Source organism: Dokdonia sp. 4H-3-7-5 (assembly GCF_000212355.1).
Classification (GTDB): domain Bacteria; phylum Bacteroidota; class Bacteroidia; order Flavobacteriales; family Flavobacteriaceae; genus Dokdonia.
On record NC_015496.1, the window covers coordinates 2,390,001 to 2,445,000 of the forward strand.

General features: G+C 37.2%; 47 protein-coding genes, 4 tRNA genes and 2 rRNA genes (1 of these 53 running past the window's edge). 24 read left to right on the forward strand and 29 right to left on the reverse strand.

Translation table 11 applies throughout. The annotated features are described in order from the left end of the window. Positions 1-120: 120 nt before the first annotated feature. Positions 121-549 (reverse strand): DUF4268 domain-containing protein, encoded by a 429-nt coding sequence (locus tag KRODI_RS10605; RefSeq protein ID WP_013751604.1) that lies wholly within the window; start codon positions 547-549, stop codon positions 121-123. Further along, positions 549-1,217, reverse strand: coding sequence for a ZIP family metal transporter (locus KRODI_RS10610; protein ID WP_013751605.1), 669 nt, complete (start codon positions 1,215-1,217; stop codon positions 549-551). The genes KRODI_RS10605 and KRODI_RS10610 overlap by 1 nt, the downstream gene beginning before the upstream one ends. Positions 1,218-1,299: 82 nt before the next feature. Between KRODI_RS10610 and KRODI_RS10615 the strand changes: the two genes are divergently transcribed. Further along, on the forward strand, positions 1,300-2,451 hold the full coding sequence (locus tag KRODI_RS10615; protein WP_013751606.1) for a class I SAM-dependent RNA methyltransferase: 1,152 nt from the start codon (positions 1,300-1,302) through the stop codon (positions 2,449-2,451). Between the two features lie 25 nt (positions 2,452-2,476). Here the strand turns inward: KRODI_RS10615 and KRODI_RS10620 are convergent, their stop codons facing one another. From KRODI_RS10620 to rlmD, 3 genes are read right to left on the reverse strand one after another with little or no spacing between them, the layout of a single operon-like run. Continuing rightward, the gene (locus tag KRODI_RS10620) at positions 2,477-3,190 is read right to left on the reverse strand and encodes a DUF6048 family protein (RefSeq protein ID WP_237699365.1); all 714 of its coding nucleotides are present in this window, start codon (positions 3,188-3,190) and stop codon (positions 2,477-2,479) included. Next, positions 3,162-3,665, reverse strand: a complete 504-nt coding sequence (locus KRODI_RS10625) for a DUF6452 family protein (RefSeq protein WP_013751608.1) — start codon at positions 3,663-3,665, stop codon at positions 3,162-3,164. The genes KRODI_RS10620 and KRODI_RS10625 overlap by 29 nt, the downstream gene beginning before the upstream one ends. Position 3,666: 1 nt before the next feature. Next, on the reverse strand, positions 3,667-5,079 hold the full coding sequence (rlmD, locus tag KRODI_RS10630; RefSeq protein WP_013751609.1) for a 23S rRNA (uracil(1939)-C(5))-methyltransferase RlmD: 1,413 nt from the start codon (positions 5,077-5,079) through the stop codon (positions 3,667-3,669). A 155-nt stretch (positions 5,080-5,234) separates the two neighbouring features. On the opposite strand from rlmD, the gene rocD reads away from it, so the two are divergent. Next, positions 5,235-6,518, forward strand: coding sequence for an ornithine--oxo-acid transaminase (gene rocD / locus KRODI_RS10635; protein WP_013751610.1), 1,284 nt, complete (start codon positions 5,235-5,237; stop codon positions 6,516-6,518). 120 nt (positions 6,519-6,638) lie between these two features. Here the strand turns inward: rocD and KRODI_RS10640 are convergent, their stop codons facing one another. From KRODI_RS10640 to KRODI_RS10650, 3 genes are read right to left on the reverse strand one after another with little or no spacing between them, the layout of a single operon-like run. Next, on the reverse strand, positions 6,639-6,974 hold the full coding sequence (locus KRODI_RS10640; protein WP_013751611.1) for a CCC motif membrane protein: 336 nt from the start codon (positions 6,972-6,974) through the stop codon (positions 6,639-6,641). A 27-nt stretch (positions 6,975-7,001) separates the two neighbouring features. Continuing rightward, positions 7,002-7,277 (reverse strand): DUF2752 domain-containing protein, encoded by a 276-nt coding sequence (locus KRODI_RS10645; RefSeq protein WP_013751612.1) that lies wholly within the window; start codon positions 7,275-7,277, stop codon positions 7,002-7,004. Positions 7,278-7,285: 8 nt separating this feature from the next. Further along, positions 7,286-9,409 (reverse strand): T9SS type A sorting domain-containing protein, encoded by a 2,124-nt coding sequence (locus tag KRODI_RS10650; RefSeq protein WP_013751613.1) that lies wholly within the window; start codon positions 9,407-9,409, stop codon positions 7,286-7,288. A 142-nt stretch (positions 9,410-9,551) separates the two neighbouring features. On the opposite strand from KRODI_RS10650, the gene KRODI_RS10655 reads away from it, so the two are divergent. Next, on the forward strand, positions 9,552-10,100 hold the full coding sequence (locus KRODI_RS10655; protein ID WP_013751614.1) for a Smr/MutS family protein: 549 nt from the start codon (positions 9,552-9,554) through the stop codon (positions 10,098-10,100). Here KRODI_RS10655 and KRODI_RS15125 read toward each other — a convergent pair. After that, complete coding sequence (locus KRODI_RS15125) at positions 10,093-11,013, reverse strand: hypothetical protein (RefSeq protein ID WP_013751615.1); 921 nt, start codon at positions 11,011-11,013, stop codon at positions 10,093-10,095. The two genes, KRODI_RS10655 and KRODI_RS15125, sit on opposite strands and share 8 nt — an antisense overlap. Before the next feature lie 206 nt (positions 11,014-11,219). On the opposite strand from KRODI_RS15125, the gene KRODI_RS10665 reads away from it, so the two are divergent. Continuing rightward, positions 11,220-12,377 (forward strand): cysteine desulfurase family protein, encoded by a 1,158-nt coding sequence (locus tag KRODI_RS10665; protein WP_013751616.1) that lies wholly within the window; start codon positions 11,220-11,222, stop codon positions 12,375-12,377. Between the two features lies 1 nt (position 12,378). On the opposite strand, the gene KRODI_RS10670 is transcribed toward KRODI_RS10665, so the two are convergent. From KRODI_RS10670 to proS, 10 genes are all read right to left on the reverse strand, one after another. Then, complete coding sequence (locus tag KRODI_RS10670; RefSeq protein WP_013751617.1) at positions 12,379-14,850, reverse strand: carboxypeptidase-like regulatory domain-containing protein; 2,472 nt, start codon at positions 14,848-14,850, stop codon at positions 12,379-12,381. Continuing rightward, positions 14,847-16,547 (reverse strand): M23 family metallopeptidase, encoded by a 1,701-nt coding sequence (locus tag KRODI_RS10675; RefSeq protein ID WP_013751618.1) that lies wholly within the window; start codon positions 16,545-16,547, stop codon positions 14,847-14,849. Before KRODI_RS10675 ends, KRODI_RS10670 begins: the two co-directional genes overlap by 4 nt. Positions 16,548-16,631: 84 nt before the next feature. After that, positions 16,632-17,525, reverse strand: coding sequence for a DUF4249 family protein (locus KRODI_RS10680; protein ID WP_013751619.1), 894 nt, complete (start codon positions 17,523-17,525; stop codon positions 16,632-16,634). Between the two features lie 4 nt (positions 17,526-17,529). Beyond that, the gene (locus tag KRODI_RS10685) at positions 17,530-19,908 is read right to left on the reverse strand and encodes a TonB-dependent receptor (protein WP_013751620.1); all 2,379 of its coding nucleotides are present in this window, start codon (positions 19,906-19,908) and stop codon (positions 17,530-17,532) included. Positions 19,909-20,031: 123 nt separating this feature from the next. Beyond that, a complete protein-coding gene (locus tag KRODI_RS10690; protein WP_013751621.1) occupies positions 20,032-22,254 on the reverse strand; it encodes an NADP-dependent isocitrate dehydrogenase in 2,223 nt (740 codons plus the stop codon). Between the two features lie 524 nt (positions 22,255-22,778). Continuing rightward, a complete protein-coding gene (rplS, locus tag KRODI_RS10695; RefSeq protein ID WP_013751622.1) occupies positions 22,779-23,132 on the reverse strand; it encodes a 50S ribosomal protein L19 in 354 nt (117 codons plus the stop codon). A gap of 226 nt (positions 23,133-23,358) precedes the next feature. Next, entirely contained in the window at positions 23,359-23,610 is a 252-nt protein-coding gene (gene rpsT / locus KRODI_RS10700; RefSeq protein ID WP_013751623.1) for a 30S ribosomal protein S20, read from the reverse strand. Between the two features lie 30 nt (positions 23,611-23,640). Continuing rightward, positions 23,641-23,712 (reverse strand) — tRNA-Glu (locus tag KRODI_RS10705). Between the two features lie 48 nt (positions 23,713-23,760). Then, positions 23,761-23,832 (reverse strand) — tRNA-Glu (locus KRODI_RS10710). 84 nt (positions 23,833-23,916) lie between these two features. After that, on the reverse strand, positions 23,917-25,395 hold the full coding sequence (gene proS / locus KRODI_RS10715) for a proline--tRNA ligase (protein ID WP_013751624.1): 1,479 nt from the start codon (positions 25,393-25,395) through the stop codon (positions 23,917-23,919). A 99-nt stretch (positions 25,396-25,494) separates the two neighbouring features. Between proS and KRODI_RS15620 the strand changes: the two genes are divergently transcribed. Genes KRODI_RS15620 through KRODI_RS10730 form a run of 3 tightly spaced genes read left to right on the forward strand, consistent with a single transcriptional unit; the run spans position 25,495 to position 28,808 of the window. Then, the gene (locus KRODI_RS15620; protein ID WP_013751625.1) at positions 25,495-26,652 is read left to right on the forward strand and encodes a hypothetical protein; all 1,158 of its coding nucleotides are present in this window, start codon (positions 25,495-25,497) and stop codon (positions 26,650-26,652) included. A 31-nt stretch (positions 26,653-26,683) separates the two neighbouring features. Further along, entirely contained in the window at positions 26,684-28,207 is a 1,524-nt protein-coding gene (locus KRODI_RS10725) for an outer membrane protein transport protein (RefSeq protein ID WP_013751626.1), read from the forward strand. Positions 28,208-28,265: 58 nt separating this feature from the next. After that, positions 28,266-28,808 (forward strand): NADPH-dependent FMN reductase, encoded by a 543-nt coding sequence (locus KRODI_RS10730; RefSeq protein ID WP_013751627.1) that lies wholly within the window; start codon positions 28,266-28,268, stop codon positions 28,806-28,808. Here the strand turns inward: KRODI_RS10730 and KRODI_RS10735 are convergent. Further along, positions 28,805-30,475, reverse strand: coding sequence for an alpha-amylase family glycosyl hydrolase (locus KRODI_RS10735; RefSeq protein WP_013751628.1), 1,671 nt, complete (start codon positions 30,473-30,475; stop codon positions 28,805-28,807). The two genes, KRODI_RS10730 and KRODI_RS10735, sit on opposite strands and share 4 nt — an antisense overlap. Positions 30,476-30,578: 103 nt before the next feature. Here KRODI_RS10735 and menA point away from each other — a divergent pair, with 103 nt between their 5' ends. After that, a complete protein-coding gene (gene menA, locus KRODI_RS10740; protein WP_013751629.1) occupies positions 30,579-31,481 on the forward strand; it encodes a 1,4-dihydroxy-2-naphthoate octaprenyltransferase in 903 nt (300 codons plus the stop codon). Positions 31,482-31,666: 185 nt separating this feature from the next. Here the strand turns inward: menA and KRODI_RS10745 are convergent, their stop codons facing one another. From KRODI_RS10745 to KRODI_RS10760, 4 genes are all read right to left on the reverse strand, one after another. Next, positions 31,667-31,939, reverse strand: coding sequence for an HU family DNA-binding protein (locus tag KRODI_RS10745; RefSeq protein ID WP_013751630.1), 273 nt, complete (start codon positions 31,937-31,939; stop codon positions 31,667-31,669). 188 nt (positions 31,940-32,127) lie between these two features. Beyond that, positions 32,128-33,078: a methionyl-tRNA formyltransferase gene (gene fmt, locus KRODI_RS10750; protein WP_013751631.1), complete on the reverse strand. Its 951-nt coding sequence runs from the start codon at positions 33,076-33,078 to the stop codon at positions 32,128-32,130. Next, positions 33,075-34,964 carry an ATP-dependent DNA helicase RecQ gene (locus KRODI_RS10755; RefSeq protein ID WP_013751632.1) on the reverse strand — a complete coding sequence of 630 codons (1,890 nt, stop codon included), beginning with the start codon at positions 34,962-34,964 and terminating at the stop codon, positions 33,075-33,077. The genes fmt and KRODI_RS10755 overlap by 4 nt, the downstream gene beginning before the upstream one ends. Then, positions 34,957-35,496, reverse strand: a complete 540-nt coding sequence (locus tag KRODI_RS10760) for an AAA family ATPase (protein ID WP_013751633.1) — start codon at positions 35,494-35,496, stop codon at positions 34,957-34,959. The genes KRODI_RS10755 and KRODI_RS10760 overlap by 8 nt, the downstream gene beginning before the upstream one ends. A gap of 80 nt (positions 35,497-35,576) precedes the next feature. Between KRODI_RS10760 and KRODI_RS10765 the strand changes: the two genes are divergently transcribed. From KRODI_RS10765 to mtaB, 5 genes are all read left to right on the forward strand, one after another. Beyond that, on the forward strand, positions 35,577-35,867 hold the full coding sequence (locus KRODI_RS10765) for a DUF493 family protein (protein WP_013751634.1): 291 nt from the start codon (positions 35,577-35,579) through the stop codon (positions 35,865-35,867). A 298-nt stretch (positions 35,868-36,165) separates the two neighbouring features. Beyond that, complete coding sequence (locus KRODI_RS10770; RefSeq protein WP_013751635.1) at positions 36,166-36,828, forward strand: DUF4290 domain-containing protein; 663 nt, start codon at positions 36,166-36,168, stop codon at positions 36,826-36,828. Positions 36,829-36,846: 18 nt separating this feature from the next. Next, a complete protein-coding gene (gene murA / locus KRODI_RS10775) occupies positions 36,847-38,160 on the forward strand; it encodes a UDP-N-acetylglucosamine 1-carboxyvinyltransferase (RefSeq protein ID WP_013751636.1) in 1,314 nt (437 codons plus the stop codon). 143 nt (positions 38,161-38,303) lie between these two features. Then, positions 38,304-39,368 carry a glycerophosphodiester phosphodiesterase gene (locus KRODI_RS10780; protein ID WP_148235997.1) on the forward strand — a complete coding sequence of 355 codons (1,065 nt, stop codon included), beginning with the start codon at positions 38,304-38,306 and terminating at the stop codon, positions 39,366-39,368. A gap of 86 nt (positions 39,369-39,454) precedes the next feature. Continuing rightward, positions 39,455-40,798 carry a tRNA (N(6)-L-threonylcarbamoyladenosine(37)-C(2))-methylthiotransferase MtaB gene (mtaB, locus tag KRODI_RS10785; protein WP_013751638.1) on the forward strand — a complete coding sequence of 448 codons (1,344 nt, stop codon included), beginning with the start codon at positions 39,455-39,457 and terminating at the stop codon, positions 40,796-40,798. 35 nt (positions 40,799-40,833) lie between these two features. Here the strand turns inward: mtaB and KRODI_RS10790 are convergent, their stop codons facing one another. Both KRODI_RS10790 and KRODI_RS10795 read right to left on the reverse strand, forming a co-directional pair. Beyond that, positions 40,834-41,424 (reverse strand): GNAT family N-acetyltransferase, encoded by a 591-nt coding sequence (locus KRODI_RS10790; protein ID WP_013751639.1) that lies wholly within the window; start codon positions 41,422-41,424, stop codon positions 40,834-40,836. A 66-nt stretch (positions 41,425-41,490) separates the two neighbouring features. Continuing rightward, positions 41,491-42,024, reverse strand: coding sequence for a hypothetical protein (locus KRODI_RS10795; protein ID WP_013751640.1), 534 nt, complete (start codon positions 42,022-42,024; stop codon positions 41,491-41,493). Positions 42,025-42,102: 78 nt separating this feature from the next. On the opposite strand from KRODI_RS10795, the gene KRODI_RS10800 reads away from it, so the two are divergent. The 5 genes from KRODI_RS10800 (at position 42,103) to KRODI_RS10820 (ending at position 46,922) form a co-directional block, all read left to right on the forward strand. Further along, on the forward strand, positions 42,103-42,522 hold the full coding sequence (locus KRODI_RS10800; protein ID WP_013751641.1) for a PaaI family thioesterase: 420 nt from the start codon (positions 42,103-42,105) through the stop codon (positions 42,520-42,522). Then, the gene (locus tag KRODI_RS10805) at positions 42,522-43,655 is read left to right on the forward strand and encodes a chorismate-binding protein (RefSeq protein WP_013751642.1); all 1,134 of its coding nucleotides are present in this window, start codon (positions 42,522-42,524) and stop codon (positions 43,653-43,655) included. Before KRODI_RS10800 ends, KRODI_RS10805 begins: the two co-directional genes overlap by 1 nt. Positions 43,656-43,756: 101 nt before the next feature. Further along, positions 43,757-45,475, forward strand: coding sequence for a 2-succinyl-5-enolpyruvyl-6-hydroxy-3-cyclohexene-1-carboxylic-acid synthase (menD, locus tag KRODI_RS10810; RefSeq protein ID WP_041295685.1), 1,719 nt, complete (start codon positions 43,757-43,759; stop codon positions 45,473-45,475). A 79-nt stretch (positions 45,476-45,554) separates the two neighbouring features. Further along, positions 45,555-45,896 carry a DUF2853 family protein gene (locus KRODI_RS10815; protein WP_013751644.1) on the forward strand — a complete coding sequence of 114 codons (342 nt, stop codon included), beginning with the start codon at positions 45,555-45,557 and terminating at the stop codon, positions 45,894-45,896. Positions 45,897-46,088: 192 nt separating this feature from the next. Then, a complete protein-coding gene (locus KRODI_RS10820; RefSeq protein WP_013751645.1) occupies positions 46,089-46,922 on the forward strand; it encodes a S1 RNA-binding domain-containing protein in 834 nt (277 codons plus the stop codon). A gap of 86 nt (positions 46,923-47,008) precedes the next feature. On the opposite strand, the gene KRODI_RS15135 is transcribed toward KRODI_RS10820, so the two are convergent. Next, complete coding sequence (locus tag KRODI_RS15135; protein WP_013751646.1) at positions 47,009-47,425, reverse strand: hypothetical protein; 417 nt, start codon at positions 47,423-47,425, stop codon at positions 47,009-47,011. A 131-nt stretch (positions 47,426-47,556) separates the two neighbouring features. Next, positions 47,557-48,693 carry a C1 family peptidase gene (locus tag KRODI_RS10830; protein WP_013751647.1) on the reverse strand — a complete coding sequence of 379 codons (1,137 nt, stop codon included), beginning with the start codon at positions 48,691-48,693 and terminating at the stop codon, positions 47,557-47,559. Between the two features lie 44 nt (positions 48,694-48,737). Here KRODI_RS10830 and KRODI_RS10835 point away from each other — a divergent pair, with 44 nt between their 5' ends. Next, positions 48,738-49,577, forward strand: coding sequence for a 1,4-dihydroxy-2-naphthoyl-CoA synthase (locus KRODI_RS10835; RefSeq protein ID WP_013751648.1), 840 nt, complete (start codon positions 48,738-48,740; stop codon positions 49,575-49,577). Positions 49,578-49,660: 83 nt separating this feature from the next. Here KRODI_RS10835 and KRODI_RS10840 read toward each other — a convergent pair whose 3' ends face one another. After that, entirely contained in the window at positions 49,661-50,749 is a 1,089-nt protein-coding gene (locus KRODI_RS10840) for a M42 family metallopeptidase (RefSeq protein ID WP_013751649.1), read from the reverse strand. Between the two features lie 107 nt (positions 50,750-50,856). Here KRODI_RS10840 and KRODI_RS10845 point away from each other — a divergent pair, with 107 nt between their 5' ends. The 5 genes from KRODI_RS10845 to KRODI_RS10865 all read left to right on the forward strand — a co-directional run. Beyond that, positions 50,857-51,537, forward strand: coding sequence for a DUF4294 domain-containing protein (locus KRODI_RS10845; RefSeq protein ID WP_013751650.1), 681 nt, complete (start codon positions 50,857-50,859; stop codon positions 51,535-51,537). A gap of 783 nt (positions 51,538-52,320) precedes the next feature. Then, a 16S ribosomal RNA gene (locus KRODI_RS10850) occupies positions 52,321-53,844 on the forward strand. Between the two features lie 212 nt (positions 53,845-54,056). After that, positions 54,057-54,130 (forward strand) — tRNA-Ile (locus KRODI_RS10855). Positions 54,131-54,304: 174 nt separating this feature from the next. Next, positions 54,305-54,381 (forward strand) — tRNA-Ala (locus tag KRODI_RS10860). A gap of 279 nt (positions 54,382-54,660) precedes the next feature. Then, positions 54,661-55,000 (forward strand): 23S ribosomal RNA (locus tag KRODI_RS10865); it runs 2,487 nt beyond the window's last position. Together the 16S and 23S rRNA genes with 2 tRNA genes alongside form the textbook arrangement of a ribosomal RNA operon.

Sequence of the window (55,000 nt, forward strand, 5' to 3'; positions counted from 1 at the left end):
TAAGGAAGTCTATATGGGTTGCTAACAATGGTTGTTCTGTCTAATAGGAGTGATAAGAAGTAGAACACCTATTTTAAACTTTGTGTAGCTTGATGGTACTAATTTTAAAAGAACTTTATATTAAGATTTTATAAAATCCTGATATTCTAAGTAGAAGAGTTCTAGTTTGGACATGTTTTCAAACATAAAGTCAAAAACCTTTGGCCAGTGATTCTTATTATGAATGTTAACCCCCTCTAATTTAATATATGCCCTTGAGATGAGTTTTCCACTTTCTAGAATATATTCAGAATCAAAAATTATATTCTGTGACAATTCATCCAAAAGTAGGTTTTTAAGACTCAATATTTTATCGAAGTAATAAATTCTGTCTATTTCATCACGAGATTCTGAATCTATAGATACTATAGCTTTGTTATTATCAAAATCAAATTTGAGGTTTAAATCTTTGACTCCAGTATTATACAACATCCACTTCCTAGGATATCTTTTCCCGAAAAAAATCCAAAATTGTTTTCGTATTTCTTTAGACTCTTCTCTTGTGAACATTATAAAAAGTATGCTATTATTATACCTAGTAATATAACGGTAAATTTAGAGGCATTAAATTGATGATCTTTTGAAGATTCAAATAGAATAGTAGTAGATACGTGCAATAGTACGCCTACTACAAACGCATTTACATAGGTGCTATATTCTTGTAGAAATATCAATTGAGACTTCAAAAACGCTCCTATGGGTGTCATTAATCCAAAAAGAACTAGAAATATACCTGATTTTATATTACTCATTTTAGAGTTAAATAAAAAAGCCGATATAATGATGGCAATTGGAATCTTGTGGATGATTACTCCATAAAGTAAATCCTGATTATCTGCTATGGGAAAACCTTCAATTATAGAATGTAAACACAAACTTACGAATAGTAAGAAGGGGAAGCTCCCTTGATCCTGATGATGCATGTGGCCATGTTCAGCTCCTTTAGAACCAAATTCTAACAGTATTTGAACAAGTAATCCAGCCATAATATAAATACCTATATTAGTTGTGTTTTCATTATAAACTTCAGGTAGAAATTCAAATATGATAACCGATAATAGAAAAGCGCCGCTAAATGAAAGCAAAAGCTTGATGCTATTATTTACTACAGGCTTAAAAATAAGCGCAATAGTGAATCCAATAATAACTGCGATAATGGGTAAGATAATTGCTAACAAATGGTTAGGTATTTTGCGGTGTTAAGGCGATAAAATTAACGTATTTTTGCGGTATATGAGCGAGACAAGTCAAAACTTTAAGATGGTAGCCAAAACGTTTTTTGGCTTTGAAAATATATTAGCAGAAGAACTACGTATTTTAGGTGCTGGTAACGTGCAAATAGGCGTACGTAATGTTTCTTTTGAAGGTGATAAAGGCTTTATGTATAAAGCAAATCTTTGCTGTCGTACGGCTATCAAGATTTTAAAACCTATTGCTGAATTTAGGGTGATGAATGAAGACGACTTGTATCGTCGCATGCAGCGAATTAATTGGCGTAAATATATGGATGTGAATACTACGTTTGCAATAAATGCAACCGTAAGCGGCCCTACATTTACCCATTCTCAGTATATCTCATTTAAGACCAAGGATGCTATTGTAGATAAATTCCGTCGTGAAGAGAATGTAAGGCCTAATGTGGATACAAAGCATCCAGACCTTCGTCTCAATGTGCATATACAAGATAATTGGTGTACGCTATCTTTAGATAGTAGTGGAGCTTCTCTTCACCATAGAGGTTATCGTACTGCTACAAATATTGCTCCTATTAATGAGGCACTTGCTGCTGGGCTAATAATGATGAGCGGATGGTACGGACAGTCAGATTTTCTTGATCCTATGTGTGGTTCTGGTACCATGTGTATAGAGGCTGCAATGATAGCTTGTAATGTTCCTGCAAATCTTAATAGAAAAGAATTTGCTTTCGAAAAGTGGGGAGACTGGGATGTTGATCTCTTTGAGCTCATTGAAGCCTCTGCTTTAAAAAGAGTTAAAGATTTTAGGTACACCATCACTGGATATGATAAAGCTCCATCTGCTGTAGAGAAAGCAAGAGAGAATGTTAAGAATGCTCAGCTATCTGATTTCGTTACTATAAGAGAAGAGAATTTTTTTAATACAGAAAAGGAAGGGAATGACTTCTTACAGATGGTATTTAACCCACCATATGGGGAACGTTTACCTATTGAGATGGAAGAATTTTATAAAGAAATAGGAGACACTCTTAAATCTGGATATCCTGGATCTCACGCTTGGATGATTACATCAAATATGGAATCATTAAAACATGTAGGACTTAGACCGAGTAGAAAAATTAAATGTTTCAACGGTAGTTTAGAGAGCAGACTTGTCAAATATGAAATGTACGAGGGAAGTAAAAAAGCTAAATACCTAGATAGGGAAGAGGAGTAGTCCGTTTTCGCGAAAGCGTAAATAATTACTTTTTGAAAATAGGGATTAGATATGATAGTGTATATCCATAACCTACGCCTATAGGAGTGCCTTCTGTGAGTTCTCCGAACCCTGGTATATATAAGTTAGAGTAGCCGTCTGGATCTGTAGTTGTAACAGTTCTTTTTAATTGTATGTTGACCCCTAGGTAAATGTTGCTAAATAATTCTACCTCTAAGCCAATTTTGAGTTCGAGCCAAGTTGCATTGAGACCTTTGAATTCTTGACTTATTGACCTAGTATCATCACCAAATACTGGATTTGTGGTATAAATTGTATAGCTTTCTAGATCTTGACTAAAACTTGAAAAACCAGCTCTAACCCCTGCGTAAATGAGATTGTTCATCCCAAACCAGTTTTCATAGGTATTGTAATTGAAACCTGCTTTAATGTAGCTTCCGCTAGTGGTATTCTCAAGATTAGGGAGGTCAGAGTTCCAGGTTTCGTTACCTATTTCTGCAGCAACATAATAATTCTTCTTAAGTCTAAAGTCTGCAACGAGTTCTAGTCCTTTGTAATTATCGTCTAGAAAGGACCTAATAGGTTTAGAAATATCCACACCAAGGCGCAAACCATAGTAGTCTGCAGGAGCAGTAATAGAATCACTAGCAGTATTTTCTATAGAGGTTTTTTGAGCTCTTACAGAGCTGGTGAAAACGGTGAAAATTATACTAGTGAAAAATAGAAATATGTGCCTCATTTTGATCATTAACCGTTGGGTTTTCAATATCTATATTTTGTATCCATGCTCCATCTTGTTGAGGATCATTTGTATTTTGTAAATCGTCATAAACCACTCTAAAGCCACATGCTTTATTTACAAACTCATCTGTAACGGTATAAGTGAAAGTTAAAACATCCGTATTGGCTTCTTCCTCATCATCTTCGGCAGTATTGATAGTAAATGAGTACGTTGTGAGTTCGTTATTTGTACGTAAAGGAATTTCTATACTTTCTAGGTTTACGAGCGCTAATACTTCATTTACCTCTTCGTTAACAATTGTTGAAATAGTTAGATTATTAGGAGCTTTTAATAATGTCGGATTATTTACATCATAAAATTCAATAATAAGTAATGGAGTAGTGGGAGTAGTCTCTGCGCAGATATCATCTCGTTCGCAAGAAATCTGTCCAAAACTAGCACCTATTATTAATATTAAAAGTAGCTTTCTCATATTATCTCTTTTCAAGCAATACTACATTCTCAACATGATGAGTTTGAGGAAACATATCTACAGGTTGAACCTTAGTTACTTTGTAGGTGTCATCTAATAACGCAAGATCACGTGCTTGTGTTGCACTATTACAACTCACATACACCACTTTTTCTGGTGATATGTTTATAATTTGCTGTACAACGTCTGCGTGCATTCCATCTCTAGGCGGGTCTGTGATGATAATATCTGGAACGCCATGGGTATTTATAAAGTCTGTATTGAATACCTTCTTCATGTCACCCACAAAAAACTCTGTATTTTCAATGCCATTAAGCTTTGCATTTTCCTTAGCTGCTTCAATTGCATCTGGTACAGCTTCTACACCAATCACTTTTCTAGCTTTCTTTGCTACAAACTGAGCAATAGTACCAGTTCCAGTATATAAATCATACACTAGTTCATTACCACTAAGTCCAGCAAAGTCTCGTGTGATTTTGTACAACTCGTAAGCTTGTTTTGAATTCGTTTGGTAGAATGATTTGGCATTAATTTTAAACTTAAGACCTTCCATTTCTTCAAAAATATGATCTCTTCCAGAGAAGCATATAACCTCTTGGTCATAAATGGTATCGTTCCCTTTACTATTTATCACATATAATAGCGAAGTTATTTCTGGCCAAGTGTCTTTTATATAGTTGAGGAGTAATTCTCTATTCTCAGTTTCTTCCTTAAAGAACTGAACTAAAACCATTAACTCACCATTAGATGATGTGCGTATCATTAATGTGCGAAGGAGTCCATCTTGATTACGGGCATTATAAAATGCCATATTATTTGCAGTTGCAAATTCTTTTATACCATTACGTATGGCATTACTAGGATCACGTTGTAAATGACATTTATCAATATCAAGTATTTTATCCCACATCCCAGCGATATGGAAGCCTAGCGCGTTTCTATCTTCAATGACTTCATCACTTTTTATTTGTTCAAGTGTAAGCCATTTTGAGTCAGAAAAGCCAAACTCCATTTTATTGCGATAAAAGTATTGCTCTGAGCTCCCAGCGATAGGTGTAAGCTCGGGAAGTTCTATTTTACCCAAGCGTTTCAGGTTATTTTCTACTTCTTGCTGTTTGTATTCTAGTTGGAATTTATAATCCATGTGTTGCCACTTGCAACCACCACATGCATCAAAATGCTCGCATTGAGGTTGAGTACGCTTTCGCGAAAGCGTTAAAACTTCAGTTGCCGTTCCCTCATAATAAGCTTTACGCTTCTTTGTAGTCTGTACGTTTACAACATCACCAGGTACTGCGTTATTGATGAAAATTACTTTTCCATCTGGCGCGTGACCGATAGCTTTACCTTTTGCACCTGCATCTGTTACACTAATATTTTCAAAAACCTGTCTGTTTTGTTTACGTCTTCCCATAGGCGCAAAAATAGAACAATTCTGAATTGTTCAGAAGGTTTTGCACGTCCTTTATAATTTGTAATTTAGAGGTCTTATATGGGATGATTTCTCTCCCCATTTCCATCTCTGGAAAAGCAGGAATCGCAGATTACTATCTTTAAAATATTATTATTATGGCCACTGTTGATCAACTTTCTTCACAAGAGGCAATTGCACTAGAAGACAAGCATGGAGCCCACAATTATCACCCACTTCCTGTGGTTTTAAGTAAGGGAGAAGGCGTTTATGTGTGGGACGTAGAAGGAAAAAAATACTACGACTTTCTATCTGCTTATTCTGCTGTAAACCAGGGACACTGTCACCCGCGCATTGTAAATGCAATGACAGAACAAGCAAAAACACTTACGCTTACTTCGCGTGCGTTTTACAACGATACCTTAGGACCGTACGAAAAATACGCTACAGAGTATTTTGACTTTGATAAGCTATTACCTATGAATACAGGAGCAGAAGCTGTAGAGACAGCTATAAAGCTTGCGCGAAAATGGGCTTACGAGAAAAAAGGTGTAGAAGAGCATGAAGCTCAGATTATTGTATGTGAAAATAACTTTCACGGAAGAACAACGACAATAATTTCATTTTCTAATGATGAAGGCGCTCGTAAAAACTTCGGACCATATACCCCAGGATTTATTAAAATAGCATATGATGACGTGGATGCGCTAGAAAATGCGCTTAAATCACATAAAAATATAGCAGGTTTTCTGGTAGAACCTATCCAAGGTGAAGCGGGAGTTTATACTCCTGCAGATGATTATATGCGTAAGGCGCAAGCTTTGTGTAATAAGCATGAGGTACTTTTTATAGCAGACGAAATTCAAACAGGAATTGCAAGAACTGGTGGTTTACTGGCAGTTTGTGGTAATTGCTCTTGTGAGTCTCATTGTGAAAAGCAAAAAGACACGTACGCACAACCTGACATTTTAATCTTAGGTAAAGCACTATCTGGTGGTGCTTATCCTGTATCTGCCGTGCTAGCAAATGATCACATTATGGAGGTGATAAAGCCAGGACAGCATGGATCTACCTTTGGTGGAAATCCAATAGCTGGAGCAGTAGCCACAGCAGCATTAGAGGTTGTAAGGGATGAACATCTTATACAGAACGCTCGTAAACTAGGAACAATTTTCCGTGAGAAGATGCAAGCTTTTGTAGATACTAGTAATATTGCAACACTAGTACGTGGTCGAGGTCTACTGAATGCTGTAGTAATTAATGATACAGAAGATAGCTCAACAGCTTGGGATATATGTATTGCGCTACGTGATAATGGACTTCTTGCAAAACCAACGCATGGTAACATTATTCGTTTTGCACCGCCGCTAGTAATGACAGAAGAACAATTATTAGATTGTACTGATATAATAATCAAGACGCTTAAGCAGTTTGAAAAGTAAAAAGCTACATTGCTTTAACGTAAAAAGCCGTTAAGATTATTAATCTTAACGGCTTTTTTGATTTAGCATAAAAAAAACACGTCGTGAGACGCGTTTAATGTTTATTCAAGAATAATAAAACTATTGTCCCATTCCAGCTTGTTCCATTTGTTGTTGTTGCCATTCTTGTAAACCTTCCATTCCTCCGAACATAACGAGCATTACAACTATCATTAATAGTGTCAGCACACCTAAAACTAAACCAATAATAGCGATAATTCTTGCAGTTTTAAGCTGTCCATAATTATCATAGCTATCAGGTGATAGTAAGTATGTTTTCTTGTCTTTGTTTGCTAAAAATAAGCCTATTCCAGAGAGTAGAACTCCTCCTATTCCCCAAGAGAAGCAGCAAGCTATGAATGATACAATCCCTAATACTAGAGATATGGTTACATTAGGCAGTTTACGATTTTCCATTTTAATGTTTGATGTTTAGTTAATTGATTAGTTAGTCATTTTTATTGTGTAGCTAATAATGATAGTAGCGACCGTCAATATAGCTAAAAATATTACACCTTTATTTGCAAATTTTAAATTTGTAAACTGGTTGAGCATTAAAAAACCCAGCAATGCTATCAAAGGATAGATTGCTGGGTACATGTAAAATGCTTCTATAAATTCTCCTTTGAAAAGGAGAGAAATGGATCTTTGAATACCGCAGCCCATGCATTCAAAACCTAAATATTTCTTGTTCAGGCAGGGCAACATGTATTCATCCATATAATATTTTAATTTACGATGCTAATTTTACGTCCTTTTGTAAGTCCGTCGCGAGTTGTAAATTTAACTACATATATTCCTGTTGCCAAGTTTCTTGTAGTAAAAGTATATTCACTCTGGCCACCTAAGTTTATCTCATTAAAAATCTTTTTTCCAGATAGATCAAATAACGTTACATCCTCAACAACAATGTTATTTGGGTTATAAATTTCAAGTTGGTTGTTAATGTTGTTCTGTATAATAGTAAAAGATTCAAGAACGCTCTCTTCAATAAATGGATCTTGTTCGTTTACCGCTATGTCAACAGTTTGATCTGCTACATCAGTATTATCTGTGGTTTCCTCTTCAGTTGTTTCTTCTTCCTCTTCCTGCGCCTCTGATGTTGTAAAACGAATAAAGAAGCGATCATCATAAATGCCATCCTCAAGCATCATAAGAACCTCTTCACCAAGTATAGAATGATATGCTTCTGTTTCCATATCAACTAAGAAAACATCGTTATACTCAAAGGCTTCTGTGTAGTGCACTGCAAACTTAAACTCTGTAGGTCCAGAAGCCTTTATAGATAAAGGAATCCATTGATATTCATCTTTTGGTACAGCATTGATTACGTAGTTGCTCTTTCCATCAATTTTGAACCCTACATCTGACGCAATTTCACTAATAGTTTGCGCATCCATCGCGGTGTCATAACCATCAGTTGCTTCATCTAGAAATGCAATACTCATTTCTCTTGAATACGTGTCATTAATTCCTGCATAAAATTTAATATGTGAAGGTTTTCTTAGGTCGCCAATGTTTTCATAATAATTGGCAACACCATGTGCTGATATAATATCATTATTTGAACTTTGAGCAGATCTAAAATCTGAGTTATCTCCTTCACGTACAAAGATCCTTTGCTCATTGCTAAAGGTGATGTCTTCAGGCACTGTGCCATTCATATCTTGATTAGTTGCTCCAGTTACCATGAAACCTTGTCCCACAGGAGAAAATCTTCTATCATAAGATAATGATGTTCCATCTGTATCTGCCGGACCAGTTGATTCACCAGTAATATCATAAGTTAGAAACGTCGCATTCACATAGATGCCATCTCCATCTATTACTCCCATTGGAGAATAGGTTCCATAACCTCCTTTATAGTCTACTAGGTAGTGAGAACCAACTAGTGGATCACTATCCCAAAAATAAGCAACACCAGTAGTTACTCTTTTTCTATCTATAGTCTTATTGATTACTTCTCCAGAATATGGTGATGTATATGAGTATGCATATGAATTTGGTTCACTTTCACCTCTTGAGTTTTTAATTAAAAAATGGTTTAAATCTAAAGCAGATGGATAAGGATTTCCTACTTGCGTCTGCTTATCGGGACCAACAGCAATTTGAATATCCCCACTATTAGGACGTCCCCTAAAATCATATCTTTGTGAGCTACCTGGATTATTCTCTGGTTGACCCACTTCAGTTGATATCGTTGTATTGTCAGTATCGGCAATGCCTTTCATAGTAAAACCGTATCCTGGCTCTAATATTTGAGTATTAGAAATATGTATCCAATCTCCGTAGTTTTCTCCAGATTTATATGCCCAGATCCAATAACTAGCAATATTTAAAGATCCCGAATTCTGATTACCGTCGTAACCTCCTATTGCAAATGCAGGGTTACTTAGTGTAACGCTTGTAGGTTTGAATAGAACTTGCGCAGCTGTGTTTGTGCTTTTAAATGCAAAAGGACCATTACCTTCGCCTCTTGCAGGTTCTGCAAAGCCTCCGCCACCTTCAACTCTTGATAAGCCCACGGGTGAACCCCATACATTGTAATCAAAGTTGTTTACAGTTCCTTCTTGATATATAGATATCTCTCCCGTTCCTTTGTTATTCTTGCTTATGGTTCCTTCTCCTTGTAAAATTTGAGCATTGTTTCTTAAAACAATATTAGGTATTCCGTTATCTGTTGTAGCTGTTAGACTTCTATTAGATTCTAATTCAACATCATTTTCAACATAAATGAAAGTATCATTTACAAATACGTAGGAAGCAGTGTTTGCATCTGTGGGCTTCACAAAAAGTTGTGCATGAGCAGAGAATCCTAGGCTAAGTGCTGCTACAAGAAGTAGATTTTTCATAATTTAAACTTTACACTGAGTTATAACTTGGGGTCAAACTTAATCAATTGTAAATAGGGTATAGCAAGTAGTAGATTTTTCTGCTCACTTTTCGATACATTGTATATTTTTACTGACTAATAACCTAAATTATTACAAATCTATGAAATTAGGAGATCAAGTACAAGCGTTAGATGATGATTTTGAGGGTGTTGTAGTGCTTATAGAAAATGGTGAGGTTTCTGTAGAAGATGTAGATGGATTCATATCCTATTTTCGCGAAAGCGAACTAATTCCCGCTGTTTCCAAGAGTATGAGAGCGGCACTTTCTGTAGTGCCAGATGCCGTAATTTCAGAAAAAGAAGAGGCAAAAAGAAAGAAAGTAATAAAGGTAAACCCTAAGGAACGTAATGCTCCTATGTTTGAGGTGGACTTGCATATCCATAAGTTAGTAGATAGACAGCGTGGGATGAGTAATTATGAGATTCTCACTATTCAACTCGACACCGCTTCTAGACAACTAGAATTTGCTATTAAAAAGCGCATTTCTAAAATGGTTTTTATACATGGGGTAGGCGAAGGAGTACTTCGTGAAGAGCTATATACGCTACTCCGTAGGTATGATAATCTAAGGTTTTATGATGCAGATTTTCAGAAGTATGGTGCAGGAGCAACCGAAGTTTATATATACCAAAATGTAGCGACTAATTAAACTCTGGTGTAACAGTTACAGATACATCACTTGAAGAATAAGTGCCTAGCAGTTGTAGTGTCTGATCTCTCAATTCCTCCTGATTAACTGGATTTACGAGTACCGTATTAGTAATCGTGATGTCAAGTGTCAAATCTGTTATAAAGTATTCGTGTTCTCTGTAAACATTTACAATAGTTTCTACGGCAACTTCTGGATTTAAATAATCTGGTACTGTAGGAAAATCAAGGTCAGATTTATCGTTATTAGGATTTAAGTCTCTGTCCAGATCTTCATTCCTTGTAAGAATCCCATCGCCATCATCATCGTCATCAAGATAATCAGGTATCATATCTCCATCTGTATCTCGAGATAATTCAAGATCTATTGCTGTTTCATCCTCGTTAAGGACTACACCTTCTAGTCTTGTAGGTACATTATCTCCATCATCGTCAAAGTCTAAATAATCAAGTATACCGTCAAGATCTGTGTCTAGTAAAAGTGTAGGATCTTCTATTTCTGTAGGAATAAAATCTGCATCACTTTCTGTACCTCTAGTAAAAATCTCTACAAGTCCGTCTGTACTAATAAATTCTTCTTGAACCACAGGGCTCGTAGGAGGTATCGCATTGCAGAAATAGTTGCTGGGATCACCATTAAAGACACGATATGAGTATTGGTCTGTGCCAGAAAGTAAAACAGAATAAGAAGTGTTTACTTCGGTAAATATAGGTTCATCTGTCTCAAATTGTAAAGCAAGTGCTTCATTAGTACTAGACTTTGTTTTGTAAAATACATAATTAGAAACATTACCAACATTCTCACATAATTGTAACTCAACATCGTCAAAATCTAATTGGGTAACAATAACATCGCCATCGTCACATGATACGATAAAAAAAATAAGAGCAAGTAAAAGCGTGAGCTTCTTCATAGTTATAATGTTTAGTGCAAAAATAGGGCAAAGTGATTGAAATACGCTTTCGCGAAAATGTTATTTACTAGAGAACAAGTCAACTATAATAACTATTTTTTTGCTGTAAAAGTTCTGTAGTTACATACAACCAAAAAATACGCACTTGGACTCGTCTCGAGTTATTTTGATTATTTTTGTACGCAAATCCCTAATGAATAACGCTTATGTCTAAGGTTTATTTTGATAACGCAGCAACCACGCAAATTAGAGAAGAAGTACTTGACCGCATTATGCAAGTAATGCGTGATGTATTTGGAAATCCATCCTCTACACATGCTGTAGGTCGCAGTGCTAAAAGTATTGTAGAAAATGCGCGTAAGACAGTGGCCAAAATTTTAAATGTATCTGCCGGAGAAATATTTTTCACTTCTGGGGGTACAGAGGCAGATAACCTAGTAATCAATAGCGCAGCCCGTGATTTAGGCGTACAGCGCATAATCACTTCACGCATAGAGCACCATGCAGTCCTACATGCAGCCGAAGAGGCAGCACGTACTAACAATATCAAATTAGAATACGTAAACCTCAAGAACTGCGGGACACCAGATGAGAAGCATCTAGAAGAAATGCTAAGGTCGAGTGATGAGAAAACGCTTGTGAGCTTAATGCATGTTAATAATGAAGTAGGTAATATGATTGACATAGAAGCTATTGCGACTATGTGTAAGTCATATGGAGCATTAGTTCATAGTGACATGGTACAAAGTATAGGTCATTACAATATAGACCTACAAAAGATTCCAGTTGATTACATTGCTGCAGCTGCTCATAAATTCCACGGCCCTAAAGGGGTTGGTTTTGCTTTTGTGAGAAAAAATAGCGGGTTAAGACCTTTAATTTATGGAGGTTCTCAAGAAAGAGGATTAAGAGCGGGAACAGAAGGAGTTCATAACATTGCAGGATTAGAAACGGCAATGGAGTATGCTTACAAAAATCTTGAAGAAGAAAGCGCTTATGTGAAGGGCATAAAAGACTATTTCGCCGAAAGGCTACAAGAAGAAATTCCTGAAGCTAAGCTTAACGGTAATTGTTCTAACTCAGAAAAAAGTACGTACACCTTACTTAATGTTTGTTTACCTATAGCCTCAGAAAAGGCACTTTTACTATTATTTCAACTAGATATGAAAGGTATTTCTTGTTCAAAAGGAAGTGCTTGTCAAAGTGGTAGCGATAAGGGCTCGCATGTATTACAAGAAATTTTATCAGGAGAAGATTTAGGAAAGCCTAGTGTGCGTTTTTCATTCTCAAAATATAACACCAGAGAAGAGGTTGATTATGTAATAGAAATCTTAAAAGAATTTCTAGAAGGCGTTCCTGCTTAGTTTAGAACTTTGCAGACATTCTTACATTAAATACTCTAGGTGATAGAAAATTAGGGATTGCAAATTGTTGTCTCGTACTAGCATCTCTTACAAAGGTATTTGTAATCGAGTTTTGTCTATCAAATATATTATAGATTTCAAATCCTGCTGTTAGATCTTTAAATACGTATAACCAGTGTCCTTTTGGGTACGGTTTTGTTGCATCTGTGATGACATAGTTTATACCTATGTCTGATCTAAAGTAATCTCGTAATCTCGGTAGCTCTGCAAATTGATATGGGTCTGCATAACTTGGAGATCCTCCTGGTAATCCTGTTTGATATACCATATTGATATATAATTTTAGATTTGGAATACTAGGAGCATAATCTTGAAATAAGAAAGCAACCTTTAATCGTTGGTCTGTTGGTCGAGGTATATAGCCTTGATTATCTATATTTTCTTCTGTGCGTAATATACCCAGACTTATCCAACTTTCAGTTCCTGGCACAAACTCTCCATTCAGTCTTGTATCCAGTCCGTACGATCGAGCAGTAGCATTATTAGTAGCTCTATATCGTATACGTACATTTTCTAACGTATATGGATTTACGTCTGTAAGACCTTTATAGTAAGCTTCTGTAACTAATTTAAAAGGACGTTCCCACATATTAAAGCTCCAATCGTGTCCAGCTACAATATGATAAGATTTTTGAGCTTTTACTTCTGGGCGTACTTGACCTAGTGAATCTCTTAATTCACGATAGAGCGGTGGTTGTGCATAAAGCCCTCCTGAGAGTCTAAAAATCATATCCTCACTTCCGCCTGGTTTTAAGCTAATTTGAGCTCTAGGGCTGATAATGGTTTGTGTATTACTTTCTATGGCTTCACCACTTACTGTCCATTGATGTGCCCGTACTCCTGCATTAATCCAAACTTCATTATTGCCCCAGTTCGTGCGCTTGCTATATTGACCATAAGCAGAGATGCGGTCTATTTGTACATTGTTGCGTGCTCTTATATTTGTAAAGGGTTCAAGAAGAGCGTCAAAAGCTTCGTAAGGTTGCTGGTTTATAAAATCTCCTATGGGAGGTCTAATTGAAAAGCCAGCCGAATCTATTACTTCATATTCCTCGAGGCGGTCACGTATATCTTCTCTAGTATATTTAATTCCCCAATCTAGCTGATCATCGTTTTTTAAGTAGGTTCCTTTGTGCTCTAGGTTAATAAAAAGCGCATCAAGATCATTACGGGCATGGGTAAGTTGAGACCCTATACCTTGAGTGAATTCTACATCTCCTAGATTTTCATCCCCTATATTTGTGTTAGGACGTCCTAAGCGATAATTTGCAAAAATGTCAAAATACTCTTGCTCTTGTGTGTGATATGCAGAGCCTAATAGCTTTAATGTAGTATGCTCATTAAGCTCGTAAGTTCCTTTTAAGGCTCCAAAGTATGTCTCATACTTATCTTTTTCTTGGCCTTCATAAAAAACAACAAGTGCTAAAGGATCTGCTAAAGTTCCAAAATTAGTCTGTCTTGTAAGTGGCTCATAATCATATTTGTTTACAGCAATATTTCCAAGAAAGTCCAATTGGAATTTATTTGAAAACTTATAGGTTAAAAAGGTCTGCGCATCAAAAAAGCGAGGTCTAAAATTTGTTTCTATCTGCTTTGCATCTACAAGCATGCTGTTGTCTCTGTAACGCACCCCTGTGAGTGCTGTAAAACGTCCGTCTTTTGTTATTCCCTCACCAGAGATACTTCCACCTAGTAAGCTTGCGTCTACACTAGCGGCAAAACCTGTAGGTCTCCTATAGCTTATATCTAAAACCGAGGACAATTTGTCTCCATATTTGGCTTGAAACCCTCCAGCACTAAAAGCCACGTTTTGAACAAGATCACTGTTTACAAAACTCAATCCTTCTTGTTGCCCAGACCTTATTAAGAAAGGTCTGTATACTTCAATCTCATTTACATATACAAGGTTCTCGTCAAAGTTTCCCCCACGTACAGAATATTGTGTGCTCAACTCGTTATTGTTACTTACGCCAGGTAAGGATTTTAATAAGTTTTCTACTCCAGCGTTTGCGCCTGGAGTTTTTCTAATAACTTCAGGCGATATCGTCACAACACCCTCAACGCGTTGTTGTGTTGTTGCGGTTATAATTACTGTTCCTAGTTGTTCTACGTCTGCGCTTAACACTGGGTTAAACTCCACTTCAGCATTAGGAGAGAGGTTAAAAGGTTGTGCTATTTTTTTAAAACCTACATAGGTAAAGTTTATAGTTACTTTCTCACCAGAAGGTATTTCAAGTAAGTAAAAACCATTATCATTTGTAGTTGTTCCATTCGTTCCATAAGACACAGAAACCCCAGGAACTGGAGTGTTTCTATCATCAACCACAATACCGCGTAAAGTTGCGGTTTGCGCTAGACTGCTAGCAGTTGTGACTAGTAACGTAATGAGTAGGAGTAGGTAGTTGTTTTTCAAAAGGCAGATTTTCTAAAGAAAGTAGTTTCAAATGTAGTGTTATTTCCCACATTGTCAGTTACAATCAGTTTTAAGTTGTTTTCTGTGTCTGTTATCACCTTGTCATTAAAGTCATGAGTAAGAAGTTTAGTTTTTGGGTCATACTCGAGTAGAATGTACTTGCCATTTACAGTAGCCCTATAGCCTTTAATGCCGCTAGTAAGATCTGTTATTTCAAACTTGAGATATCTGTATTTTGACATCCATTTTCCCTTTGTAATATTTACAGCTTTTACGATTGGTGAATCCGTATCTTTTCCTATTGTATAGTCGCCTAATATACGAGTGCTTATCTGTAGCTTATTATCTTTAATTCTTGTATTGCTATAATAAACGTCTCCTTTGTATCCTATTCTACCTAAATATAGCTTATCTCGGTCTTCTTCATTGTAACTAGACAAGTCATAAGAGATAGCAATATTCTTATGCACTGGGATTAAATCTTCGTGCAGTGTAAGTTTATCCCCTTCTGTTTTTAAGTTGAGAAAAGTGTCTTCGTATAACGCTCCTTTTGGTATATACACTTCAAATTTGCCGTCATTATACGTATATCCTTGATTACTATAGACATAATCTTCTATTTCACTTTTGTCAGCAGGTGTTATCGTTCCTTTTTTACCAGTGATAGGTACATTAATGATTACGTTATTACCTGCATAGTCACGCACATTTATTTGATATTGATAAGAGAGGCTATCTATTATATTCAGCACACCATTATCCACTTGCTTAGTGTAGATGCTCAAAGGATTGTTTTTTTCTATAAATAATTTTTGAACACGTTTACGCTTGTCTTTATATAGACTGTAATCAATCATTCGGTTGAGATAGCGAGTCTCTGCAAATGAAAATTTATCCATAGTTACTTCAAAGTTTTCTTGACCATTAACAGCTGTGGTAATAGCATATATGCCATTTTTATTATTTGCTAGATCTTGTTGGTCTATGGTACCTATTGCAAAACCTATTTCTCCATGTGCATTGAGATTTTCGGCAAGGTAGCTTCCATCAGGCTTCTGTGTGAGTCTCACAGACACTGGATTCGCATTTTGATTAATGGATGCATTTTCTCCTACAGGATACGCGCGGAGCTCATTAATAGTAGGTTTACGTGTGTCTTTTGCTGTAAGTCCAAATAAAAACGGATTCATAGGGCGTTCATTTGCATCTCTTATTTCAAAATGTAAATGCGGTCCGCCGCTGCTTCCAGTGTTACCACTATATGCTAGAATCTCACCTTGACCTATTTCTAGTTCGCCTTTTTTAGGAAAAAGCTCTATCTCAAAGCTTTCTTTCTTATACTGTGCATTTTTTACAAATTCTTCTATCTCATCACAGAATTTCTGCAGGTGCCCGTAAACGGTAGTGTATCCATTAGGATGAGTAACATAAATGGCCTTCCCATAACCGTAGTGCGATATCTTAATGCGTGTAACCGTACCAGCCGCAGATGCATAAACTGGAAGTCCTTCTCTTCTTTGTGTTTTTAAATCTAAACCACTATGAAAGTGATTACTTCTCAACTCTCCAAAACTTCCAGCAAGAACAAGCTGCCCGTCCAGCGGATTAACAAAATAGTCTTGAGGTATATCTTGCTGTGAGAATAGAAGCGTGGTTGTAACTATAAATAATATAAAGGATAAGATACTTTTAATCATAAAGGCTAATGTAGGTAATCAAGTAATAAAATAAAATGTAGATGTATGTTATTAGTACGCTTTCGCGAAAGCGTAAAAAGAAAATTACTCTTCAATAACGAAGCTAGTTGTAAATTCTTGTGATAACGAGAAGTAGCCTAAGATAAAAGCATCTGGTCTATTTACGTTATCAAACTGGTCTATATTATCTATGTCACTCACATTGAGAAAGTTTCCTCTTACGGTGGCGGTAGGAGTTTGAAAAGGTCCATTATCTCCCTGCTGACTCTGTTCTACAAGTCCGTTCATGTAGTTGAAAAAGTCTTCTGTAGCTCCTAGAATACTAATGTTTACTTCGTCTCCCGTTGCAATACCTGTATCTTCTGCATCATAAAAATAAGAGAACTCAAATTGTTGTCCCTCATAAAATCGATCCTCTGTAGGTAAGAATTCATTGAACCCGAAGTCAAAAAGATAATAGTTTTCTTGAGCTTCGATATCTGTAAATGCCACAATCACTTCTTTATCATCTTCATCAAAGAGTCCTCCATCACCCTGAGTGACAGAATCAATAGGAGACGAAGGCGCAAATGAAGTTCTAGCTAGGTATAGCTGATCTTGATAAGTTACATATAATAGAAACTCACTATCATCTACGAGCCAGTTAGTTACAATTTTATTGTCTGATACAGGAGAAGTTGTCGTGCTGAAAGGGCGATACATTCCAGGTGACCCAGGAATAGCTTCATAGGGAACACTACTACCATCGTCTTCTTTTCTTAATTCTAGATTTTCTATTGAGGCAGGCTCAATAGCTCCAAAAAATGAAGATGATAAAGAAACCTTAATGGTTGCATCTGTTAGATTTTGTGCTGTATCAATTCTAATAAGTGCATCTACTATAAGTCTTGGTGCTTCATTGTTAAGATCTACATCTACTACATCTTCACAAGAAGTAGCGATGAAAAGCAGTACAAGTATGGAAAATAAATATTTCATATTCTTAAAATTTGAAATTATAAGTTACTGCCGGTATTGCCCCAAAAATAGAAGTTCTAATAGCTTCATTGTTTCCAGTTTCTGCATTTTGCCTAAAGTTAATTGAAGCAGCATTTCGACGATTATAGGCATTATAAAGACTAAAAATCCACTCGGATTTCCATGAGCGACCTTCATTTGCACTAGGAGTTAGTGTTGCGCTTAAGTCTAGTCTATGGTAAGATGGCAATCGTTGTTCATTGCGAGGACCATATGTTGGGATTACTATTCCTTGAAACTCAAATTGTCCTACAGGAAAATTTGTAGGCTGTCCTGTTTGAAAAAGAAAGTTACTGCCAAATTTCCACTTCTTACTGAGCTCATAGCTTAGATTCATGGAGATGTCATGAGTTTTGTCATAAGGAGTGTTATACCACTGCCCTCTATTGATACCCAACTCATTCTCGTTTCTGCCAGGAGTACGTTGCTCAGATTTTGAGAGCGTGTAAGCAATAAATCCTTTGAGGTCACCATCATTTTTTCTTAATAAAAACTCTAGTCCATAAGCTCTTGCTTCGCCTTGTAATACCACTTGCTCGATGGCATCATTTGCGATAAGTTGTGCACCATCAATATAATCTACTCTACCATCTATGTTTTTATAAAATGCCTCAGTTTCTAGGGTGTACTCTGTGTCTTTTACTTCAAAGTTTTTAAAGTATCCCAAAGCATATTGATCTAGTTTTTGAGGTTGTACAAATTGTCCACTAGGAGTCCAAATGTCTAGAGGAGTAGGGGAGCTTGTATTTGATAATAAATGAAGATATTGAACGAGTCGTGTGTAACTTGCTTTTATAGAGGTGTCGTCATTAAAGGCATAAGATGCAGCAATACGTGGTTCTAGTGAATTAAAGGTAGCTAGCTTATCGCTTCTCGATAGTGAAGTATCTGTTTCAATAGGATCTTCACTTTTATAAATTAATAAAAACGGATCAAAAGTTACAGGTTGATTATCTCTGTATATATTAATCTCATCTTGACCAAGGCGAGTAAAATTACTATAACGTAGCCCGTACTCAACGGTGAGATCTTTTGATAATTTGTGTTCGATATCTACATATGCAGCAAACTCATTTGCATACTTCTTTGTGAGTTGTTCTTCTATAATACCAGAATCTGGGCCATTAGGTTTTATGCGACCAGGATTAAAGGTGTAGTATAGATTATTAATCCCAGAGTAAATCTTCATTTTATCATTTAAGTAATGAGTAAGATCATACTTGAGGTTAATGTTATTGATGCCAGAATTCCACTCAAAGCCTACAAAGTCAAGGTCTAAACCATAATAATAGTCGCTATAAATCAGGGAAGCGTTAGAAAATAATTTATCAGAAAAAATATGATTCCATCGTAAGTTTCCTACGGCATTTCCATAAACATTTTTAAAACTATCATCTATACTAAAGAGGTCCCTGCCGAAGTATCCAGAGAGGTACAAGCTATTGTTGTCATTTATATTATAGTTAATCTTAGTGTTGAGGTCGTAAAAGTATGCCTTGTTGTCTATGTCAAATAAGGGTAAAAATAAATGAGCATATGATGCTCTTCCTCCTAGTAGAAACGCAGCTTTGTCCTTGACAATAGGTCCTTCTACAAGTAATCTACTCGCTACAGCGCCTATTCCTCCGCTTACTTTTACATTTTTGCTATTTCCTTCTTTTTGATAAATATCTAATACAGAAGAAACGCGACCACCATAACGTGCGGGGATTCCGCCTTTATATAGCTTTAAATCTTTAATCGCATCAGGATTAAATACTGAGAAAAATCCGAAGAGATGAGAGGAGTTGAATATGGTAGCCTCATCAAGTAATATTAAATTTTGATCTGCCGCACCACCACGAACATTAAATCCAGAAGCACCTTCACCAGCACTTGTAACTCCAGGTAGTAATAAAATCGCTTTAATGACATCTGCCTCTCCCAGTACTACGGGAATTTGTTTAATAGTAGCAGCACTCAATGCATTTACACTCATTTGAGGTTTCCGTATACGTACTCGCTCTACTTTTTCTTCTATGACAACCTCATTGAGTAGCTCTTCAGAAGGTGCTAGTTTAAAATTGCGACGTATATCGCTTGTAAGATTAACAGTCTCAATTACATCTTTAAATCCTAGATAGCTTACTTGTAATTGATAGGTTCCTTCGGGTAGCGTTATGGAATAGAATCCATAAGAATTTGTCACTACGCCATCGCTTAATTCTGGAAATAATATACTTACACCTATGAGCGTTTCATTACTTGAGCTATCGGTGATTGTGCCACTTAGTGTATATTTTTCTTGACTCAATGAAAGCTGAGTAACCCCTATGAGAAAGAGTAAAGTAAAGAACTTTTTCATGTTATAGTTTTGAGTAAAGCTAACCACAATTCTTTAATTAAACTTGTTAAAAAAAATGAAAGCCTCTTCTGTCTAGAAGAGGCTTTTAAGTAATGTTGTGCGCTTTCGCGAAAGCGTTATAATCTAATCAATAATTGCATTAAATGTAGCACTAGGTCTCATGGCTGCAAATGTTTTCTCACTGCTTACGCTGTAATAACCATCTATATTTTGAGGCTCACCTTGTGCGGCATTTAGTTCGTTAATAATTGTATGCTCGTTTTCTTCCATAGTTTTTGCTATAGGTGCAAACTCTGAAGCTAAGTCAGTATTTACAGTCTGTGCAGCAAGGCCTTGTGCCCAGTAAAGTGCAAGATAAAAGTGACTACCACGGTTATCTAGCTCGTTTACTTTACGAGAAGGAGACTTTCTATTTTCTAAGAATTTAATTGTCGCTTCATCTAGCGTGTCTGCAAGAACTTGAGCGCGATCGTTACCACGGCTAGTTGCTACATGCTCTAGCGATACTGCTAGTGCTAAGAATTCTCCAAGAGAATCCCAACGCAGGTGACCCTCTTCTAGAAACTGCTGGATATGCTTAGGGGCAGATCCTCCAGCTCCAGTTTCAAATAAACCTCCACCATTCATAAGAGGAACGATAGATAGCATCTTTGCACTAGTTCCTACTTCTAGAATAGGGAATAAATCTGTGTTATAATCGCGAAGTACATTTCCTGTTACAGAGATAGTGTCTTGTCCATTTTTGATACGTTCTAAAGAGAAACGTGTAGCAAGTACAGGAGACATGATTTGTATATCAAGACCATCAGTATCGTGATCTTTAAGGTAAAGATTTACTTTCTTGATAAGTTGCGCATCATGAGCTCTCTCTTGATCTAACCAGAATATAGCTGGCACACCAGTAGCTCTTGCACGACTTACAGCAAGTTTAACCCAGTCACGTATAGGAGCATCTTTTACCTGGCACATTCTCCAGATATCTCCTTCTTCTACCTTGTGTTCTGTTAGTGTATTTCCAGCGTCATCTACTGTACGTACTACTCCAGCTGCTGGTATTTCAAAAGTTTTGTCGTGAGATCCATATTCTTCGGCTTTTTGAGCCATAAGACCTACGTTAGGAACAGTACCCATTGTTGTAGGGTCAAAAGCTCCATGTTTTTTACAGAAATCTATAGTTTCTTGGAAAACCCCAGCATAACTACTATCTGGAATTACCGCTTTTGTGTCTTGTTGTTTTCCTTCTGCATTCCACATTTGTCCAGATGCACGTATCATTGCTGGCATAGATGCATCAATAATAACATCACTAGGAACGTGTAGGTTTGTAATTCCTTTATCAGAATTTACCATTGCAAGATCTGGTCTTGCATCATAACAATCTTTTATAGCAGCAAGGATTTCTTCTTTTTCTGACGATGGTAATTCGTCAATTTTAGAAACTAAGTCTCCAAATCCATTATTTACATCTACTCCTAGTTTATCAAAAGTAGCTCCGTACTTCTCAAACACTGGTGCAAAAAACACACGTACTGCGTGTCCAAATATTTTAGGGTCAGAAACCTTCATCATAGTCGCCTTCATGTGAAGGGAGAAAAGGATGTTTTTCTCTTTTGCATCTACTACTTGCTCTTCAAGGAAAGAAATTAAAGCTTTCTTCTCCATAAGAGAAGCGTCTATAATTTCTTCTGCTAGTACTGGTGTGTTAGCTTTAAGAACAGTAACAGTTCCATCTGCAGCTACATGTTCAATACGCACATTTCCAGCTTCTTGAATAGTAACAGATTTTTCATTGTTTCTAAAATCTCCATGAGACATTGTAGAAACATGTGTTTTAGAATCTGCACTCCACGCGCCCATACTGTGTGGGTTGTTTCTCGCATATTGCTTCACTGGCTTAGGAGCTCTACGGTCTGAGTTACCTTCACGTAATACTGGGTTTACAGCACTACCTAATACTTTTGCATATCTAGCACGTATAGATTTTTCCTCGTCAGTTTTTGGTTCTTCTGGAAAATCTGGAATATCGTATCCATCACTTTGTAATTCCTTTATAGCAGCCGTAAGCTGAGGTATAGAGGCAGAGATGTTTGGAAGTTTGATAATATTTGCTTCTGGTTGCTTTGCTAGTTCTCCTAGCGCAAGCAATGCATCTTCTTGTTTTTGATCTTCGGTAAGGTTGTCTGGAAAATTTGCAACGATACGACCAGCTAGAGAAATATCCACTAGCTCCATGTCAATATTAGAAGACTGGGTGAATCGTTTTATAATAGGGAGGAATGAATGCGTCGCAAGCATAGGAGCTTCATCCGTAAGTGTATACTTTATAGTGGTCTTTTCTGTCGCCATTTAGAAGGTATTTGTTTATTAAATCTTTTGAAAATCACTCGTAAGTCGAGCCTAGCAAATATACCAAATCACTAAGGTTACTTGCAATGCTTAGGTGTGCGAATGCACTTAGAATTATTAAGAATATTGTATTTAAGTACACATTGAATTCATTTAATTAATTAAGAGGGATGTATAATGCTTTTTTAGAAGTTATATAAAGTATTAAGGTGGCCTTGACATTTAGGTGTGTTACAAAGCTGTAGTGCTAATAGCTATGCTTGATGTGTAGTATTTAAGGAGGGAGATTAAGTTTGAGGAGAAGGGGAGTGACTTTGAACTTCTTGTCAACTATTACGGAAAGATTCTAATTAGTTCGAAAGATGACAACAGTAATTTACTTGATTAATGAATCTGTATTCTTCCAATGCGAATGTAGATGTGTGTATAATATTTATCTCTTTTAAGATGTTTGTATCCTAACATATGTTCAAAAAAAAGCTCCATCGTTATGATGGAGCTTTTTGATAATATATTGTAGTAGCTTAAGCGCCACGTCTTTCTTTAATACGAGCTTTCTTACCAGTAAGACCTCTAAAGTAAAAGATACGTGCACGACGTACAATACCTTTCTTGTTTATTTCAATCTTTTGGATAGCAGGAAGGTTAAGTGGGAATACACGTTCCACACCAACAGTACCAGACATTTTACGGATTGTAAATGTTTGAGTTCTTCCAGTTCCTCTTAATTGAATCACAACTCCTCTAAAGAACTGTGTTCTACTTTTTTCACCTTCCTTAATTTCATAAAATACAGTAATTGTATCTCCTGCTGAAAAAGTTGGGAAATCATTTTTTGGGATGAATTCGTCTTGTACGAATTTTACTAAATCTTCCATTTCTATGGATATTAAAGTGGTTTTACGTTAGGGCAACATTCACGAACATCGTCAGAGGTTAGCCTAATCAGTTGCAAGAATTTCTTGCGGTATTAATTTAATATGTAAAAGTAGTAGAGAGGTTTTGCTTTCGCGAAAGCGTAAGTTATACTTATCTACTTCTTAAATAACAAAAGAACCCCTATAGAAATATAGAAGTTCTCTGTATATCATAATCGTAGTGCTATTATAGCGCTGCTACGTGCTTTGCAAGCTTAGATTTCAGGTTAGCTGCTTTGTTATCATGAATGATATTACGCTTAGCTAACTTGTCAATCATAGAAGCTACAGCTGGATATAAAGCCTGTGCATCTTTCTGCTCAGTCATATCGCGTAGTCTTTTGATCGCGTTACGAGTCGTTCTGTGTTGGTAACGATTTCTAAGACGCTTAGCTTCGTTGCTTCTAATTCTCTTTAAAGCTGACTTGTGATTTGCCATTATTGTTTTTTCTAGTAATTATAAAAATTGTAGCCCGTAGGGGAATCGAACCCCTCTTACATGGATGAAAACCATGCGTCCTAGCCGATAGACGAACGGGCCAGAAAAATTCTGAAGTGTTACCTTCAGAATTTATGTATTCAAAATGTGTAGCCCGTAGGGGAATCGAACCCCTCTTACATGGATGAAAACCATGCGTCCTAGCCGATAGACGAACGGGCCTAGAACAACGTTTAAATTGCGGATGCAAAAATAAACATATTTCTAGATGTTGCAAGCCAATTTGAAACTTTTTTCAAATTTTTTTTAATAGGCCTTGGCAAACAGTACTCTACGATTAGAAGGAGCACCAGAAAAAACGCATTTTCCTTCCTCTTCAACAGCATCCATAGGGATACATCTTATCGTTGCTTTTGTTATTTGTTTGATTTTCTCTTCTGTTTCCTCTGTTCCGTCCCAATGTGCACTCAAGAAACCTCCTTTGGTCTCTAGTACTTCTTTAAATTCTGTAAAGTCATTTACAGGCGTTATATGCGTGTCTCTGTAATTTTTTGCCTTAGTGTATAGGTTTTCTTGTATTTCCTTTAATAGGTCAACTACAGTCTCTACAATATTCTCTTTGGCTACAAATTCTTTAGTCAGTGTATCTCTTCTTGCAAGTTCTACAGTTCGTTTCTCAAGGTCTTTAGGTCCTATTCCTATTCTTAAAGGAACACCCTTGAGCTCATACTCATTAAATTTCCATCCTGGTTTATGAGTATCGCGATTATCAAACTTTACAGAAACTCCGTGCAGTTTAAGGTCTTGTACAATTTCATTTGCCACTTGAGATATTGCATCCAGTTGTTCTTGTCCTTTGTATATTGGAACAATCACCACCTGGAAAGGAGCGAGGTTAGGAGGTAAAACAAGTCCTTGGTCATCACTATGCGTCATTATAAGAGCTCCCATAAGTCGTGTAGATACACCCCAAGAGGTAGCCCATACATGCTCTTGCTTTCCTTGGTTTGTGGTAAATTTTACATCAAACGCTTTCGCGAAATTTTGACCTAAAAAGTGAGATGTGCCAGCTTGTAGCGCTTTTCCATCTTGCATAAGGGCTTCGATACAAAAGGTTTCATCTGCACCAGCAAAACGTTCACTCTCTGTCTTTACACCTTTTACTACAGGAATGGCTAAGAAATTCTCAGCAAATTCTGCATAGATGTTATTCATCAATTCTGCCTCAACTAGTGCTTCTTGCTTAGTAGCATGTGCTGTGTGGCCTTCTTGCCATAAGAATTCGGCAGTCCTCAAGAATAAGCGAGTTCGCATTTCCCAGCGTACTACATTTGCCCATTGGTTGATTAATAGTGGAAGATCTCTATATGATTGAATCCACCCTTTATATGTATTCCATATAATAGCTTCACTAGTAGGACGAACGATAAGTTCTTCCTCTAATTTTGCATTAGGGTCTACAATAAGCTTGCTAGGATTATCAGGATCTGTTTTTAATCTGTAGTGGGTAACTACTGCACATTCCTTTGCAAAGCCCTCTGCATTCTTCTCTTCAGCTTCAAAAAGACTTTTGGGTACAAATAGTGGGAAATATGCATTTTCATGTCCTGTTTCTTTGAACATGCGATCAAGCTCTGCTTGCATTTTTTCCCAGATAGCATATCCGTATGGTTTTATAACCATACAGCCGCGCACTGCTGAGTTTTCTGCTAGGTCTGCTTGAACTACTAATTCATTATACCATTTAGAATAATCTTCACTTCTTTTTGTGAGGTTCTTGCCCATAAAACTTATTTTGGCACAAATGTTGTGTTAATTTGAATGTAAAAATACCTAGCGAAATTAGGTATTTTTGAATCAAGCAACAATTAAAACACTATCGATATGGAATTTTATACTTCACTTATACGCACAACAAAGAATTTGTCATTTGTGGCTGTTACGTCAGTATTTTTGATAGGTTGTAGCTCTTCTCAGAATTTTTATGATGAGGATGGAATTTACAGTAGTCCTCAAGCTGATGCAGCTAGTGCTTCTGGTCAAGAAATTTCTAGTGGTGCAAACACTCAGGTTTACAAAAATTATTTTGAAAAAGGAGTTCAAGAGCTCAGTGAGTTAGAAGAAGATGGTGCTGTATTTACTGATATTGAATCCTATTCTTCGGAGGCGGGGACTGATATTTATGTAGACGGAGCTAGTTTTGAAACGAATACTGGTTATGCAGCTTGGGGTGATGAAACTCAAGATGTTGAAATAAACATTTACAATAACGCTCCTTATTGGGGCTTCAATAACTGGGGAGGTTTTGGAGGCTACGGTTACGGTTGGGGTGGAGGATTCTATGGAAATGCTTGGGGAGGCGGATTCTGGTCACCATGGGGATATGGCATACATAGAGGATTTAATAATCCATTTTTTGGTTATGCAGGTTATGGATTTGCATATAATCGTCCCTACTTTCACTACGGTAACAATTTTAATAATCACTATTATGGTAATTATAATAGAAATTACGGTGGTCGTGTAGCTTATAGCGCAGGTAGAAGATCAGCTGTTTCAAATACGGGAAGAAGAAGTAGTGCTGTAAATGCTATTTCATCTTCAAGGTCGCGTTTACGTTCGTCTTCTGGAAGAACAACACAATCAACTAGTAGAAATACATATTCTAGAAATAGAGGGACAAGTACACGTGTAATCGGAGCGAGACCTACATCTACTAGTCGTGATGGTATTACGAGAGGTAGGCCTACATCTACCAGCAGTGATGGTGTCACTAGAGGGAGACCAACTTCAGCTAGCCGCGATGGTGTTACTAGAGGAAGACCTAGTGCTGCGAGACCATCTGGAACTCAATCAAGACCTTCGCGTCCAGTTAGACCAAGTGGAACCTATTCAAGACCTGCATCTAGGCCATCAAGACCGTCAGCAACACCTAGCAGATCTTCATCTAGAAGTAGCTCTGTTTCTAGATCATCATCATCAAGAAGTAGTAGTGGATCATCTTCAAGATCTTCTGGTAGAAGCGGAGGACGTAGAGGATAAGCGATATAGTTTACAGTATTAAATTTTTTATATGAAAAAACTAATTATAATAGCGGCTTTAGTGGCCACAGGAACATCTTTTGGACAGAGTATTTCTGATGCACTTTTATATACTTCATCAAATGTAACCGGAACAGCTCGTTATAGAGCTATGGGAGGTGCCTTTGGTGCTTTAGGAGGAGACTTAAGTGCAATAGGTGATAACCCTGCAGCTAGCGCAGTTTTTACAAGAGGAACAGCTTCTCTTACCATTGTTAATGATAACTATGATAATGATACAAGGTATCTGGGTAACACTACAAACGTTTCAGATTCTGATTTGTCTATAAATCAGGCTGGTGGTGTTTTTATTATAGGTGGTTCAGGTAATTCTAAGTGGAATAAAGTTTCTCTTAGTTTCAATTACAATCGAACATCAAATCTTGATAATCAGTATACAGCTGTCGGAAACAATACAAATTCTATTTCTAGCTATTTCAGTGACTTTGCACAAGGAGTGCCACTTGATTTACTCGAAACAGTTGATGGCGAATCTGTAGCGGATTTATACCAATTTCTTGGTGAAACTGAAGGCTTCGGTGCTCAACAAGCACTATTAGGATTTCAGTCTTTTATTTTGGATCCAGCTTCAAATGATTTTGGTAATACTGAGTATTTTGTAAATACAGTTGCCGAAAATTATAACCAGGAGTACATTTTTGCTTCATCGGGTTATAGTGGTAAAGCGTCATTCAATATTGGAGCGCAGTATGATGAAAATCTTTATTTAGGACTTAACTTAAATTCTCATTTTATAGATTATAACCGGTCTACTGTTTTATTTGAATCTAACAATGTAGGAGCAGATGAAGGTTTTACAAATATTACAGACATTCGTTTTGAAAATAATTTAAGAACTACTGGTAGTGGATTTTCTTTCCAACTAGGAAGTATTTATAAGGCTGGAGAAAACTTGAGAGTTGGCTTTACCTATGATTCACCTTCGTGGACAACTATAAGTGAAGAGACTAATCAAAGTGTTTCTACTACAGCTATTGATGATGCAGGAGTATTTAACACGGTGATTAATCCTAGAGTAACTAATATCTATGAAAATTATGAAATCAAAACACCGGGAAAATATACAGGAAGTGTGGCATATCTTTTTGGACAGCAAGGTTTATTAAGTTTTGATTATTCTTATAAAGATTATACAAATCTTAGTTTTAGACCAGAAAGCGATTCTTTTTTTAACGCTCAAAATGCAGCGATAGATAATTTATTGCAACCAGTAAATTCTTATAAACTAGGTGGAGAGATTAGATCTCAAGCATGGAGTTTTAGAGGTGGTTATCGCTATGAAGATAGTCCGTTTAAAGATGAGACTACGGTAGGTGATTTGTCTGGTTACTCTGCAGGTATTGGTTATAATTTTGGAAAAATAAAATTAGACGTAGCTTACGATACATTCTCACAAGAGCGCACTAATTCTCTATACAGCACAGGATTAACGAATGAGGCTACAGTAGACCGTGACAATACATCAATTATTGCTACACTTACAGTGAGCCTATAATTGAGAAAATATATAATTAATAAAAAAGCTACCTTCGGGTGGCTTTTTTTATGAAACTATGGAAACAATTATTGCACTATCCGGAAGTAATAGCAACACATCTATAAATAGCATGTTGCTAGATTATATTATTAATGCAATTCAATCTCAACCCGCATCGCGTTTACATCTTCTAGATTATGATATTCCTATGTATAATTTAGATCTTGAGCAAGAGCGAGGAATTCCAATAGATATTCAGATTATTAAAAATAAGATAGCCGAGGCTTCTGGGATTATTATAGGAGTAAATGAGCACAACGGGATGATATCTGCCTATTTTAAAAATATTCTAGACTGGCTTTCTCGTGCAGACAGGAATTTCTTAGCAAATAAGAAGATTCTATTAGTGAGTACTTCTCCTGGAGCGAGAGGAGCCTCTTCTGCACTTGAATACATGAAAAGCACAGCTCCCCGTTTTGGAGGGGTTGTAGCTGAGAGTTTTAGCTTTCCATCATTTCACGAAAATTTTGATGTAAACGAGCTCTCCATAACAAATCCTGCTATGGAGTTAGGGATATCTCAAGTGCTGGCTTCATTTCTTCAACAGCTAGATACTTAGTTTTTTACAACCTCTAGTAAAACAATATCGTAAGGAGTATCAAGAGTTATCTTGCCGTCGATTATACTAGCTTCTTGTCCTGAGTAAGTGTCCTTCACAGTTTGCGCTTTCGCGAAAGCGTTACCCACCACAATATCTTTCTTCCCAATATTGAGGTCTAATCCTACGACCACAGTATCTGTCATACCATTTTTATTAAATGATCTTTTAAATATATAAGGAGCTGCACTTAGCATCTTATGAGTACCAGCACCTACCGAAGGATGATCTCTTCTAAAAGTCCCCAGCTTTTGCCAGTGAGCAAGAATTTCATCTGTGGGAGCGGTATTTATACTATCCCAGTTCATAAAGCTACGTAGGGTAGCATCACCATCTGTACCATCTATCGTTAAGTCTCTGGCAGTTTCATCACCATAATAGATCTGAGATATCCCGGTGGTTAGTAGAAGCTTAGTACCTGTTTCTATAGCTTTGTTTCGGTCTTTGTCAAATGGTTGTCCATCATCATGTGAGGTAGCATAGTTTACAAAACTCTTATCGCTGAAAATGGAATCCTTAATTACTGCATACTTACTAAATAGCTGCTCATAACTTCCTTGAGCATCATATTTAAATTGGAAATTAATCAGATTATCAAAGCCATTTGCAAAGTAATCTACCTTTTTATCTCCAAAATCATAAGCACGACCTCCATCTATAGAGTAATTATAAACTTCTCCAAACATGAAAAAGTCATTATTATCCATCACTTTATCCTCATTGTTTGCTTTATAATCTGCAAAGGCTTTATCAGCTTGTGCTCTTAATGCCACCCATGAGGCCTCATCTACATGTTTTGTAGTATCTACTCTAAAAGCATCTACTCCAAAGTCTCTAATGTAGTCTGTAAGCCATTTTATAATGTAATTACGTGGTGTTTTCTTTAGGTCATTTGTGGTGAAATAAGAATCTAGCTCTGCCATTTCCTCATCATAACGTCCTTCAGACTTCCACTTTGCAACTAGTGTAGCTGGAAGTGCAACTTCTTGATCACTCTCGGTAAGGATGTCTGGAAGGTTTTCTACAAGACTACAAGCGGTAGTATTTTCATAAGTGCTGAAGGCGCAATTAGGGTTTTCTCTTGCCCAGTCTTCACCCCAGAATGGATCTTTTTCTGTAACTGGACCTGTGTGATTAAGTACCACATCCATAACAATGCGTATATCCTTTTGATGCGCTGCACTTACTAATGATTGTAAGTCCTCTCTCGTGCCAAAGTTAGGGTCTAGTGAAGTCCAGTCCTTAGTCCAGTAACCGTGATAACCATAAGTAACACCAGTTCCTTCATCTACTGCTCCATGTACTTGCTCTACAACTGGAGTAAACCAGATAGCGTTGATCCCAAGATCTGTAAAATAACCGTCTTCTATCTTCTGTGTGATTCCTTTGATGTCACCACCCATAAAATCTCTTAACACGGCAGCGTCTTGAGTTCTCTCAAAGTTGACATCATTACTTGTATCACCGTTATTAAAGCGATCTGTGAGTAAGAAATACATATTTGCAGCTTCCCAGAAAAAAGGATTTTTTTCTTGGGTATCAACTTGTGTAAGCGCCGTTTCTTGCTCCTTACAACTTGAAACTGAAAGAATAACAAGAAGTAGTGCAACTAGAGATTTTATATTCATCATGAGGTTATTTTTAATCATTACGAAGCTAGTAAATCCTTTTGAAATTTGAGAAGGGTAGAAGCCCAAAGAAAATAGTACATTTACGCACTTAAAAAAATATATGCCCTCATTCCAAGTTTGGCTTAGTGCCGCCCGTCCTCGTACCTTACCACTTTCTATAGCTGGGATTCTTGTAGGAGGCGGACTCGCATTGCAAGAAGGCGCCTTTAACTGGAGTATTTTTATACTAGCCATACTCGCTACTTTAGGATTTCAGATCTTATCTAATTATGCAAATGATTATGGTGATGGCGTTAAGGGAACAGATAATGCAGAGCGTGTAGGGCCTGCAAGAGCCATGCAAAGCGGACTTCTAACTGCACAAGATCTTAAGAAGGCAATTATTATCACATCAATTATCACCGTGATTACTGTACTGCTCTTAATTTATGTCTCTTTTGGCGTAGATCATTTCTTGCTCTCCATCTTATTCTTACTTTTAGGAATTGCCGCTATCGTATCTGCCATAAAATATACAGTGGGAAAAAGTGCTTATGGTTATAGAGGACTAGGAGATGTTTTTGTTTTTATATTCTTTGGTCTCGTGGGTGTTCTGGGGTCTTTCTTTTTATTTACACAGTATATCAATTTTATACAGATACTTCCCGCGCTCACTGTAGGTACATTATCTACAATGGTGTTACACCTTAATAATATGAGAGACCGTGAAGCAGATGCTCGCGTAGGTAAAAACACGCTTGCTGTTGTTTTGGGAGCCGCAGGTGCAGAAAAATATCACGCTATTTTATTACTTGTAGGGCTTTTAAGCTGGGTTTCTTATCTTTTCCTTACAGCAAAGCATATTATTGATTACATCTCTCTTGTGGCTTTTATACCACTAGTGAAGCACATAATTACCGTAAGAAGTACTTCAATACACGCTTTACTTGATCCAGAACTTAAAAAAGTGGCTTTATCTACATTTCTACTTGCTATACTCTTTTTTATAAGTTGTTATATATAGAAAGGATATAGTTACGCTTTCGCGAAAATTTTCCAAAAACCTCTAGCACAATCACGAGATAATCAAAGATGTTGTTCATTACTAATGGATATTCAACAAGATTACCGATATTAATAGAAGCCGGTTTAAAACAAAAAAAACAGGTAGCGTGAGCTACCCGTTTTTTATATAACAGTTAAAACTGACTAGTTTACAGAAGTTGCAAGCTCAGATCCAGCTTTGAACTTTACTACGTTCTTTGCTGCAATTTTAATAGTTTTTCCAGTTTGTGGGTTTCTTCCTTCACGTGCGTTACGCTTAGAAACAGACCAAGATCCAAAACCTACAAGAGAAACACGTCCTCCGTCCTTAAGAGTCTTTTCAACATCTCCTAAGAAAGATTCTAATGCTTTTTTTGCTGCAGCTTTGGTGATACCTGCATGCTCTGCCATTCCGTCAATTAATTCTGATTTGTTCATAATGTAAATTGTTAATTAATTAAATTGTTGGTTAAGCTAAATGCTTAATTCCCTAACAAATTTATCCGAATTAATTGCCTACGCAAGCTATAGCAAGGGAAATGAGAGGTTTTGTTAATAAGTCGAGCCAATTGTTGATAAAGACAGCCTCTTTTTATAATTCCCTTAACACCAATAGGAGCAAGGGTTTAGCGCATTTTTGCATTTTTATCAAATTTGTATCCGTTTAAAAGGTCTTTAACGGCCATTTTTTTCTTCCCAGAAAGTTGTATTTCGGTGATGCATATGTAACCTTCTGGCGTTGCGATAGCTAGATGATCATCTACTTGGGTGACTGCTCCAGATGGAATAAACATCTCTTTTTCTGCTTTCGCGAAAGCGCTATAAATTTTTACACGTTGCTCTTTTCCTCCATTTTCTAGCATTGTGTAAGCTGCTGGATAAGGACTCAATCCTCTTATGTGATTGTAAATGTCTTGAAGAGGAGCATCCCAGTCTATTCTCGTATTCTCACTATGTAACTTATATGCTGTTTTGAGTTCTCTGCTGGAGTCTTGTACAAAAGTGCTTACTTCATCTATCGCTATAGCTTTTACCGTTTTTACTACAAGTTCTTTACCTGCAATCATAAGACGGTCATGTAATACGCCAGCATTTTCCTTATCATCTATAGCGAGTTTCTCTTGTAAGATAATCTCACCGGTATCAATTTTTTCATCTATAAAGAATGTAGTAACACCTGTTTCTGTTTCTCCATTAATAATTGCCCAGTTTATAGGAGCAGCGCCACGATATTGTGGTAAGAGTGATGCGTGTAAATTAAAGGTTCCATAAGCTGGCATTTTCCATACAGCTTCTGGAAGCATTCTAAAGGCAACTACAATCTGTAGGTTTGCATTAAGGTCTTTAAGTTCTTTTAAAAACTCTTCACTTTTAAGGTTTGTAGGTTGTAGGATGTTGAGGTTTCTTGCCTTTGCAAACGCCTTTACATCACTTTCTCTTACTTTCTGTCCTCTTCCTGCAGGACGATCTGGTGCGGTGATTACTCCCACAACATTATATTCTTCTTCTAGTAGACCATTTAATATAGTTACTGCAAACTCTGGTGTACCCATGAAAACTATGCGTAAATCTCTCATAATAAGGTGTAGGTGTTATTTGCCAAGATGGCTATCTTTTTTTGATCCAAAAGTAGTCGAATCGTATTAATTATAGTTTGTTGTGGGTAGTCTAGTTGTGATATTTCGCGAGAAGTTTTTGGGCCTTCTCTTAAAATATCAATAATAGCACTGTGTATAGCAGTTCTTGAAACTTGGTGTGTTGCATTTGTACATACATCACATTTTCCACATGGTGTGGTTAATGTTTCGTCAAAGTACTGCATAAGTTGGATTGCTCTACAAACGGTATCTGTAGCGAGATATGTTTTTATAGCATCTACTTGATTTTTCTTGTACGTAGCTTGTGCTTTAATATACGGTGCGATAACGTTTATTGTTCTATCATCATCTCTAGGGACAAGGAAGGTAATTGCGGTATCATAATTTTGATGCTCATAATCTATAATATCATCTTTCTCAAGTGTAAGCAGGACTTGGTGCACCTGTTCTATAGTTTTGCTAGCTTTTGTAGCTACTATGCTATAGTTGATATTTGTGACTTGTTCAAAAACGGCTCCATACGTTCTAAGAACAGCCTTAACCACATCATCCAGCTGATTATTGCGAATCAAATAGTAAGAAAGCGCAAAGTCATTTACTTTAAAGTTGATTGTTGCGCGCTTTGTAAATTCTTGAGATAAGCTTATCACGCTATTGCGGTCTAGTGTTTGAAGCGCATTAAATGTAAGAATCGTGTGAAGTTTGTATGTGGCACAAAATTCGCTGAAGTTAAATCGATGCAGTGTCTCTTGGCCTTCGCCATAAGAGATCTGAAAGTAGTTGTTGAGGTGCTTGTATATCTTTTTTACATCTGCTACCTGAGGAATCACTTTTATAAACTGATTTTCTAATCGTACCTCGTCATTTTCATTATAAAGGAGTACGGCTTGTGATTCTTGTCCCGCTCTTCCAGCTCTTCCAGATTCTTGAAAGTAATTTTCTATACTATCAGGAATTTCTAAATGCACTACAGTAGCTACGTCTGCCTTATCAATTCCCATCCCAAAGGCACTTGTGCCTACCATGACTTGTACTTTATTATTACGCCATGCGAGGTATTGTTTGTGACGTTCATCACGAGACATACCTCCGTGGTAAAAGGTGGCAGAGATGCCTCTGCCTTTTAAAAAGTGAGCAGTATTAAGTGTGGCCTTTCTATTACGCACATATACAATAGCACTAGCCTTTGTATTTGCTAGGATAGTTTCTAGCTGGTAAAACTTGTCTGTAGCTTGCACTACACTATATGTGAGATTAGGGCGGTGATAAGAAGTTTTAAATAACTGCGGATCTTGTAATTCTAGCTGCTCTGTGATATCCTTTAATACCTTAGGTGTTGCTGTAGCAGTAAGCGCTATAAATGGCACGGTAGGCTTGAGAGCACGTAATTTTGAGATTTCTCTATATGCGGGTCTAAAGTCATGTCCCCATTGAGAAATACAATGAGCCTCATCTACCGCAATAAGAGAGACATTCATAAGTTTAATACGTTCTCTTACAAGCTCTTGTTGTAATCGCTCTGGTGAGAGATATAAAAGCTTGTAGTTGCCATAAATACAATTATCGAGTAGCGTGTCTAACTCGCTAAAAGAAATCCCGCTCGTGATAGAGAGCGCTTTGATACCTTTTTCTTGCAAAGTCATTACTTGGTCCTTCATAAGAGCGATAAGTGGTGATACCACAATCGTTATCCCGTCTAGTAATAACGCAGGTAGTTGATAGCATAGAGACTTCCCGCCACCTGTGGGTAATAGTGCAATACTATCACTCCCAGCAAGCACATTCTTTATGATTTCTGCTTGTTGTGGTCTAAAGGTAGAGTGACCCCAGTATTGTTGTAATATGTCTTGCGCTTGATTACTCAAGTGCTAGCGTTTTTAATATAAACGCCGCTCTATCCTCTACAGGAGACATAGGTACTACAATAGGGTTATAACCATAATTTTGGTACGTCTGTACAAGGTGTTTTTCAATTTTTTGAGCTTGTTCAAAAGTCTCGTATCGCTCTTGATCTACTTTGTGTATTTTCTCCCAAGTAGGCAATATGAATACGATATCATAAGTATACGTCTTGCAAGCCTGTACAAAAGCCTCAGGATATTCTTGTCCTATAAAGTCCATGTATGCCACGGTGTCAGGAATACCTCGGTCTATAAAAACAGTGTCTGTGATGTATGTATCTACATCTTTGTGCTGTTCTATGCGAGCATCTCTTAGAAGCTCAGAAAACAACAGTGGTTTCTCTAGAAATAACTGATCTATACCTTCCTTTTGGGCTTGGCTTATCACTTGTCTTGAGATTTCCTCAAGGCAGGGATACCCTAGTTGTTCTAGATGGTTAAGTAATGTTGTTTTCCCGGTAGATGGGCCTCCAATGAGAAGTATACGTTTTGGCATAAAAATGGTAGTCTTTCTAGCAAAATTAAGCAAACTACAAAGAACGTGAATTTTGTACCTTTGTATTATAATAGATACCCATGAGTTCAGATAAAAATCCAGAAGAATTTTATAAAAAATTAAAGACACAACTAGAAGAAACTTCTAGCTGGCCTGCACCTTATTTGTACAAGTTTATTGTGCCTGCAAATGCAGAGAAAGAAGCGCAAATAGAAGGGCTCTTTGACCATCTAGGAGCTGTAATAAAGAAAAATATCTCTCGCACAGGCAAGTACACAAGCGTTTCAATTAACGTGCGTCTAGATAATCCTGATGTTGTGATAGAAAAGTACAAGGAAGTAGGTAAGATAGAAGGCGTTATTTCATTGTAAGAGGTATACGCTTTCGCGAAAATGTTATTAATCACCACTAATTTGTAGCATTACTAACTCCGCGTGAGGGATCGCAGTAGTTACCCTGCAGGCTCATGAAGCGATAGCGCAAGGAGCCGAAGCGTAAAAGCGTAGCGCCCGACCCTTGTGGTCACGCCCAAATCATCTCAAGAACACAATAAGAGTCTTTTTTTTATTGTTATGTTATCAATTTATTAAAGACTAGATGCGTTTAGACAAATTTTAGTATTTTGCACATGTCTTTACTTAAAGGACGACTTCACTTAATTTTTTACAATTGATAGATCAATTAGAGTACAACACGGAGAGAGTTCATCTCATCATTCCCGAGTATGGGCGCCATATACAGAAAATGGTAAATGATGCGACGGCAATGGAAGACGCCGAAGAGCGTAACAAAACAGCTAAAGCGATTATCGCAGTAATGGGGAATTTGCAACCTCACTTGCGTGATGTACCAGATTTTCAGCATAAGTTGTGGGATCAGCTATTTATAATGTCTGATTTTCAACTAGATGTTGAGTCGCCATATGGTAAACCATCTAGGGAGGAGCTTGCAGAGCGTCCTGAGCCTTTAGAATATCCGCAAAACCATCCTAAATATCGTTTTTACGGTAACAACATCAAACGTATGATTGATGTAGCCGTAAGCTGGGATAAAGGAGATATGCGCGAGGGACTTGCAATGACTATTGCAAATCACATGAAAAAGTGTTTCTTAAATTGGAACAAGGACACTGTAGATGACGATGTAATATTTGATCATCTATTTGAGTTAAGTAATGGTGAGATTAATCTTAAAGAACGCGACGAAGAGTTACGAGATTCTGACAGGTTAATAAGAGCAAATAAAAAAGCAAAAGCTGCAGATAATCCAATCAAGAAGAGAAGTTACTCAAAAAATAATAATAACAACAATAACCGCAAAAAGCGTTACTAAAAATATTCCTAATAAACTATGGCAACATTTCAGATCGAGGGAGGTCACCAGCTTAAAGGAGACATTCAACCACAAGGAGCAAAAAATGAAGCATTACAAATTTTATGTGGCGTATTACTCACTCCTGAAAAAGTAACCATAAGTAATGTGCCAGACATTATAGATGTAAACAAGCTCATCATGATCTTGCAAAATCTGGGAGTAAAGGTGGAGAAAATTGCCAAGGGTGAGTTCACATTTCAAGCAGATGATCTTGACCTTGAGTACCTAGAAAGTGAGAAATTTAAAAAAGAGGGTAGTGGCTTAAGAGGATCTATAATGATTGTTGGTCCATTACTAGCTCGTTTTGGTAAAGGATATATTCCTAGACCAGGAGGTGATAAAATAGGTCGTCGTCGTCTTGATACACATTTTGAAGGTTTTATAAAACTAGGAGCGACTTTTCGTTACAACCGTGAAGAACGTTTTTATGGGGTAGAAGCACCTAACGGACTTACAGGAGCATACATGCTACTAGATGAAGCATCTGTTACAGGTACAGCAAATATCGTGATGGCTGCCGTATTAGCTAGAGGGACTACAACTATATATAACGCAGCTTGTGAGCCATATTTACAACAGCTTTGTAAAATGATGGTGCGCATGGGAGCAAATATCCAAGGGATAGGTTCAAACATGCTTATCATAGAAGGAGTAGAAAAACTAGGTGGTTGTGAGCATAGAGTATTACCAGACATGATCGAAATAGGATCATGGATAGGTCTTGCTGCGATGACTAAGAGTGAGATTACAATTAAAAATGTAAGCTGGGATGATCTAGGTGTGATACCTAATACCTTTAGAAAACTAGGGATTACACTAGAACGTAAAGGAGATGATATTTATATTCCTGCACATACAGACGGTTACCAGGTAGAATCATATATTGATGGTTCATTTATGACTATCTCAGATGCACCATGGCCCGGTTTTACTCCAGATCTTTTGAGTATTATTCTTGTAGTGGCAACCCAAGCAAAGGGAGAACTAATGGTTCACCAGAAAATGTTTGAAAGCCGTTTGTTCTTTACAGACAAGCTTATAGATATGGGTGCAAAAGTGATACTTTGTGATCCGCATCGTGCAACTGTGATTGGACATAACTTCCAGTCTACACTTAAGGCTACCACAATGACATCACCAGATATACGTGCTGGTATCTCATTGCTTATTGCAGCGTTAAGTGCAAAGGGAACTTCTACTATTCATAATATCGAGCAAATAGACCGCGGATATGAAAACATAGATGAGCGTCTTAGAGCAATAGGAGCAAAAATCACTAGAATAGATTAATCTAATCTTTAGTTATAACATTTAAAAAAGGCGCAAATATCATTTGCGCCTTTTTTTGTGGAATAGATTCTACCTTTGTCTACATGATTAGTTTAAAAAGAATAACACTTTTATTTTCAATACTCATCTTATCTTGTAATCACATGGAGCAACCTCAAATTCATAATACGCCTATTGTTATTGCACACAGGGGAGCGCAATTTTTATATCCAGAACATACGATGGAAGGGTATAAAAAAGCAATCGAACTAGGCGCAGATTTTATTGAGCCGGATCTTGTGATGACAAGTGATGGGATTCTTGTAGCAAGGCATGAGCCTTTTATTTCTGGAACTACTAATGTATCTGTACTGCCAGAATATGCAGATCGTAAAACCACCAAAATGCTTGATGGTGTACCTGTGACAGATTGGTTTGTTTCTGACTTCACGCTTAGCGAACTCAAAACACTACGAGCTAGGCAGTCTTGGGAGGAGAGAACACACGAGTATGATGATCTTTTTGAGATCCCTACGTTTGAGGAGATTATCGCTTTCGCGAAAGCGAACAAAACCAAATCAGGAAATCCTGTGGGTATTTATCCAGAATTAAAGCATCCTAGTTTTCATAAAAATATAGGACTCGCCATGGAAGATATATTTCTTAATCAGATTACAAAGGCTGGTTATCTAGATAAAACTTCTCCCATTTTTGTGCAATGTTTTGAGGTGAGTACGTTGCAATACATTTCAGCACGTTCAGATGTGCGGCTTATACAACTTATAGGTGCGGCTGGAATCTCTAGTAATGGAGATTTACGCTTTACCAAGGAAGATGGAAGTTATGATCCAGAAGGACAACCTTATGATTTTATACTGAGTAAAGATGCTCGTACATACAACTACTTTACAACAGCCGAAGGGATGAAGTTTGTTTCGACCTATGCAGATGGAATAGGTCCTTGGAAACCTTTTGTGATTTCTTATAGCAAGGCGAGCAAAGGAGAGGTTGAGGTGCTAGCCCCTACAGATTTTGTAGCGCTGGCACATAAGCATAAGCTAGAAGTGCATCCGTACACCTTTAGAAAAGAAGATACTTTGTGGAGTAATAATAAGAGTGGAGCAACCGAGTATCAACTGTTTTTTGAGGCGGGAGTAGACGGAGTTTTTAGCGACTATACTAAAGATGCCGTTGCTGCTAGAAACAAATTCTTAGCAACCAAAGATTAGTTGTTATAAGTAGTAATATTTTCTTTACTTCTTTTGTTACCTTTGCAGTCCTCAAAATTTGAGCAATTTTTACAAATCATCATCACATGTCCTCTAAAAAGAAAGTCGCATTTTATACACTAGGTTGTAAACTGAATTTTTCAGAGACTAGTACCATTGCTCGTAGTTTTGGGCAAGAGGGATTTGATAAAGTTGAGTTTTCTGAGCCTGCAGATGTCTACGTGATAAATACATGTAGTGTGACAGAAAATGCAGATAAGCGTTTTAAGTCTATTGTAAAACAAGCTCAAAAGGTAAATCCAGAAGGAGTTACTGTCGCAGTAGGTTGTTATGCACAACTTAAACCAGAAGAGCTTGCTGATGTAGATGGTGTAGATCTCGTTCTTGGAGCGACAGAGAAGTTTAATGTCACTAGTTATATTAATGATTTACTAGATAATCCAGATAGATCTAAGGAAGGTGGAGAAGTACACGCTTGTGAGATTCAAGATGCAGATTTCTATGTGAGCTCTTATTCTATAGGAGATCGAACTCGTGCCTTTTTAAAAGTGCAAGATGGTTGTGATTATAAATGTACCTATTGTACGATACCCCTTGCTAGAGGTATTTCTAGAAGTGATACATTACAAAATGTATTGGACAACGCTTCAAAAATAGCTGCGCAAGACATAAAAGAGATTGTACTTACTGGAGTTAATATAGGAGATTACGGTAAAGGAGAGTTTGGAAACAAGAAGCACGAGCATACTTTTTTAGAACTCGTACAAGAGCTTGATAAAGTAGAAGGAATAGAGCGCTTAAGAATATCTTCTATAGAGCCTAATCTACTTAAAAATGAAACAATTGATGTGGTGTCTAAGTCACGCACATTTGTACCTCATTTTCATATCCCATTACAGAGTGGAAGCAATAAGATTCTTGGGTTGATGCGTCGCCGTTATCAACGCGAGTTATATGTAGACCGTGTTGCCAAAATCAAAGAGGTAATGCCTCAAGCTTGTATAGGTGTAGACGTAATCGTAGGTTTTCCGGGAGAAACAGATGAGGATTTTCTAGAAACTTATAATTTCCTTACCGGATTAGATATCTCTTACTTACATGTCTTTACATATTCAGAACGTGATAATACTCCTGCCGCTACGATGGAAGGAGAAGTGCCTAAAAAGGTGCGTAGTAAACGTAGTAAAATGCTACGAGGACTTTCAGCCAAAATGCGTAGAGCATTCTATGAGTCCCAATTAAACAGTATGCGCACTGTACTTTTTGAAAGTGAGAATAAGGAAGGCTACATTCACGGGTTTACAGAAAATTACGTAAAAGTAAAATCACCTTGGAATCCAGAACTTGTAAATACATTACACGAAGTGGAGCTAACTTCTATAGATGATGATGGAATGGTGAGATTTGATTTTGCAAACGTTGAGGTGTAAGTGATCGCTTTCGCGAAAGCGTACTTTAAATACATCTACTCTTCTTTATTATCTAGAATATCAATAAATCGTGTGTTCTTGATTTCTTCCCATTCTTCTTTGAGAATTGAATAGCAACAAGAATTACGACGTCTACCATTTTTTGTAATAATATCCTTGCGCATGATACCTTCTAAGATAGCGCCTAGCTTTTCTACTGCTTTTCTTGAGCGAATATTGCGCTCGTCGATACGAAACTCCACGCGTTCATAACGAAGTTTTTCAAAAGCATACCGTAGCATGAGAAACTTGACATGTAAGTTAAGACCGCTTCCGCGAAAATCTTCTCCAAGCCACGTCCATCCTATATGGACAATTTTATTGACATCATCTATATTTCCATAACGTGTGGAGCCAGCAAATTTGCAAAGTTTTTTGTCAAAAATAATAAAAGGTAATGCTGTACCCAGCTCACGTCTTTCTATTGCATCCTTTATGTACGCCTTTAGTTTAGGCCCCGTAGATATATCCGAACCGCCATAGGCGTTGAGGTCTACTTCTTTTGAGAGAGGAAGAAGATCACTGTAATGGTAATTCTCTAAGGCAAGTAATTTTGCTCTTTCGTTTTCTAATGTCTTTACTTTCATATCAAAAAAAATGTGTCGTATTTAAAAATACGACACATTTTTTAAGAAGCGATATGTTATGAGTTATTATACTCCTAAAATCTCTGCATCGACTTTAAATTTAGTATAAATCTCAATTTCATGATCAGACTCGATGGTTTGATCTGTTGTTGTTTCTGTGCGCAATCTGTAAGAATCCTTTTTGATATACTCTTCAAGCTCTACATTTTCTATATCTAGCGTAAGTGAGCGTGCACCATTTTCTGGGATGCCCACTTTTGAAGCGATGAGTTGCTCTGGAAGACCATCTGCAGTGATGTAAATAAAAATGTCATTTAAGAAATCAAAATCACCAGAAGCAGGTGTTTGAAGGTCAAGTCTTAATGTGGTTAACTTCACACTTTCTACAAGACTAGAGTTTGTATTATTATTCTCAAATTTTGACTCTGAGTTTGTGGTGGTCTCTGGAGTAACAATATCAAATGGCGTACCTAGAAGTGTAGTAGCTTGTATGGTAAAATTTGTAGTGTAGTCTATGTCAAATTTAGTGAGCTCGTCAATTTTATCACAAGAGATAAATGTAAGTATAAGTAATGTGATAGCTAGTGTCTTTTTAATCATAATAGAGGGTTTTGTGTTCAATATTAACGAAATTTGATATGCGAAAGTATCTATAATTTGTTCGCTTTAAAGATTTATATGAAAAATAACAAAGAAGAAGTACTAGCACGTCTAGCAGAGAGTTGTAAAAACACTTTAATGGAAACCTTAGATATTACTTATATAGATTTTGGAGAGGATTTTCTTGTAGCACAAATGCCTGTAACTCCAAAAGTACATCAGCCAGATGGAGTGTTGCATGGAGGTGCAATGGTTGCACTTGCAGAGAGTGTAGGCAGCGCGGCTAGTTTTATGTTTCTCAACCAGGAGCATACTATAAGAGGTATAGAAATCTCGGCAAATCATGTAAAGAGTAAACGCGATGGGATGGTCTATGCAAAGGCTACATTTATACATAAAGGTAGAACCACCCAGCTTTGGAACATTGATGTAGTAGATGAAAACGATGCCCTTATTTCAAAATGTAAACTGACTACAATCGCTTTGCCTAGGAACTAATGGGTAGCACAGACTTTTTTGAACATATCGAAGAGCATTTTGAAAGTACATTACCATTTGTGGTTTATAGAAAACCTAATGAAGAAAAGATTCATGCGCTTTTACAAGATGATGAAACTCTTCATGAAGTAAATGACTTCTCAGAAAGCGGCTTTGTGTTTGCTCCTTTTGATGCATCAACATCAGAGACTGTCTTAATTCCTGCCGAAGAGTCTTTTGCAATGGAACTAGATTCCTTTGAAAATGAGATGCTATTAGAAGCAGAAACAATCTTAGTTAACCATACAAACGAGGATCGTGAGGCTCATGTTAAACTAGTAAATAGAGGAATTGAAGCCATAGCAGATACGGCTATGAAGAAAGTGGTGCTTTCGCGAAAGCAAAATATACCACATAATTATGAGTCTCCTGTTGAGATTTTTAAGCGATTACTTGGGACTTATAAGACCGCGTTTGTGTATTGCTGGTATCACCCTAATGTAGGTCTATGGCTAGGAGCTACGCCAGAAACATTGTTATCTATAAACAATAGACGTTTGCATACAATGTCGCTAGCTGGAACTCAGAAAACAAGCGTTAGTTCTGATGTGGTCTGGGGAGAAAAAGAACAAGAGGAACAACAATTTGTGACAGATTCTATTGTCGAAAATCTATCGACGCTTGTAAAAAATCTTCAAGTTTCTGATGTTACGACCCAGCAAGCGGGAACTTTGCTGCACCTCAAGACCGATATTTCTTCAATCATAAATGAAAATGAAACTAGCATAGCTGCTGTTATAAATGCTCTACATCCGACACCAGCCGTTTGCGGACTACCAAAAGAAGAAGCAAAGGAATTTATCCTCAATAATGAAGGATATGCTCGTTCTTATTACACAGGTTTCTTAGGGGAACTTAATTACAAAACAGAAAAAAAGAGAGCAAGCACACGTAGGAATGTTGAGAATCTTGCTTATAGCGCCATAAAAAAGCATACGCATTTATTTGTAAACCTGAGATGTATGGAGGTAGACGCCAGTGGAGCACAGTTATATGTAGGTGGCGGAGTAACAGCATCAAGTGATGCGGTAGCTGAGTGGGAGGAAACGGTAAATAAATTACAAACTGTAGCAAAAGTACTGCGCACTACATAATATGAAGTGTACGATTTGAGTTACTAAATTTCTCAAATTTTCTATAATTCCTGATTATAGATGCTCAATTCTAAATGGTAGAAATCGTATTTTTGTTACTAATGATTCACTCTAAAATTCCTGTAGCACAATCTATCGTTCACCTTTGCTTAAGTAAAGGAATTGATACGGTTATTATATCTCCAGGATCCCGTAACGCACCGCTCACCATTGAGTTTACAAAAAATCCAAACATAAAAGCATACAGCATTGTAGATGAGCGCTGTGCTGCTTTTGTAGCTTTAGGAATTGCACAACAATCTAGAAAGCCCGTGGCTATTGTATGTACTTCTGGTAGTGCTTTACTCAATTACTATCCAGCAATCTCCGAAGCTTTTTACAGTGATATCCCGCTCATTGCTATAAGTGCCGATAGACCTATTGAACGTATAGATATAGGAGATGGACAAACGATAAGACAAAAGAACGTTTTTGAAAATCACATTTTATATTCGGCAAACTTATACTCCGAATTAGTGCCTGTAAATGAGGTTACGGATACTAAGGTTGCTCAGAAAATAAAGGAGAGTCAGCGACATAATGATCAAGAGATTAATAAAGCGCTTAATATAGCGATCGAACAATCTGGTCCAGTACACATCAATGTTCCTTTTTACGAGCCTTTGTATGAAATGACAGATGTGGCGATAGCAAAACCTATAGAAGTAGCACCTCATAAAATTATTGGTCAGCTATCTTTAGACGAGTTACAACCCTATATGGATAGCTGGAATCATGCAACACGTAAGCTTGTAATAATTGGAGTACAAGGGCCTAATGTGATGGAACAATCATTACTTGATATGTTAGGTAATGATCCTAGTGTTATTGTTTTTACAGAGACTACATCAAATGTTTCTCACCCTAATTTCTTTACTCGCATAGATAACATAATCGGTAGTCTAGATGACGACGGTTTCAAAGCATTGCAACCAGATATTCTATTAACCTTCGGAGGAATGGTAGTTTCAAAAAAGGTAAAAGCTTTTATTAGAAATTATCAGCCACAGCAGCACTGGCACGTAGATGCAAAGAAAGCTTATGACACTTATTTCTGTCTTAATAAACATTTTGAAACTTCGGCTTCCCACTTTTTAGAAAACTTGCGAGAGCACACTTCATACACTAAGAGTGTTTACCAACATGAATGGCTTACTATACGAGAAAAACGTGATGTGCTGCATACAGAGTATATAAACCAAATGGAATGGTGCGACTTTAAAGCATTTGACCATATTCTCAGTGAGATTCCAGATCACTCAATGCTACAACTAGGTAATAGTAGTACTGTAAGATATGCACAGCTATTTGATATTAATAAAACGCTTGAGGTTTATTGTAATAGAGGAACTAGTGGTATAGACGGAAGCACGAGTACAGCAATAGGTGCTGCTATGGTAAGTGCGAAGCCTACTACATTCATCACGGGAGAGCTAAGTTTCTTTTACGATAGCAATGCACTGTGGAATAAGAATATTCCGCAAGATTTTAAAATCATCGTTATAAACAATAGTGGAGGAGGCATTTTCCGTATTCTACCTAATAAGGATAAGAACACAGATAACTTTGATGAGTTTTTTGAAACTACGCACGACCTTTCGGCAGAGAAGTTATGTGAGATGTATAATTTCAAATACTTGAAAGCAGATAGTGAGGAGAGTTGTGCTTTCGCGAAAGCGGAGTTATATGCATCAAATGATAAACCTGCTTTGCTTGAAATCTTCACACCGCGCAAAATCAACGATAAAGTGCTACTTGATTACTTTAACTTTATCAAGTGATCTTTTTTAAGGATAGTTTAACTTTTTGTTTATCTTTAAGATGTAATAAAGAATTAACTAAACTAGTAACAATACAATTATGAGCAAAAGAGAAGAACTCATCGCCAAATATGCAGATGATTTAAAGAACAAATGTGGAGTAACTCCAGATATGGATTTCCTTACAAAAGTAACAATAGGTTGTGGACCGTCTATCTATAATAAAGACTCATCTACAGTTTCTGGAGGTTCTGATTCTGAAATCGCTACTGTTAAGAATAACTTCTTAATAAAAAAGCTAGGTCTTGCAGATAGCGCAGACCTAGATAAGGCTATCGATAGTGTTCTTGAAACATACGGAAAGTCTAATCGTAATAAATACCGTGCAGTAGTATACTATATGCTAGCAAAGCACTTTAAGAAAGAGTCTGTTTACAAATAGATTACTCTTACAATATCTAAAAACGCCTTGACTTACCCTCAAGGCGTTTTTTTATGAGGTAACTATTAAATTACTTAATTTGTATTTGACATTGTGCTTGAAGTTTTATCGTTTTCTACCCTATAGATTAAGTCTATAGTAGATGGTTGTTTGTAATTTAAGTAATCGTATTTTTGCATTTTAATTAAGATTATGTTAGATATAGGAAAGTACCATATAATGAGAATAGATAGAGAGACAGAGCCTGGGCTTTTTCTTTCTAATGAAGCAGGAGATGATGTTTTGTTACCCAATAAATATGTTCCAGAAGAATATAAAATATGGGATGAACTTAACGTGTATGTTTATCTAGATCATGAAGAAAGACCAGTAGCGACGACTCTTAAGCCGTTTATAGAGCTTAATAACTTTGGTTATTTAAGATGTACTGCGGTAAATGAAGTAGGAGCATTTTTAGATTGGGGTCTTGAGAAAGAACTTTTCGTGCCTTTTGCTCAACAAGCTAGACCTATGAAAGTAGGTAGCTGGTACATCGTGTATATGTATCTAGACGCAAAAACAAATCGTCTTGCAGCAACAAGTAAAACCATGAAGTATTTATCTAACGATAATATTGAGGTAAAGAAATTTGATAAAGTAGAGGTGATTATTTCACACATTACAGAGCGCGGTGCAAATGCAATTGTAGATGGAAAACATAAAGGTCTTATATATAAGGAAGATATTTTTGAGGATATAAGAACTGGTGATAAACTTGAAGCATGGGTAAAGAAAATACGCCCAGATGGAAAAATTGACTTAGTACTTCAAGAAGAAGGATATAAAAGTATAGAGCCTAATGCGCAGTATATCTTTGACGAACTTCAAGCAAATGACGGATTCATGACTTTACATGATAAATCTGATCCGGTAGATATACAGAACCAATTAGGTTTAAGTAAAAAGAGTTTTAAAAAGGCAATAGGAACTTTATACAGAGATCGTAAAATCCTAATAAAGGAGGATGGAATACATCTTATAGATTAAGTTTCCTTAAATAAGTAACAAAAACAGCAGGCAGCTCTATGAGCTGCCTGCTGTTTTTTTATATATGGATGTTTTTAATTAGTTGGTTAGCAATTAGTGATAAGCTCATCACTAGTTACCCATGCAACTGCATTAGGAAGATTGTCAAATATTTCTGGTTTAAAGGGATAAAATTTGCTTTCAAAAATGGAAGACCTTTTACTAGTTTCGTTATAACTTACAATAGCAACCTTCGCTTTAGGGATATTAAAAGGCTCAGTATTCATAAGCGCTGTGGGAACAACAGCGTATGCGTTAAGTCTATTAGATATATATCCAAATGTGTCTAAATGTTCAAAATGATCTTTTATAAGTGATGCCAGGTATTGATAATTTTTTGTGTCAAGTAGTACACCTTCTTTAAACTCTGTAACAAGGTAATTTTTAAACATAGTTACAGACCCGATATCTAGATGATATATAGTTTCAATTTCTTCTAAAGACTTTAATTCCCTTATACTCATCGACTTTAATAGCTTGTTGTTGATGGCTCAAAGATAATTTGAATTACAATTTTTGGGATTGTAAGTTACTATATTACTGCGGTTTAGCTTATGTATGTAATTAATCGATGATACATGTCACTTTGTCGATTTTAAAAAGTAATTTTTCTTGAAGTTTGTTTTAAAAGCCCTTCCTTATGAAGTAGTACAGAAATAGCTTTTAATCTCATATAAGCAACGCTCATATACACATAACCATCATAAGTAGTCTTTGCGGGATCTGTTCCCCATGAATTTTTTACTTTATAGTAAACAGTTCCATTTTGATCGGTTGCTTTCCCTGTGATATGCATTAGGTGGTCATCTGTAGTGTTGTAGTTTTCAAACTCCTCTTGTCTATACTCTTGAGAGATTGTTTTTTCTAGTTCTGGACCTAAGACGGCAATCCTCTTATTCTCATCATGAGAAGGAATCACGGCTACACCATGTTTTGAAGAAAATGTGAGTTCGCTCACATCACAGTCAAGTGTAACTGTAAACCCATTGTCTAGTGCGTGATCTATATTACTTATAAATTCATCTAGCGGGAGATTGTACATTGATCCATTTGAAAAGTTATCAGGAATATTAAGTATAAATGAAGTGTAAAATGGATGGTACGTAAAAGAAGTAAGCGTCACATAGTTTTCAGGATTTACTTTCATTTCTCTCGCAAACTCTTTAGGAGAATAAGTTTTACCATTATAATTAAATGTAGCTAAGTTTTCTCCTAGATACACATCTAGCACTTTGTTCACGGCCTCTTTCCATTTTTTGCTCAAGGTGCGCCCAGGATTATCGACGTAGGTGTCTAGCATAGCATGTAACACTGCTACCATTTCGGCATGATTATGAGTTTCTTTTGTGTCAGCAAGTCCAGTATAAGCAGCGTCGGGAACTAATCCATAATTTGTTACACTATGTAATACATCATGAGCAAGCCCACCCTCAGAAAACTGTGCGCCTCCTTGTCTCATTATATAGTTATCTGCTTTTTCTGGATATATATTCCTTACCGTATACATTTCAGACAGATCTACATTCTTGCCTGTAAGTCTAAGTATTTCACTTTCTAAAAAAGAAGATGTGCTAAAGCTCCAGCAGGTTCCAGTGACGCCTTGACTTATAACAGCTGTAGCTTGTAAATCAATAGTATCTGTAAAAATATAGGGAGCGGTGGTAACTTCTTGTGCGTAGTACGCTTTCGCGAAAGCAAAAACAACCATCACACTTAGTACTACTTTTTTCATCGGTCTAGGAATAAAGAATTATTTTTACGCTAAAATAGCATTTTATGGATAAGCCAAACTGGCAAACAGCCAAAGAATACAAAGACATTACTTATAAGAAGAGTAATGGAGTAGCGAGAATAGCATTTAATAGGCCAGATGTGCGAAACGCATTTAGACCTAATACTACAAAGGAATTATATGATGCCTTTTATGATGCAAATGAGGATAGATCTATAGGTGTAGTACTTCTATCTGCTGAAGGGCCATCATCTAAGGATGGTGTATATAGTTTTTGCTCTGGTGGTGATCAAAAAGCTCGCGGTAAAGAAGGATATGTAGGAGAGGATGGATATCATAGACTTAACATACTAGAAGTGCAACGTCTTATACGTTTTATGCCTAAGGCAGTAATTGCTGTTGTTCCAGGGTGGGCAGTGGGAGGAGGGCACAGCCTGCACGTAGTTTGTGACCTAACACTTGCAAGTAAGGAGCACGCAATTTTTAAACAGACAGATGCAGATGTAACTTCTTTTGACGGTGGTTATGGAAGTGCTTACCTCGCAAAAATGGTAGGGCAGAAGAAAGCAAGAGAGATTTTCTTCTTAGGTAGAAACTATTCTGCGCAGGAAGCTTATGAGATGGGAATGGTAAATGCCGTAATACCACATGCAGAGCTAGAAGATACTGCATACGAGTGGGCGCAAGAAATTCTTGCCAAATCACCTATCTCTATAAAGATGCTCAAGTTTGCCATGAACCTTACAGATGATGGCATGGTGGGGCAACAAGTTTTTGCCGGAGAAGCGACACGTCTTGCATATATGACAGACGAAGCTGTAGAGGGTAGAAATGCCTTTCTAGAAAAAAGAGCACCTAATTTTGAGAAGAAGTGGATTCCATAGAGGATTCTTCAGAGTTTTAAAAGTAATAACCCGTTCAATATGATTGAACGGGTTATTTTATTTCAATTTTTCGCTAAAGCGGATTATTCAAAATAAGAGAATGTCTCACCATCTTCTATAGTAAGTAGCGTTTCATATATAAGTTTAATCACATTTTCTACATCTTCACGGTGCACCATTTCTACAGTAGTGTGCATATATCTTAATGGTAGTGATATAAGGGCAGAGGCTACGCCGCTACCGCTATAAGCAAATGCATCTGTATCTGTACCCGTAGCACGAGAAAGTGCAGCTCTCTGGAAAGGAAGTTTATTCTTTTCGGCTGTTTCTGTAATACGATCACGTAGCTTTTGCTGTACCGCAGGAGCATAAGCGATCACGGGTCCTTTACCTAGTTCTACATGTCCTTGCTTTTTCATCTCTATCATAGGCGTTGTGGTGTCATGAGTTACATCTGTAACGATTGCCACATTAGGCTTGATGCGCTCTGCAATCATTTGTGCCCCACGTAACCCTATTTCCTCTTGTACAGAATTTGTAATATAAAGACCAAAAGGTAAGGTCTTTTTATTCTCATGAAGTAGTCTAGCAACTTCTGCAATCATAAAGCCACCTGCACGATTATCTATCGCACGGCACACAAATTTATTTCCGTTTAAAACATGGAACGTATCTGGGTAAGTGATTACACAGCCCACAAATATGCCCATTTTTTCAACTTCTTCTTTATCTGCTGCGCCTACATCTATAAAAATGTTATCAGGTTTTGGAGCTTCTTCTTTAGACTTATCGCGAGTGTGAATTGCTGGCCACCCAAAAACTCCTTTTACAATGCCATCCTTAGTGTGCACATTTACAATCTTAGAGGGAGCAATCTGGTGATCACTACCGCCATTACGTATTACATATATAAGTCCGTTATCTGCTATATAATTTACATACCAAGATATTTCGTCTGCATGTCCTTCTATTACTACTTTATATTTTGCGTCTGGATTAATTACTGCAACTGCAGTTCCATAGGTATCTGTGATAAATTCATCTACATAAGGAGTGAGATAATCCATCCACAACTTTTGACCGTCCCACTCATAACCAGTAGGAGCAGCGTTGTTGAGGTAACGTTCGAGAAAGTCTAGAGACTTTTTATTTAAAATGCTTTTTGAAGCCATAGAATAATATTTTCTTTAAAAGTAAGAATATTAACCAAGAGTTTATAACGTTATAGAGGTCTAATACCTAATTTTGGAACGATTTTAGCTTAAAGCGAAAGAAAAAGATGCGCATACATAATCTTCTATATATAATAGTATTCATAGCAGGGTTTGCTCAAGCCCAAGAAACTCCTGTAGATTCGACAGAGGTAGCAATTGAATATTACATCATTCAGGGAGACACCATCCCAAGGAGCGCTATAGATCTTAATGAGGTTATCGTTTTTAAAAGATTAAAATTTGATAACAAAGAAGACCGCAGACGCTATTTAATATTACGCCGAAAAACCAGAAAGGTTTTTCCTTACGCAAAACTTGCTGCAGATAGGCTTGTGGAATTAAATAGTAGATTAGATTCTATAGAGGGTAAACGCGCAAGAAAGAAGTACACAAAAATCATTCATAAATATTTAGAAGGAGAATTTTCGGCAGAGCTTAAGAAACTCACACGCACCGAAGGACAAATACTTATTAAGCTCATACACCGTCAAACAGGCGAGACAGCATTCGAATTGATAAAGAGGTTGCGTAGCGGTTGGAGAGCATTCTGGTACAATACTACCGCCAGTGCTTTTGACATATCACTTAAGAGAGAGTTTGATCCAGTAAACGAGGAAGAAGATTTCCTTATAGAAGATATACTGCAACGCTCTTTTCAATCAAGAATTCTAGAAACACAGCCTAGCGCTTTAGACTTTGAGTTTTTAGAATTATCAGATAAGTGGAAGGAGAAAGGAGTAGAGTAATAGCATACCTATTATATGGTATAATTACCCTGTATCGCTTTCGCGAAAATATCTAGGGTGGTTTTTGCAGCTATTTGATGTTTGCTGAGGTAGGAATTGCTAGTTTCTCTGAGTTTATGGAGTATAAAACAGGGTTCTTTTATGGTTGTTGAGGTGTCATTTAAGTTATTTTAAAAGCTACTTCTTGTATTTACAGCGAGTTGCATATTTCCTTAAAATTTTCTTAAGAATATTCTTGTCAGATTAGAACTTCGGTGTATCTTTGCCACCCGCTTAACAGCAAGCGGTTGTTCTTTTAAATGTCTTCAAAAAGTTTGTTTTTATTTCTTCAAATTATTTTTCAAAAGATAGTTTGTGATTAGGAAAAAGGTTGTAGTTTTGCAGCCGCTAACAACTGGAGGTTATTTGGGAGTTATGTTCATTGCGATTGTTACTTAGTTTTAGAGGTTGAAAATTAAATTTTCGATTATTTTTAAGATTAAGTTGTGAGTTTAAAAAACAGTTGTATATTTGCACCCGCTTAGAGAAACAGTAATATATCTAGCGAAGTTCAAAAGTTTTTATTGAGATGTTTTGGAAGATTAGTTATTCTAATTTGAGGTTCGAATCCTTAGCATTTGCAAGAGTTTTCTGCTATTAATAGTGGTAGAGAAAGTTCATTGATTTATTGAATTGACAGCGCGTATTAATACCTTCGGGTATTATTACAAAGAATTTGAAAACTAGAAGTTTATTATTGACCAGATATTTCGAGTCGTGAGGAGTTAAATTTATTTACAATACACGATGAAGAGTTTGATCCTGGCTCAGGATGAACGCTAGCGGCAGGCTTAACACATGCAAGTCGAGGGGTAACAGAGGTAGCTTGCTACTTGCTGACGACCGGCGCACGGGTGCGTAACGCGTATAGAATCTACCTTATACTGGGGGATAGCCTTTGGAAACGAAGATTAATACCCCATAGTATGTTTGAATGGCATCATTTGGACATTAAAGTTTCGGCGGTATAAGATGACTATGCGTTCTATTAGTTTGTTGGTAAGGTAACGGCTTACCAAGACTACGATAGATAGGGGTCCTGAGAGGGAGATCCCCCACACTGGTACTGAGACACGGACCAGACTCCTACGGGAGGCAGCAGTGAGGAATATTGGACAATGGAGGCAACTCTGATCCAGCCATGCCGCGTGTAGGAAGACTGCCCTATGGGTTGTAAACTACTTTTATATGGGAAGAATAAGGTCTACGTGTAGACTGATGACGGTACCATAAGAATAAGCACCGGCTAACTCCGTGCCAGCAGCCGCGGTAATACGGAGGGTGCAAGCGTTATCCGGAATCATTGGGTTTAAAGGGTCCGTAGGCGGGCATATAAGTCAGTGGTGAAAGTCTGTGGCTCAACCATAGAATTGCCATTGATACTGTATGTCTTGAATTATTGTGAAGTGGTTAGAATATGTAGTGTAGCGGTGAAATGCTTAGAGATTACATAGAATACCGATTGCGAAGGCAGATCACTAACAATATATTGACGCTGATGGACGAAAGCGTAGGTAGCGAACAGGATTAGATACCCTGGTAGTCTACGCCGTAAACGATGGATACTAGTTGTTTGGCTTTCGGGCTGAGTGACTAAGCGAAAGTGATAAGTATCCCACCTGGGGAGTACGTTCGCAAGAATGAAACTCAAAGGAATTGACGGGGGCCCGCACAAGCGGTGGAGCATGTGGTTTAATTCGATGATACGCGAGGAACCTTACCAGGGCTTAAATGTAGATTGACAGGACTAGAGATAGTTTTTTCTTCGGACAATTTACAAGGTGCTGCATGGTTGTCGTCAGCTCGTGCCGTGAGGTGTCAGGTTAAGTCCTATAACGAGCGCAACCCCTGTGGTTAGTTGCCAGCGAGTAATGTCGGGAACTCTAGCCAGACTGCCGGTGCAAACCGTGAGGAAGGTGGGGATGACGTCAAATCATCACGGCCCTTACGTCCTGGGCCACACACGTGCTACAATGGTAGGGACAGAGAGCAGCCACTGGGCGACCAGGAGCGAATCTATAAACCCTATCTCAGTTCGGATTGGAGTCTGCAACTCGACTCCATGAAGCTGGAATCGCTAGTAATCGGATATCAGCCATGATCCGGTGAATACGTTCCCGGGCCTTGTACACACCGCCCGTCAAGCCATGGAAGCTGGGGGTACCTGAAGTCCGTCACCGTAAGGAGCGGCCTAGGGTAAAACTGGTAACTAGGGCTAAGTCGTAACAAGGTAGCCGTACCGGAAGGTGCGGCTGGAACACCTCCTTTCTAGAGCTTGTCCCTGTTATTGTGCGTTATATATTTATATGTAACAATATCAATAATACACAGCAAACGACTTACGACCGAAAGGTTAAAATAGGTTTTAGTTTTCAATAGCTGTCGATTTAATTTTAATAAACAAGTAAATAGTAGTTAGACTTTAGTATTGAGTTTTTTACTTAAGACTATTACTTAACAACTATAGATTGTTTAATTACAGTCTCATAGCTCAGCTGGTTAGAGCGCTACACTGATAATGTAGAGGTCGGCAGTTCGAGTCTGCCTGAGACTACTAATTAATAAGTAGACATATTTTAAAAGATATGTTTGATTGTTAGTTGTGCTTTCGCGAAAGCTTAATAAATCGTGATGTTCATTGTATTACATTTTGAAGGAAATTTTAGAAGTTGAGAATCATTACTTCGTCATTCGAAAACTGATGTCATCATCGGAATTTCATAAAAATGGGGGATTAGCTCAGCTGGCTAGAGCGCCTGCCTTGCACGCAGGAGGTCATCGGTTCGACTCCGATATTCTCCACCAAGATAGTTACTTTATAGTAATTATCATCCTTAGGTATAAAGGATATAGTTTTTAAAAACACAGGATTCACGAAAGTGCAATACGTTTTTATTTACATAGATTTTATACTGATTATGGGAAAACGTTCATTGACATATTGGGAAATAATTAAAGAATACGAGAAGTCGTATGTAACCTAGCCGGTTATATACGCAAGAATATGAATATAATATGATTAACTCATTATAATATAAAGGTTTATGTATTTTATACATAAGCCCTTAAAAGAGCAATAAGTACAATAAGCTAATTAAGGGCGTATGGGGAATGCCTAGGCTCTCAGAGGCGATGAAGGACGTGATAAGCTGCGAAAAGCTACGGGGATCTGCACACAAGAATTGATCCGTAGATATCCGAATGGGGCAACCCGGTATATTGAAGATATATCACCAGAAATGGGGCAAACCCGGAGAACTGAAACATCTAAGTACCCGGAGGAGAAGAAAACAATAGTGATTCCGCTAGTAGTGGCGAGCGAACGCGGATTAGCCCAAACCAGTAATGTTACGGCATTGCTGGGGTTGTAGGACCACGACATTTTGTGCTTTATGAATTAGAATACTTTGGAAAGAGTAGCCAT

What these genes read in the sequence shown, in the direction of transcription:
- KRODI_RS10605 (WP_013751604.1), bottom strand. Translation starts at nt 549, where the DNA reads ATGTTCACAAGAGAAGAGTCTAAAGAAATACGAAAACAATTTTGGATT.
- KRODI_RS10615 (WP_013751606.1), top strand. Translation starts at nt 1,300, where the DNA reads ATGGTAGCCAAAACGTTTTTTGGCTTTGAAAATATATTAGCAGAAGAA.
- KRODI_RS10620 (WP_237699365.1), bottom strand. Translation starts at nt 3,190, where the DNA reads ATGAGGCACATATTTCTATTTTTCACTAGTATAATTTTCACCGTTTTC.
- KRODI_RS10625 (WP_013751608.1), bottom strand. Translation starts at nt 3,665, where the DNA reads ATGAGAAAGCTACTTTTAATATTAATAATAGGTGCTAGTTTTGGACAG.
- rlmD (WP_013751609.1), bottom strand. Translation starts at nt 5,079, where the DNA reads ATGGGAAGACGTAAACAAAACAGACAGGTTTTTGAAAATATTAGTGTA.
- rocD (WP_013751610.1), top strand. Translation starts at nt 5,235, where the DNA reads ATGGCCACTGTTGATCAACTTTCTTCACAAGAGGCAATTGCACTAGAA.
- KRODI_RS10640 (WP_013751611.1), bottom strand. Translation starts at nt 6,974, where the DNA reads ATGGAAAATCGTAAACTGCCTAATGTAACCATATCTCTAGTATTAGGG.
- KRODI_RS10645 (WP_013751612.1), bottom strand. Translation starts at nt 7,277, where the DNA reads ATGGATGAATACATGTTGCCCTGCCTGAACAAGAAATATTTAGGTTTT.
- KRODI_RS10650 (WP_013751613.1), bottom strand. Translation starts at nt 9,409, where the DNA reads ATGAAAAATCTACTTCTTGTAGCAGCACTTAGCCTAGGATTCTCTGCT.
- KRODI_RS10655 (WP_013751614.1), top strand. Translation starts at nt 9,552, where the DNA reads ATGAAATTAGGAGATCAAGTACAAGCGTTAGATGATGATTTTGAGGGT.
- KRODI_RS15125 (WP_013751615.1), bottom strand. Translation starts at nt 11,013, where the DNA reads ATGAAGAAGCTCACGCTTTTACTTGCTCTTATTTTTTTTATCGTATCA.
- KRODI_RS10665 (WP_013751616.1), top strand. Translation starts at nt 11,220, where the DNA reads ATGTCTAAGGTTTATTTTGATAACGCAGCAACCACGCAAATTAGAGAA.
- KRODI_RS10675 (WP_013751618.1), bottom strand. Translation starts at nt 16,547, where the DNA reads ATGATTAAAAGTATCTTATCCTTTATATTATTTATAGTTACAACCACG.
- KRODI_RS10680 (WP_013751619.1), bottom strand. Translation starts at nt 17,525, where the DNA reads ATGAAATATTTATTTTCCATACTTGTACTGCTTTTCATCGCTACTTCT.
- KRODI_RS10685 (WP_013751620.1), bottom strand. Translation starts at nt 19,908, where the DNA reads ATGAAAAAGTTCTTTACTTTACTCTTTCTCATAGGGGTTACTCAGCTT.
- KRODI_RS10690 (WP_013751621.1), bottom strand. Translation starts at nt 22,254, where the DNA reads ATGGCGACAGAAAAGACCACTATAAAGTATACACTTACGGATGAAGCT.
- rplS (WP_013751622.1), bottom strand. Translation starts at nt 23,132, where the DNA reads ATGGAAGATTTAGTAAAATTCGTACAAGACGAATTCATCCCAAAAAAT.
- rpsT (WP_013751623.1), bottom strand. Translation starts at nt 23,610, where the DNA reads ATGGCAAATCACAAGTCAGCTTTAAAGAGAATTAGAAGCAACGAAGCT.
- proS (WP_013751624.1), bottom strand. Translation starts at nt 25,395, where the DNA reads ATGGGCAAGAACCTCACAAAAAGAAGTGAAGATTATTCTAAATGGTAT.
- KRODI_RS15620 (WP_013751625.1), top strand. Translation starts at nt 25,495, where the DNA reads ATGGAATTTTATACTTCACTTATACGCACAACAAAGAATTTGTCATTT.
- KRODI_RS10725 (WP_013751626.1), top strand. Translation starts at nt 26,684, where the DNA reads ATGAAAAAACTAATTATAATAGCGGCTTTAGTGGCCACAGGAACATCT.
- KRODI_RS10730 (WP_013751627.1), top strand. Translation starts at nt 28,266, where the DNA reads ATGGAAACAATTATTGCACTATCCGGAAGTAATAGCAACACATCTATA.
- KRODI_RS10735 (WP_013751628.1), bottom strand. Translation starts at nt 30,475, where the DNA reads ATGAATATAAAATCTCTAGTTGCACTACTTCTTGTTATTCTTTCAGTT.
- menA (WP_013751629.1), top strand. Translation starts at nt 30,579, where the DNA reads ATGCCCTCATTCCAAGTTTGGCTTAGTGCCGCCCGTCCTCGTACCTTA.
- KRODI_RS10745 (WP_013751630.1), bottom strand. Translation starts at nt 31,939, where the DNA reads ATGAACAAATCAGAATTAATTGACGGAATGGCAGAGCATGCAGGTATC.
- fmt (WP_013751631.1), bottom strand. Translation starts at nt 33,078, where the DNA reads ATGAGAGATTTACGCATAGTTTTCATGGGTACACCAGAGTTTGCAGTA.
- KRODI_RS10760 (WP_013751633.1), bottom strand. Translation starts at nt 35,496, where the DNA reads ATGCCAAAACGTATACTTCTCATTGGAGGCCCATCTACCGGGAAAACA.
- KRODI_RS10765 (WP_013751634.1), top strand. Translation starts at nt 35,577, where the DNA reads ATGAGTTCAGATAAAAATCCAGAAGAATTTTATAAAAAATTAAAGACA.
- murA (WP_013751636.1), top strand. Translation starts at nt 36,847, where the DNA reads ATGGCAACATTTCAGATCGAGGGAGGTCACCAGCTTAAAGGAGACATT.
- KRODI_RS10780 (WP_148235997.1), top strand. Translation starts at nt 38,304, where the DNA reads ATGGAGCAACCTCAAATTCATAATACGCCTATTGTTATTGCACACAGG.
- mtaB (WP_013751638.1), top strand. Translation starts at nt 39,455, where the DNA reads ATGTCCTCTAAAAAGAAAGTCGCATTTTATACACTAGGTTGTAAACTG.
- KRODI_RS10790 (WP_013751639.1), bottom strand. Translation starts at nt 41,424, where the DNA reads ATGAAAGTAAAGACATTAGAAAACGAAAGAGCAAAATTACTTGCCTTA.
- KRODI_RS10795 (WP_013751640.1), bottom strand. Translation starts at nt 42,024, where the DNA reads ATGATTAAAAAGACACTAGCTATCACATTACTTATACTTACATTTATC.
- KRODI_RS10800 (WP_013751641.1), top strand. Translation starts at nt 42,103, where the DNA reads ATGAAAAATAACAAAGAAGAAGTACTAGCACGTCTAGCAGAGAGTTGT.
- KRODI_RS10805 (WP_013751642.1), top strand. Translation starts at nt 42,522, where the DNA reads ATGGGTAGCACAGACTTTTTTGAACATATCGAAGAGCATTTTGAAAGT.
- menD (WP_041295685.1), top strand. Translation starts at nt 43,757, where the DNA reads ATGATTCACTCTAAAATTCCTGTAGCACAATCTATCGTTCACCTTTGC.
- KRODI_RS10815 (WP_013751644.1), top strand. Translation starts at nt 45,555, where the DNA reads ATGAGCAAAAGAGAAGAACTCATCGCCAAATATGCAGATGATTTAAAG.
- KRODI_RS10820 (WP_013751645.1), top strand. Translation starts at nt 46,089, where the DNA reads ATGTTAGATATAGGAAAGTACCATATAATGAGAATAGATAGAGAGACA.
- KRODI_RS15135 (WP_013751646.1), bottom strand. Translation starts at nt 47,425, where the DNA reads ATGAGTATAAGGGAATTAAAGTCTTTAGAAGAAATTGAAACTATATAT.
- KRODI_RS10830 (WP_013751647.1), bottom strand. Translation starts at nt 48,693, where the DNA reads ATGAAAAAAGTAGTACTAAGTGTGATGGTTGTTTTTGCTTTCGCGAAA.
- KRODI_RS10835 (WP_013751648.1), top strand. Translation starts at nt 48,738, where the DNA reads ATGGATAAGCCAAACTGGCAAACAGCCAAAGAATACAAAGACATTACT.
- KRODI_RS10840 (WP_013751649.1), bottom strand. Translation starts at nt 50,749, where the DNA reads ATGGCTTCAAAAAGCATTTTAAATAAAAAGTCTCTAGACTTTCTCGAA.
- KRODI_RS10845 (WP_013751650.1), top strand. Translation starts at nt 50,857, where the DNA reads ATGCGCATACATAATCTTCTATATATAATAGTATTCATAGCAGGGTTT.